This window comes from Bacillus sp. V2I10 (assembly GCF_030817055.1).
Classification (GTDB): Bacteria; Bacillota; Bacilli; order Bacillales; family Bacillaceae; genus Bacillus_P.
Genome location: NZ_JAUSYV010000001.1, coordinates 2,012,330 through 2,067,724, shown reverse-complemented (window position 1 = coordinate 2,067,724; position 55,395 = coordinate 2,012,330). Strand labels below are relative to the sequence as shown.

The window sequence follows — 55,395 nt, the reverse complement described above, 5'->3', positions numbered from 1 at the left end:
AACCAGTTTTTTTAAATAATCGGCATGCTGTTTTTTCGTTGTTAACTGAAAAACTCCCGCTACTTCAATCAGTTCGATGCCGCGCTGTTTTTTCTTATAATCATTTTGAAGTTCCTGTATGACTTCAGTAATCGTTCCCACTTCTGTCTCAAGAACGGATGTCAGCTGTTTCATTGACAGCCCTTCATCGCCTGCAGCAAATAGAAGTGCTTCAATGATGGATTTCCATTTTTCCAAGGTTTTATGACCTCCCCAGAATATAAATATCTGAAAAATTTTCTTCTTGTTCAATCATGATGCTGTTTTTTTTCATCAATTCCAAGATGGCAAGAAAAGTGACAACGAGGTGATCTTTTTGATTGGACGGGAAAAGCTCAGTAAATTTTCGTCGCCCTGGATTACGCTTAAATTCGAGAAGAATTTCATCCATTCTCTTTTCAATCGGTATTTCCTGTCTTGCAATTCTTGTCTGCAATGGTTTCTGCAGTTTTTTTCTCCGCATCATCTTTTGAAATGCCCCAAGCATATCGTAGATCGTAACATTCATAGATTCTTTATCAAATACAGGCTCACCGGCAAATTCACTCAAATCGCTCGGCGGTTTTGTATAAACCTGAGAACGTTCTTCCTCCATATGTCTCAAATCATCTGCTGCCTCTTTATACTTCCTGTATTCAATCAGCCTTCTCATCAGTTCATCCCGCGGATCTTCCTCGGGTTCAAATCCGAATTCGTCTTCCACCAGCTCTTCCTCGTGCTTTGGGAGAAGCATTCCGCTTTTAATGGAGAGCAAAGTCGCAGCCATCACTAAATATTCAGAGGCAACATCGAGCTGCAGTTCTTTCATCGTATGTATATAAAGCATATACTGCTCTGTAATTTCAGCTACTGGTATATCGTATATATCAATCTCGAGCGTATTAATTAAATGCAAAAGAAGATCGAGCGGCCCTTCAAATGCGTCAATTTTCACTTTGTACTGCAACATCATCCCACCACTTCATTCTGTACCATTCATTTCGGCTACCCTATAGTATAGAACATTCGGGTTCCAATCTCCAATACTTATTTTCGGGGCGGTGAAAGTCCGCTGATTCAAAAAAAGTCCAGAAATGTGATAAACGCCCAAACAAACACAAGAGCACCCACATATGATACCTATGTAAATGCAAGATACTTAAGGAGGAACATGCAAATGGGAGATAAAGGTTTTGGTTACGGTTCAGGCTTTGCATTAATAGTTGTATTATTTATTTTGCTGATTATTGTCGGAGCTGCTTGGTTATATTAGTTTTCATCCAAAAGGTGCTCTTAGTGAGCACTTTTTGTATTTCATAAAGGGCAAGTCATTTCTTTTATGCTACACTGAATTTACATAAGCTTAGATAGAAGGTGATTTTTTGTATCCGAAGCCATATATAGTGTACCTTGTTCATTTTCATGGAGACCGTGATTACTTTGAATGCCATGAAGTGCTTGAAGAATATTGGAAAGAAGATCCCCTAGGGCATAGAAAGATACACTGGGTTGGTCTTATCCAAATAGCGGTGGGCCTTTATCATCACAGGAGAAGCAACTGGAAGGGCGCTCACAGAATGATATCAAATGCCCTCGCTATATTGGAGGAAGAAAAAGAAGCACTGCTCTCCCTTGGATTAAATCCTGAGAAAACGGCAGAACTTTTAAGAAAAAGAAGCAAAGACATCGAAAATAAACGCCCATACGAAAGTATCAATCTGCCGCTGGAAGACAGCGATCTTCTTACTACATGCATTGAATACTGCGAAAACCATCAGCTGCAATGGGGACATCCAAGCGACTTATCAAATGATTTCCTTATTCATAAGCATTCGCTGCGGGACCGGAGCGATGTAATTGCGGAACGAAAGAGCAGCCTGATCCGCAAACAGCAAAAAACAGATGAAGCATGAGCTTCATCTGTTTTTAATCGCAATCCAGTTCCGTGCATTTTTCAAAAAATGCTTTCGTATGTTCGTCTGGGATAACTGTTTTTGCCTTGTACTGTTCTTTTAATGCCGTCACCATTTTCTTGCCGATTCCCTGATGACGATGAGAAGGGTTTACACTTACATGCTGAATCTTCACGTGATCATCATCCTCGAACACTACTCCGATTGTTCCAATGATATCTTCGTCTTTCCATAGAAACAGCTGCCATTTCTCATCTGTTTCATATTGTTTCATCGTCTGCTGCAAATGTTTTAAATCTTTTTCATTTGGCATAAAAGACAGAAGACCCATTGCAATTTTTTCAAAGCTTTTTTTATAGCGAATTAACATATGAACCCCTCATTAACGAAATAACCTTCCGATTAGAGAAAGCAAAAACAATAAACTTGCGCCTATCATGATGTAAAATAAAATTCTTTCCTGATTTCTTCCCTTATCCTTTTGATCATGATTCATGAAGAATCACTCCTCAGAACATTATAAACAGTTTTTCCCGCATTTTAAACACTTTTACCTAAAATTAATTCATTGTACGCATTAAATTCGCCATTTCAATCGCTGCAACCGCTGCTTCATAGCCTTTATTCCCAGCTTTAGTTCCCGCTCTTTCAATGGCCTGTTCAATTGATTCGGTTGTCAAAACTCCGAAGATAACCGGTACTCCTGTGCTCATTGAAGCTTGAGAAACTCCCTTTGCTGCTTCATTGCAGACATAATCATAGTGGGTTGTAGAACCTCTAATGACAGTTCCAAGGGTTATAACTGCATCATATTTATTTGAAGAAGCCATTTTTTTGGCAACCAGCGGAATCTCAAATGCTCCAGGCACCCATGCAAGCTCTACATTCTCATCTTCTACTCCGTGGCGTTTTAGAGCGTCAACTGCTCCGCTTAATAGCTTGCTTGTAATAAACTCATTGAATCTTCCTACGATGATCGCTACTTTCAATCCTGATCCGACTAAATTTCCTTCATATGTTTTCATGTTTAGTTCCTCCGATTATAAGTTTAGTAAGTGTCCAAGTTTTCCCTGTTTCGTTTTCATATAGCCTTCATTTTCTTTTTTGGGAGGCATTTGAATAGGTACGCGGTCTACTACAGTGAGCCCGTATCCTTCTAGTCCTGCTATTTTTCTCGGATTGTTTGTCAGCAGTTTCATTTTTGAAACGCCAAGATCTCTTAAGATTTGAGCACCAATTCCATACTCCCTTAAATCGTCTGCAAATCCAAGCTTGTAATTGGCTTCTACTGTATCATATCCTTCTTCTTGCAATGCATAGGCCTTCATTTTATTAAGCAGGCCGATTCCCCTGCCTTCTTGTCTCATGTATAAGAGGATGCCGCTGCCAGCTTCCTCGATCTGAGACAGCGCTGCATGCAGCTGCGGACCGCAGTCGCACCGGTTCGATCCAAATACATCTCCAGTCAGACATTCAGAGTGAACACGGACAAGCGTCGGCTGATCCTCTGAAACTTCCCCTTTCACAAGGGCAATATGTTCTTTCCCGTCCAATATATTTGAATATCCGACTGCTCTGAACATGCCGAATTCAGTAGGGAGTTTGATGTCAGCTTCTCTTTTCACAAGAGCATCTGACATATTGCGGTAATGGATCAAGTCCTTGATTGTAATCATTTTCAAATCAAGCTCTTTTGCAATGTCAATTAGATCAGGAACCCGCGCCATCTCGCCATCTTCTTTAATAATTTCACAAATGACTCCGACTGGGCTTGCTCCGCAGAGTTTAGCCAGATCGACCGCTGCCTCTGTATGCCCTGCTCTTCTTAAAACTCCGCCCTCTTTTGCAATAAGGGGGAAAATATGACCAGGTCTTTTAAAATCAAGCGGCTCTGCATCTTCTTTTAAAATGGCTTTAATGGTTTCTGATCTTTCAGAAGCACTGATTCCTGTTTTGGTTGTTTTGTAATCAATGCTGATCGTAAAAGCAGTGCCATGCGGATCTGTATTGTCATTTACCATAGGGTGAAAATTAAATTTCTCAGCATATTCCTCTGTCAGCGGAACACAAACCAGTCCTCTGCCATGCTTAATCATGAAGTTAATAACCTCTGGCGTAGCATAATCAGCCAGCGCAATAAAATCACCTTCATTTTCTCGGTCTTCATCATCTACTACAATGACTGTTTTTCCAAGTTTTAAATCGTCTAACGCTTCTTTAATGGAATGAAATGTCATGGTGATCCCCCATTCTAATAAAAACCATTTTCTTTTAGAAAGTCCGTTGTTAAAGATGAAGATGCCGGATTTGACTGCATCACAAACTTTTGGACATATTTCCCGAGCATATCGCATTCGATATTTACGGTATCCCCTGTCTTTTTGCCTCCGAGAACTGTTTCAGACAATGTGTGGGGAATAATCGAGACTGTTACTTTTTCATCCTCTAAACCAAATATGGTTAAGCTGATGCCGTCAATCGCTATAGAGCCCTTCATTACCAGGGATGAAGTCATTTCTTTACTGACCTTGATCTCACAGTAGACCGCATTGGCTGAAGGCTTTTTGCGGATGATGGTTCCAGTGCCGTCGACATGACCTGTTACAAAATGGCCTCCGAAGCGTCCATTGGCGGACATCGCCCTCTCCAGGTTGACGGATGAACCAGGCTTAAGAGAATTCAGGGAAGTGGCTTTTACAGTTTCAGGCATTACATCCACAGTAAACGATTTAGAAGTGAAAGCTGTAACTGTTAAGCAAACGCCATTTACGGAAATACTGTCTCCAAGATTCACATCTTCCGTAATTTTCTCAGCATGAATTGTCATCTCAATTGCTGCATCTGTTCCTTGCATATTCGCGATTGTGCCGATTTCCTCAATGATTCCGGTAAACATTCCATATCACCCCTCTTTTTTAACACAGACTATTTTGAGATCATCACCGAGGATCTCAGTTTGTTTTATTTTTAAACGAATCGCCTCATTTATACCGCTGAATCCTGCGCCGCCAACTGCAGGAGGGGCCTCTTTTCCGCCGATGAGCATGGGGGCAGCATAGCTCACCACTTCATTGAATAACCCGCTTTTTATAAAACTTCCATGAACGGCAGCACCGCCTTCAACGAACAGCGATGTAATGTTTTTTTCTCCCAGCAGGAGAAGCAGATTGCCTATTTCAATAGCCGGCGTATTCATTTGAATGATAACGGCTTTTTTCTTCTGAAAAGATGCTATTTTTCCAGGAGAAACCCCGCTGCCTGTGATGATCCAGGTTTCCGATAGACCATCATTGACCACAGCTGCAGTTTCAGGTGTTCTCAGATGCGTATCCAAAACAATTCTGACAGGCTGCTTTTTCGGGTTTTCAAGTCGGCAAGTCAGAAATGGATCATCTTTTATTACCGTTTCTACGCCGGCTAAAATTGCATCATGAAGTTCCCGGTATTTGTGAACATCAAGTCTTGCCTCTTCACCTGTGATCCATTTGCTTTCACCTGTGACAGTCGCCGTTTTCCCATCTAGACTGCTCGCCCATTTTAATGTTACAAAAGGACGTCTTGTTTGAATAAAATGAAAAAACACCTTATTCAGCGCTTCTGCTTCGCTCTTTAAAACACCTGAAACCACTTCGATTCCAGCAGCTTGAAGTTTCTTAATCCCTCTTCCTGCAACAAGCGGATTCGGGTCTACCGCTGCAATAACCACTCTTCTCACCTTTGAAGAAATAAGAAGATCAGCGCATGGAGGTGTTTTTCCATGGTGACTGCAAGGCTCGAGCGTAACATAGACTGTTGAATCCTCAGCTTCAGCTCCTGCCATCCTAATGGCATGAACTTCTGCATGAGGTTCTCCCGCTTTTAAATGTGCGCCCATTCCAAGAATTTGACCATTCTTCACAACCACCGCACCTACAAGCGGATTCGGACTTGTTTGTCCTGAACCCTGTTCTGCGAGCTGAAGTGCCACTTTCATATAATCCTGATCTTCCAATGCGCCGCCTCCCTTTAAAGTAAAAATAAAAAGCCCGAGGTAATAAATACCTGGGGCTTTGTAAGGGATTTCAGTCACATATGCATGCCAAACAAGAGTACTATTCTTCTGTTTTTCCAGAAAAATAATACCCATACGTTCACATTGTGTTCCTTCTCCCATCCAGACTATACTGTCGGCTCTAGATTTTCACTAGATCCACCGCTTGCAGTTCATGCAAGTCGGGTCACGGACTTAAAAGCTTCTGCTTTATCACCGCCGGTTGGGAATTTCACCCTGCCCCGAAGGATTTCAATGAATTATGAAGTTTTCCTTTCTATATATCTTATCGGGATTAGACGAAGAATGCAATCATTTAATCTCTGAGTTATCAGGTAGGAAAAGACGTGCTGGTGCCGTGATTTGATTTGATCGGGAGAAAGGTATCTTGGAGTTATCAGATATCCCAAGTAGCAAATTGAGGCACTTGATTTGGCAATTGCGCTATTCCAGGTACATAAAACTGAAAATTGGGGTACTCGATTAGGCAAATACGCTATTCCAGGTACCCAAAACTGAAAATTGGAGGACTCGATTTGGCAAAGACGCTATTCCAGGCACCCAAAACTGAAAATTGCGGCACTCGATTCAGGAAAATCGCTATTCCAGGTACCCAAAACTGAAAATTGCGGCACTCGATTCAGGAAAAACGCTATCCCAGGTACCCAAAACTGAAAATTGCGGCACTCGATTCAGGAAAATCGCTATCCCAGGTACCCAAAACTGAAAATTAGGGCACTCGATTCAGGAAAAACGCTATTCCAAGTACCCAACACAGCTCATAATGCATTATCTAATATCTTTAAAATAAGAAAATTTCCCATGCCCTACTTTTTCAAAATGATCATACAGTATCTTCCGTATCGTTCTTTTCGTTTTAATGAGTTTGCACCATTCTTGGATTTGATCAGCCGTTTTCCTCTCTGGAAAAAGGAGTTTAAATTCTTGAATGCTGCGTAAGATTGCAGGCAGATATTCTTCGGTATATTTACAGTTTGCACAAATAAAAACAGATTTATTAAACGAATGATACAGTGATTGACACCTCCTGCAAACAACTCCCTTCCCAACCTCATCATACCGATATTTTGGCAAGCGCGAGTAAGGAGACTCTACCGCATGAAGTGCCAAAAGCTTCTCCGCAGCTTCGAGTGAACCCCTTTTAATGAACCTGTTTTTCGATTTAATTTCTCTGCAAAACGATTTAATTGGGAGGGAAAAACGATTGGATGTCCAGACGGAGCTTGATAGAGGTGAAATTCAGGGTTAACAAATACAAGATAGGCTTCGATGGAAAAAGAGAAGTTGTTTTCCTGCAGCAATCTCCTGAACAGAGATTCGTTTCTTTTCAGCTGCAGCAGAGGATTTTTGATTTCGAGCTTTGAAGATGAATACCATTTATCATTTTCAAGATAAAAGTCACCTTCATAGTTTTTCACTTCAAACAGGTAGATTGTGTGAGTTGTAAGAAACAAGGAATCAATTTGATAAAATGTATTGTTTTTTTCAAACAAAAGATCGTTCAAAATGATTCCTTCCCCGGCATTCGCCAAAAGCCAGTCATCAAACCACTTCTCACCTTCACAGTCTTTCACAAGGTACATATAGTGATTTTTTTCTTTTGCAGCCAGATCCATTCGGGAATTTAAACATCTGTAAATCATTAGTTCCAGCGGTTGGGAACGACTCTTCCTCTTCAATTAATCACCTCCTTTATCTAATCTTATATCAGACAAAAATATTCAACGAATACCTAAAATCTGATTTTCAAAACAATCAAAAAGCTGCCCCCTAAAGGACAGCTTTAAAACCATGCTTATTCTTCCCAGACTTTAACTTCTTTCATGACATCGCCTTGCTTGATTTTATAAATATTGTCCATGCCTTCAATCACTTGACCGAAAACAGTGTGAACGCCATTTAAATGCGGTTGAGGCTCGTGAACGATGAAGAACTGGCTGCCGCCTGTGTCTTTTCCTGCATGAGCCATTGATAATGCTCCTGCTACGTGTTTATGAGGGTTTCCTGCTGTTTCACATTTAATAGAGTAGCCAGGTCCGCCTGCGCCTGTGCCCGTTGGATCTCCGCCTTGTGCAACAAAACCTGGAATAACACGGTGGAAGTTTACTCCGTTGTAAAAACCTTCGTTTGCAAGCTTCTCAAAGTTTTCAACAGTTTTTGGCGCTGCCTCAGGATAAAATTCGATCACTAATTGATCGCCATTTTCCATTGTAATTTGACCTTTTTTCATATGTATGAAACCTCCTGCTTCTTTTTTTCGTCTAATAGACTGAACGTTATTCATTCTACTATAATACGTTCAAGAAAGCCAAGCAGATCGTCTGCCGCCGCAGCAAGAAGATACCGCAGCCATAAAACTCTGTCGCCAATCAGAAAAAAATACTATAATGAAGGTTGCTGTCATGAACTAAGGAGGTCTTTTTTTGAAAAAGTTATTGGTTTCTATAATGGCGTTTGCATTATTTGCTTTCCCGACTATCGGGCTTGCTGATGCAGCTGCCGGTGATAAAATTATCACACTCGGAAAGAACTTAACAGAAGAGCAGAAGCAGTCCATGCTTGGTGAGATGGGTGCTGATGACAATTCACAGGTTATTGAAGTGACGAATGAAGAGGAACATAAATATTTAGGCAATTACATTCCTAAAGCCCAGATTGGAACGAAGGCTATTTCATCATCAGCTATTACGATCGAAAAAAGCGGATCTGGCCTTGAAGTAAATACAAAAAACATTAATTGGGTAACAGACGAAATGTACTTGAATGCCCTTATGACAGCTGGAGTAAAGGATGCAACGATTCAGGTTACCGCTCCTTTTGAAGTATCAGGAACTGCGGCTCTGACCGGATTATTAAAAGCGTACGAAGTTACTTCTGATGAAGCCATTCCAGAAGAAGTAAAACAGGTGGCAAACGAAGAGCTTGTCAAAACAGCAGAGCTTGGCGATAAAGTCGGCGAAGAAAATGCAAGTGCATTAATGGCGAAAATAAAAGAAGAAATTGCAAATAACGGCGTGCCAGAAACAGATGCGGAATTCCGCGAATTAATTGAAAAAGCGGCAAGCGACCTTGGCATCACTCTATCAGAAGAAGAAATTAACAGTCTCGTTGCATTGTTTAACAAAATGAAAGATGTGAACGTTGACTGGAATCAAGTGGGACAGCAGCTTGATAAAGCAAAAGACAAGATTTCAAACTTTATAGATTCAGAGGAAGGACAAAACTTCCTTGATCAGCTGAAGGAATTCTTCATCGCCCTCTGGGATGCGATCATTTCCATTTTCAGCAATAAAGATAATGCATAATATGTAAAAAAGACGAGCTGCTTAGAAATCGTCTCAGGCTGTCGACAAAGTCGGCAGCTATTTTTTTGCACCTGGACGTGAAAAAAATTCCACACGCTAAAAAAATCTACAAAAAGGCGAAAATAATTCAAAAAAATGCTATAAAAAGAAGAATTTTCGCTAATAAAAGCGGGAACTACGCTAGAAAAGGAAAAAAAAACGGCCGCAGTAAAAATATGCATTACCATAAAAGTTTCCTCGACGAAAAAAGGCTGCGTCTGATTCAGAAGCAGCCTTTCTAAGTAATTTATCTGTATTGCATATGAAGACAAAAATGTTTACGGCGAAAAGCTTTGCCAGATCCGCCTTAAATGGTCTTTTTTAGCTCTGTGTTACTTTCGATTTTAACGGCAGATCCAGCGCAACTAAATCCTGATACGTTTCTCTTTTAATCACAAGCTGTTCCTCTCCATTTTCCGCAAAAACAACCGGAGGACGCGGAATTCGATTGTAATTATTCGACATGGAGTAGCCGTATGCTCCTGTACAGAATACAGCAAGCAGATCGTCAGGATTTGCCTTTGGAAGCGGCAGATCCCAAATCAGCATATCTCCGCTTTCACAGCATTTTCCTGCAATTGAAACAGACTCATCATTTTTATCATTCATGCGGTTTGCAAGGGCCGCTTCATATTTTGCCTGATAAAGAGCAGGGCGGATATTGTCGCTCATTCCGCCATCGACTGAAACATACTTGCGGATATTTGGAACTTCTTTCTCAGAGCCTATGGAATAAATGGTTGTTCCTGCATCGCCTACAAGTGAACGCCCCGGTTCAATCCAGATTTCCGGCATCTGAATGCCGCTTTCAGCCACGTGGCCTTTTATACTTTTAACGATTTTTTCAACATAATAAGTAGCAGGCAGCGGTTCATCCTCTTCTGTGTAGCGGATGCCGAATCCTCCGCCTAAATTCACTACTTTCGGTTCATATTGGAAGGTCTCCCTCCAAAAACCGACTTTAGTGAAGATTTTTTCTGCAGCAAGGACAAAACCGGTTGCATCGAAAATCTGCGATCCAATATGGCAATGGTAGCCGAGCATGTTAAATGCAGATGATGAAAGGACATTTTCCATCGCACGTTCTACTTGTCCGTTTTGCAGATCAAAACCGAATTTCGAATCCTCTTGACCTGTTGTTATATAGTCATGAGTGTGCGCTTCAACTCCAGGAGTAACCCTGAGAAGAATCGGCACAACTGTGTTTTCTTGTGCAGCAAGTTCTTTCAGCAGCTCAATTTCGTGAAAATTATCAACAACAATACAGCCGATTTTAAGCTTGATCGCCATTTCTAATTCTTCTTTGCTCTTATTATTGCCGTGAAAGTGAATTCTTTCAGTTGGGAAACCTGCTGTGACAGCTGTATAAAGCTCTCCTCCTGAAACAACATCCAGTGATAAGCCCTCTTCTTCAACCAGCTGAAACATAGCAACGGATGAGAAGGCTTTGCTTGCATATGCAACCTGCGCCTTCACTCCGAGCTTTTCAAATGTATTCTTAAAGCTTCTCGCACGGTCGCGAATAAGCGCAACATCATAGATGTACAGGGGTGTTCCATATTTCGATGCCAGTTCGGCCGCATCGACTCCGCCAATTTCAAGGTGATTCCTCTCGTTAACTTTACTGGTTCCATGTAAGAACAATTTAACATTCCCTCTTTCTTCTCCGGTAAAAAGGACAAAAAGACAGTCGCTGAACTATAGCTTTTAACAACTGTCCATTTATTCGTTTCCTTGAGGTAAATTAAACTTACAATATCATAAAAGCCATACACTTTCAATCTTACTTAGGCTGTTTTCTTACATTTTGAGGATGGACAATACTGGGTCTGATTTTCGCTCCCGGAACAGACGTGCGAATGAGTATCTGCCAAAATGCTTTTGGATTAAATGGAAAGGAATGGCCATAGGTATGGCGTATTCAGCGACCGTATGTTTGTCAGGAACAAAAAGATGACGGTGGCACCAATGACAAATCCCTCTGCCTTGAAAAAGGCTACTAAAATCAGGAGGAAAAGCCGCAGCATCTTATTGGCGATGCTGAGCTCATAGCTTGGAGTAGCAAACGTGCCAATTGCAGCAATGGCCACATAAAGAATAACTTCCGGTACAAAGAGCCCTACATCAATCGCAATTTGTCCAATCAATGCTGCTGCAATTAATCCCATTGCAATAGACAGGGCGCTTGGTGTATGAATGGCTGCCATCCTTAAAAATTCGATCCCAATGTCAGCCATGAATATCTGAACGACAATCGGAATATTCTTTTGCTCATTCGGACCGATATACGCAATGTTTTCAGGCAGCAGCGATGGCTGAAGCACATACATAAACCACATTGGAACGATAAAGATAGAACTAAGGATCCCAAGGAAACGAACCCATCTTAAAAAAGTTCCTATTGCCGGCGCCTGACGGTACTCTTCTGCATGCTGAACGTGATGAAAGTAGGTTGTGGGTGTAATAATGACACTTGGTGATGTATCCACCATTATTAATACATGCCCTTCTAATAAATGATTGGCTGCTACATCTGCCCGCTCTGTGTACCTGACAAGAGGAAATGGATTATATCCCTGTTTTACCAAAAATTCTTCCACCGTCTTGTCGGCCATGGTCAGACCGTCAATTTTAATCGTTTCGAGCTCTTTTTTAATAACCTCGATCAGATTCGGATCTGCAACATCTTCTATGTAGCAAAGACAGATATCTGTTTTTGAACGCTCACCGACCTTCATCATCGAATGCCTTAAGCGTTCATCTCTGATTCTTCTTCGAATCAGGGCTGTATTTACAATGATATTTTCTACAAATCCGTCTCTGGATCCGCGGACAACTTTTTCGGTATCTGGTTCCTCAGGATTTCTGCCGGGATAGCTCCTTACATCAACAACCAGCCCGTAATCGTACCCTTCTATCATAAAGACGATAAGGCCAGACAGCACTTGATCAACGGCTTCATCAATCGTTTTGATTCTCTCTACCTGCGAATTTATCAAGCGGTTTTCGATAATTTCATTTACTTTAAACTGTTCATGCTCATCGTCTTTAGTTTCAACAAGTTCTTTTAAAAGCTGAGTAATATTGGCACCATCACACAGCCCATTTACATAATAAAGATGCACTGCTATGTTCATGACTATAATTTTACGTACCCCAATATCAAAACTCTGGTTCAGTCCTACATGGTCCTTAAAGTAATTCTCATTTACTACGAGCTTAGGAGAGATTGGTGTCTTTTGTTTCACGTTTTCGCTCATCTGCCATGCCGCTCCTTTCAAGAATCAGTTCTACCGCCTTCATTGTTATCGGTGATCCATGATCCACACTGTCTTTACGGGCCATCTTGCCAATGTCGCCAATCCCTACAATAATAGGAACATCAAGTGTATCAAGACAATAAACCGTATCTCCGGTCATTTTTCCAACTTCGTATTCACGGATGCCGCTCTTATCTACTCCATATTCGGATATAAGGCCTTCTCTATCGATAGAAACATCAATATTCGTCCACTCTGAGCCATGTGTCTTTGCGGCAACCGCAATGACCCCAAGCACCTCGATTTGCGGATGCTTTGCCACATATAAAAGCGCTCTTTCACCAGGCCCCTCTTCTAATAAGCCGCAATCATCGAACATGACAAAAACGGGATCATAAGGTGTTTTTATAATTAACTTCACAATCTCAGGTCCTGTCAAAAAAGTCGGATTTCCTTTAGATTGGGAAATGCACCTTCCGCCAACCTGCTTTGCAGCATAGGCAATCGCTTTGGCTGCATAAACATCCCCATCTGTTACCAATATGACCCTTCTCGTTTCTGTCATAGGATGATCTTATCCTTTCGGCTTAAAAATAACTGCTACAAAAAAAGCAAAGACGATCGCTGAAGAAATACCTGCTGAAGTTAATTCAAAAATCCCGATTCCAATACCAATAATCCCGTGTTCATCAGCCTGATGCATTGCACCATGCAGCAATGAATGACCAAAGCTTGTAATGGGCACCGTTGCCCCAGCTCCTGCAAATTTAATAAAATTATCATAAATGCCGAATCCGTCAAGAATCGCACCTGCAACAACAAATGAACTCATTACATGTGCCGGTGTTAATTTAGCCACATCGAGAAGCAATTGGCCAATAATGCATATGGCCCCGCCTACTACAAACGCAATTAGATATTCCATTATCCGTTCACACCCCTGTTCACACGTTCAAACACGACGCCATGAGCAATTGTTGGAATCGATTCCTTTTGCTGAATCATGGTCGGACTAAGCAAAGCACCTGTTGCAACAACCATGACACGATTAAGATTTCCGCTTTTCAATTCTTTGAAAATATGGCTGTAGGTGACTACAGCAGAACACCCGCAGCCGCTTCCTCCGGCAAAAACGTTTTGATCCGGCCGATAAATCATCAGTCCACAGTCATTATGATTTGCAGAAACATCATATCCTTCTTCTTTCAGGAGCTCCTTTAGAATCGGGCTTCCTACAGAAGCTAAGTCCCCTGTCACAATCAAATCGTAGTCTTCAGGCTTTGTGTTTAAATCTTTAAAATGCTGAGCGATCGTATCGGCTGCTGCAGGTGCCATCGCGGAACCCATATCAAATGGATCCGTAATGCCAAGATCCGCCACTCTTCCTATCGTTGCTGAAGTAATCATTATGTCACTTGGATCACGGCTTACGATGACTGCCCCTGAGCCTGAAATCGTTGACTGTGCTGTATCCGGTTTTTGACCGCCATATTCTGTTGGATAACGAAATTGTCTTTCAGCGGTTGCATTATGACTGCTCGTTGCTGCCATAACACGATTGGCAAACCCTCCATCTATAAGCGCTGAGCTTACAGCCAGTGTTTCCATTGATGTTGAACAGGCACCGAACATACAAAGGAAAGGGATCTTATTTTGTCTGGCTGTATAATTTGCCGTCACGTTTTGATTTAATAGGTCTCCAGCAAGGAAAAAATCAATATCTTCTTTCGTATAATTTCCTTTTTTTAAAGCATGCTCAATGGCATCTTCCATTAAACGCCGCTCTGCAAGTTCCCAGTTATCTTCATCGCAATGGAGATTATCATAGGTTTTGTCATATAATTTACCAAAAGGTCCGTCTGCTTCTTTTGGGCCGACAGCAGTACCGCTGGACTGAACGTATATTTGATTCTCAAATTGCCATGTCTGTTTTCCAGTCAATCTCATTGTCCAGAAACCTCCTTTTTTAAAATGCTAATCCGTATACATACCTGATTATCCCGACAACATATGCAGCAACGACCCCGAATACAATAACTGAGCCTGCGAGCTTAAACATGTTCGTTGACACTCCGAGTACCAGACCCTCACTCCGGTGCTCAAGCGCAGCACTTGTCATGGAGTTTGCAAATCCCGTTACAGGAACTGCAGATCCCGCACCAGCAAATTGGCCGATTCGATCATAAATACCAAAGCCCGTCAGCAGAGCTGATATAAGAATTAAAGTAGCTACAGTCGGATTCCCCGCAGTTTTTTCAGTAAAGTTAAAAAAGTTCATATACATATTCTGGATGCCTTGACCTAATGTGCAGATAAGACCTCCAACGACGAAAGCCTTTATACAATTCAAAAGATAAGGCGGTTTAGGCTGATAGGGTTTAATTTTATTCTTGTAATCATCTTTAAGCTTTGATGTACTCATTTCTTTCACCTCTCGGGTCTTATTGGTCAATAAAATAAAGCCAGTGAAATAACGATCCGGCTACTTTGCCAAAAACAATGGCCATCAATAGAATAACGATCTTATCAGCAATCCCAATCCGTTTGGCCAGGATAGGAAAGACATTTAAAACTTCTGTCAGCGCAGCAGCAAGCATTCCGATAAATATTCCATTGATTAATCCAATCGGAACGAGAAACAGCTCTGATAAGTAAAGTTTGGAATCCCTGAGGCTTACCCATCCGCCTGTAATAGCGCCGGCTACGATAGCCCATTCATAAGCCTGAATTAAATCGACTGTTTTCGTAAGCTGCGTTAACCTTGGTATAATGCCAAGGACAGTTAAAAACGCTACAAATCCAGAGCCGACAGCAAGTCCTCCTGAGAGTCCGATGAAAATGGTGACCAAGCCATTAATTGTCATCAATTTTCTTCATGCTCTCTTTATTTTCTTTCATAGATACGTACATATCCATATCAAGCTGGTAGTTGAACATTTCCACTTCAAGAGGACTGGGCTCTTCATTAATTCTCTTCTTGAAAAGGTGATTGAAGAAAAGAATCATCCCTAAACCGAGGCCTATGGAATAAGGAATTTGCAGTAGGAGGGGATGTTCGGATGTCTCACCTGTAATAATGGTATAAAGACGCAGGTGCACAAGCTGCATGCTGACGTCTTCATGAAAGTTCATAATCGCAAGAGCTGCTCCCACAAAGAGGAGGAGCCATACGAGTGCGAATAGAACAGGCGAAAACGTTTTCTTCTGATACACAATCTCAACAATCGTCTGTGCTGGCCCAACCGTCTGAACATCTATATCAGGATCTGTTTTATGTACTGCAGACAGCACGCGCATGACATCAATCACGACAATGTTTTTATCGCTCGGCTGAACTTGGTGGACCTCAAGCTCTCCAATCATGTCGCGAAGCTGTTTCCCCGCAACAATTTGGGCAATCTTAGAGACGGTTATACAATCGTCCGGATAGACTTGTACGCGATGACGCAGTCTGATGTACACCGTTTTTTCCATTACATTTCACTTCCTGAAAATAGGATTGTATATGTAGTATGCATTGGAAGAATTTATATCATGCAGAAAGCACGAATGGTCCATTAATTACCAAAGCTGTATTCCAGACGCTGATGATTGTTTACACTGGAATTGCCTTCTAACTATTTTCTAAAAAGCAAAAAAGACACATCCCTGTCGGATATGTCTTTTCCATCTATTGATCCATGCGGTCTTTCATTTGCTGCAGTATTTTCTTCTCGAGCCTCGATACTTGCACTTGCGATATGCCAAGCCTCTCAGCAACTTCTGATTGCGTCTGATCCTTGTAATACCTTAAGTAAACGATCAGCTTTTCACGTTCATCAAGCTCTTTGATTGCATCCTTAAGGACGATTTTATCAAACCACTTGGTCTCTCCTGAATCAGCTATTTGATCAAGGAGTGTGATGGGATCACCGTCATTTTCATAAACGGTTTCATGGATGGAAGAAGGTGCGCGTACCGCTTCTTGTGCAAGAACGACTTCTTCAGATGTGATTTCAAGGTAGGCTGCGATTTCAGAAACAGTCGGCACCTTGCCTAATGATTTTGACAGATCATCTTTAGCTCTTCTGATTTTATTGCCCAGTTCTTTTAGGGAACGGCTCACTTTAACTGTGCCGTCATCTCTGATAAAGCGTTGAATTTCACCAATGATCATCGGTACAGCGTAGGTTGAAAATTTAACATCGTACGATAAATCAAATTTATCAACCGATTTCAAAAGACCGATGCAGCCGATTTGAAACAGGTCATCAGCTTCATAGCCCCGATTTAAAAATCTCTGAACAACAGACCACACAAGACGCATATTTTTCTCAACAATGGTATCTCTGGCTGATTGATCGCCTTGCTGGCTGCGCTTAATCAATTCTTTCACTTCATGGTCCTTTAACTGTGTTTTTGAGATATCGTTCTTGACCTCCACATCCATAGCAAGTCTCCTTAATTTACTAAAGCTTTGCTTTTCAATAAGTGTTTAGTAAGCTTTACCGCAGTACCCCGTGATTTTGACGATTCAATCTGTACTTCATCCATGAAATTTTCCATAATGGTAAAACCCATACCTGATCGTTCAAGTTCCGGTTTTGTCGTATATAGAGGCTGTCTTGCTTCTTCTACATCAGGAATTCCCATGCCCTCATCTCTGATAGACAACCTGACGACACTGTCCTCGAGTGTTACCGAGATGTAAACAATACCGCTTGGATCATTGTCATAGCCATGAATAATGGCATTGGTCACGGCTTCTGAGACAACTGTCTTGATTTCAGTTAATTCATCCAGTGTAGGATCAAGCTGAGCAATAAATGCTGCAACGGTAACTCGGGCAAAGGATTCATTTTGGCTGAGCGCTGAGAATTGAAGGTTCATTTCATTTTTCATGAAGCCACCCCCAATGTTATCAGCGCTTTTTCCTCCGATGGCTCCAGTCGAATGATTTTAAACAGTCCAGACATATCAAACAGTCTTTTTACTGAAGGTGAAATCGCACAAACGACCATTTCTCCGCCAAATTGCTTCACTTGCTTATATCTTCCAAGAATCACGCCTAAACCAGAGCTGTCCATAAAGGATAATTGCTCTAAGTTCAGAACGATATGCTGGATGTCCTCTGATGCAAGAATTTCTGTCACTTTCTGCCGTAATTCCTCCGCCGTGTGATGATCCAATTCTCCGATCAGTCGAATGCACAGGACAGATTGCTTTACATCAAGCTCTACTGCTAGACTCATCCATACTCCTCCTTCAATTTCTGGATAATGTCTGTTTCGAGGTTTTGATGTGCTTTTCCTGCCCTATGACAAAACTAGTGCGGATTCGCCAACATCAGCTAGATATCCTGATGTTTCTTATGGGTGTTTTTTTAGGTAATCAGCCTGATTTCGAGAAATCACCAAGCACTCGTTTAAAGAGAGTCCACCAGCCAGCCTGTTCAATGTCGCCCTCAGCAACAAGCGGGCTTTCCACAACAACCTTATTGTCTTTTTTCAATATTAGTTTTCCAAGTTCATCCCCTTTTTTCAGAGGAGCCTGTAAATTCTGCTTCATCACGACTTCCTGAGTAACATCTTTAACACTTCCGCCTTTTTTCGTCAAAACAGAAATTGGCTCTGAAGTCACAAGGTTCAGATTTTTACTGTTCCCTTTGCTGATTTTCATCTTAGCTACAACTTCATTGCGTTTAAATAAAGGATGCGTTTGATATTGGCTGAATGCGTAATCAAGCATTTTGGTAACCTGAGCATTGCGGTCTTTTGGTGTCGGGGCACCCATGATGACAGCAATCACACGCATGTTGCCTTTTTTGGCTGTAGCGGTTAAACAATATTTTGCTTCATTCGTAAACCCTGTTTTTACGCCATCTACGCCTTTATAAAATTTCACAAGGCGATTCGTATTGACCAGCCAGAATTTCTTGTCTGTGTCCTGACGCAAATAATCTTCATATTGACCTGTGTATTTTGTAATGCCTTCAAATTTTAATAGCTCTTTTGCCATGACGGCCATATCATGTGCTGTACTGTAATGATCTTTTTCAGGAAGGCCTGTTGGATTTTGAAAGACTGTATTTTTTAGTCCTAGCTCTTTTGCCCGTTTGTTCATTTTTTCAACAAATGCATCTTCAGACCCTGAAATTCTCTCAGCCATGGCTACTGATGCATCGTTGCCTGAGGCAATCGCAATCCCTTTCAGCATTTCATGAACGGTCATTTCCTCTCCAGGCTCAAGGAAGATTTGAGACCCGCCCATAGAAGCAGCATGTTCGCTCGTACGGACTTCTTCATCCATTTTCAGCTGGCCTTTATCAATCTCTTCCATGATCAGCAGCATCGTCATAATTTTAGTCATACTTGCTGGAGGAAGTTTCTCATCACTATTTTTATCATATAGAATATTTCCGGTATCACGTTCAATCAGTACAGCTGATTTTGCTTGATCTGCAAGCTTTACTGAACCTTCTTCTGCAAATGCCGGTGATGCAATTGTTAATATTATGGTGCTTAGCGCTACGGTTGATAGTAGACGTTTCATCTCCAAACCCTCCATTCTTATACACCCCATTTTTTCCAATTGAAGAAAAAATATACTTGCGGACAAGAAAAAATTGCATGCAAAAAGCCGGGATTTTCTCCCGGCTTTTCATGTGTGATTACTCTTTAATTGTATCGTGAACAAGCGGCGGCGCTGTTACTGAGTCAGCTGTTACTTTAATGCTTTCATAAAGCTTGGCTTTTACTTGTTCTACATCTTTTTGATTGCTGTAAATCGTCACAAGCGAGTCGCCCTTTTTAACAGCATCGCCGATTTTTTTATTCAGCATCAGCCCGACAGCAAGATCAATTTCTGATTCTTTCGTAGCTCGTCCTGCACCAAGCCACATTGCTGCAACTCCAACGGAATCTGCCACAATTTCAGAAACGTATCCGTCTTCTTTTGCTTCAAGCTCTACTTTGTAGCTTGCCTGCGGCATCTTGCTGGGATCATCGACAACTGAACCGTCTCCGCCTTGAGCTTCTAAGAAGATCTTCAGCGTTTCAAGTGCTTTTCCGTTTTGAATCACTTCCTCAAGCATTGCTCTTGCTTCCTCAAGTGATGATGCTTTTTCAGCCAAGAAAACCATGTAGCTTCCAAGCGTTAAGCATAGCTCATGAAGGTCTTCAGGTCCTTCGCCTTTTAATGTATCTATCGCTTCTTTAATTTCTAATGCATTGCCGATTGCATAACCGAGCGGCTGACTCATGTCTGAGATAACAGCCATTGTTTTGCGGCCGACTGCATTTCCGATTTCAACCATCGCCCGGGCAAGCTCTCTCGCATCATCAAGATCTTTCATAAATGCGCCTGCTCCTGTTTTCACATCAAGAACGATGGCATCTGCCCCTGCAGCGATTTTTTTGCTCATGATCGAGCTTGCAATCAGAGGAATGCTGTCAACAGTGGCTGTTACATCACGCAAAGCGTAAAGCTTTTTATCTGCTGGAGTCAGGTTTCCGCTTTGACCAATGACAGCAATTTTATTCTGGTTAACCAATTTGATGAATTCATCATTTTCAATTTCAACATGGAAGCCTGGAACAGCTTCAAGCTTATCGATTGTGCCCCCAGTATGGCCAAGACCGCGGCCGGACATCTTGGCAACCGGAACACCGACTGCAGCAACAAGAGGTCCAAGCACAAGAGTGGTTGTATCGCCTACGCCGCCTGTGCTGTGCTTATCTACTTTAATGCCTTCGATCTTGCTTAGATCAATCGTATCACCTGAATGAACCATTTCCATAGTTAATTGAGCGCGCTCCTGCTTCGTCATTCCTTTAAAATAGATCGCCATTGTTAATGCACTCATTTGATAATCCGGAATATCGCCATTTGTATAGCCTTTGATAATAAAGCTGATTTCTTCTTTCGTCAGTTCCTTGCCGTCACGCTTTTTTTCAATTAAGTCAACGATTCTCATTAGTTACCCACCCTTTGTCAGTTTGATTCGTGTATGTCTGCAACAATCTTCTTAACCAGATTCAAGAAATTAGCTTTTACTTTTTCAGTCGTTTCCATCACTTCATCATGTGATAATGGCTGATCTAAAATACCGGCTGCCATATTTGAGATGCATGAAATTCCAAGCACTTTCATCCCTGCATGATTGGCTACGATTACTTCAGGCACTGTAGACATACCGACGGCATCTCCTCCAAGCACGCGTGCAAGACGCACCTCTGCAGGTGTTTCATATGCAGGTCCTGTGTTCCCTACATATACACCTTCCTGAACTTTAATGCCAAGCTCTGAAGCTGCATTTTCAGCAAGGGTTCTGAGCTCTCTGCTGTAAGCCTGCGACATGTCAGGGAAACGGACGCCTAGATCAGAATCATTCGGTCCGATTAATGGGCTGGTCCCCATATTATTTATATGATCGGAAATAATCATTAAATCACCCGGTTCAAACGATTCATTCACACCGCCCGCAGCATTTGTAACGATGATTGTTTTGACACCCATTTCCTTCAGCACACGGACCGGGAACGTCACTTTTTTCATGTCATATCCTTCGTAAAAATGGAAACGTCCCTGCATGGCTACAACGTTAGCTCCTTTTAATGTGCCGAATACGAGCTGCCCTGCATGGCCTTCTACAGTTGAAACAGGGAAGTTTGGTATTTGCTCATAAGGAATTTTAACCGGGTTTTCTATTTCATCAGCAAGGACTCCAAGGCCGGATCCTAAAATCAGCCCGATCTCAGGCAGGTCTTTTACTTTTTCTTTCATATATTGTGCAGATTGCTTAATTTCTTGAATATTCATTTACCACTCCCCCTTAATTCTTTAATTCCTGCAAGAAACTTTTACCGTGTTTTGGCATACTCACTTTAAAGTTGTCAGCAATGGTAGCCCCAATATCTGCAAAAGTATCACGGACCGGAAGCTTAGAACCGCTTTCAAATCTCGGACTGTATGCGAGCATTGGCACATATTCACGTGTATGGTCTGTCCCGTAATGAACAGGATCATTGCCGTGGTCAGCTGTAATAATTAATAAATCATCCTCTTTTAATTTAGAGAGCAATTCAGGAAGACGCGCATCATACTCTTGAAGAGCAAGGCCGTAGCCTTCCGGATCGCGTCTGTGTCCGAACAGGGCGTCGAAGTCTACAAGATTTACAAAGCTCAGACCAGTAAAGTCGCGATCTGCTGTTTCAGCAATCTTGTCCATGCCATCCATGTTCGATTTCGTGCGAAGCGCATCAGTAATTCCTTCTCCGTCATAAATATCAGAGATTTTACCAATCGCAATGACATCCAGACCTCCGTCCTTCAGCTCATTCATGACCGTTCTCTCAAACGGCTTTAAGGCATAATCATGACGGTTTGGCGTTCTTTGGAAGTTCCCTGGATTTCCTGTAAAAGGACGTGCAATCACACGGCCAACCATATACTTTTCATCAAGTGTCATTTCTCGTGCCATTTCACAAATTTTAAGCTGCTCTTCAATTGGAACAATATCTTCATGAGCTGCAATTTGCAAAACAGAATCTGCAGACGTATAAACGATAAGAGCTCCTGTTTTCATATGCTCTTCGCCCAGTTCATCTAAAATTTCAGTTCCTGAAGCAGGTTTATTGCCGATGATTTTTCTGCCTGTTTTTTCTTCTAGTGCCTGGATTAATTCATCAGGGAAGCCATCCGGGAATACTTTAAATGGTGTTTCAATATGAAGGCCCATGATTTCCCAATGGCCTGTCATCGTATCTTTGCCATTAGACGCTTCCTTCATTTTCGTATAGAAAGCTTTTGGACTTTCCTGCACAGGGATACCCTGAATTTCTTCTATATTGCTCAAGCCAAGCTTCGCCATATGCGGCATTTGCAGGCCGTTCATATGTTCTGCAATGTGGCCAAGCGTGTTTGAACCAGTGTCGCCAAAATCCGCTGCATCAGGCGCTTCGCCGATTCCCACTGAATCCATGACAATCAGAAATATTCTTTTATATGTATAATCAGACATGTAAATCCTCCTTTAATCGTTCAGAGATCACTCTTTGTATAACATTCCCAATTGTTTAGGAATGATTAGCCGCTTTTCATTGGTCAGAAGTCTGACATCTAAAGTATAAACCGTTTTCATGCCTTCTGACAATAGATAACTTGATATTCTTCTATAGTTCTGTTTTCCTTTTACAGGTTTTTTAAAACATTTAACTGGATTGCCCAATATTCGTTCTATTATGGTGCTTCATAACTTGTTTTTCTGCTCCTGCAGGTACTTTTTGCAAACCTAAAAAAAAAGCCACCGCATTTCCTGCGTATGACTTTAAGCTCTCGGATGATATTGTTTATATACATCTTTTAATCTAGTTTTTGATACGTGAGTATAGATTTGCGTTGTAGAGATATCGGCATGTCCAAGCATTTCCTGAACTGCCCTTAGGTCTGCCCCATTTTCAAGCAGATGGGTTGCAAAAGAATGACGAAGTGTATGAGGGGTAAGCTCTTTACTGATGCCTGCCTCAAGAGCAATCTTTTTGAGATTCTTCCAATAACCCTGTCTGGTCATGCGGTTTCCGTGATGATTTAAAAACAAAGCTTCCGTTTGTTTTTTCTTTGAAGCTAATTTCGGTCTGCCCTTTTCGATATAGGATTCTAATGCTTCTGCTGCTGTTCTGCCTATTGGAACGATGCGCTCCTTGTTCCCTTTTCCGAAACAGCGGATAAATCCCATTGTTAAATGAACATCGCTCAAATCAAGATTAATCATTTCACTTACCCGGATGCCTGTTGCATAAAGAAGCTCAAGCATGGCTTTATCCCTGTAGCCGAATGGCGAGATCAATTTAGGAGTATCCAGCAGTTTTTCAACTTCAGTGAGTGATAATACTTTCGGCAGTGTCCGTTCAACTTGAGGAGATTCTATATGTACAGTCGGATCATGATCGACTGCTTTTTCTCTTAGAAGAAATTGGTGAAAATTGCGGATGGATGCGGTATGGCGTGCAATCGTCTTGCTTGATTTTCCAGCTTCCTTCAATGATTTTAAAAAATGAATGATTGATAGTCTGGTCACATCTTGAAATGAAGTGATTTGCTGCTGTGCAGTAAGAAATTGATGATAGCTCTTTAAATCGCGTTCATACGAAATGATTGTGTTATGGGAAAGTCCTCTTTCCACAACCAGGTAATGCATGAAATCCTGAATTTGATCTTTCAATTTCCTCTACTCCCCGTTTAAATAGAAGAAAAACAGACGATTCAGCCAGTGCTCTTCTTCGTCAGTCACCATTTTCGTGACTTTCAGTGCCGCACCCTCAGGCTGATCATATCGGTGAATTTCTTCATACTCTAAGTTAATCCAAATGATAGCATAATAGAAAAGAATCGTAAATCCAGTAAACAGAATAAATACTTTTATCATGTCAAATAGTGTTCTCGCTGCTCTCATTGCGGCAGTCCTCCTTTGGCCGGTCTTTCATCTTACCTAAAACATATGCCAAAAAGGACAAACTTTATACTAGTAAAAACAAAAAAACCTCTCCAGTTTGACCGGAAAGGTTTATTGTTCATCTTCTTTCTGTTCTTTTTCCTGACAGCGGTAGCAAATACCATGAAACGTCAGACGATGATCTTTAATTTTAAAATTGAAGTCGCGTTCTACAATCTGTTCAACATCTTCTAAAAGGTCATCTTCAATTTCAGCGACTGAGCCGCATTCGATGCACACAAGATGATGGTGAAAATGTGCTGCGCCTTCTTTTCTTAAGTCATAGCGTGATACGCCATCTCCAAAATTTATTTTATCGACAATTTTAAGTTCTGTAAGTAGCTCCAACGTCCGATAAACAGTTGCTAAACCAATCTCTGGCGCCTTTTCCTTAACGAGGAGGTAAACATCTTCAGCACTCAAGTGATCTTCTTCGCGTTCAAGCAAAACCCTGACGGTAGCTTCGCGCTGAGGAGTCAGCTTATAGCTGGATGAATGCAACTGCTTCTTTATACGCTCAATTCTGCTTTCCATAACACACATTCCTCCCTCGCCACGTTCCTCATTCATTATATCAAAAGAAAGGGATGTGTCCAACGAAAATAATTACAATCTAATAAATGAAATCATTATTAAGTAAAAACTATTCTATTTTGAAACAAGTTCAATTACGTTTTTCATGAGAATCGGCGACGCATAAGCCTCAAGAGTTGAGGCGATAATCGTCAGAGCCGAAATGAACATAAAAACAGCCGCGTATTTCGTGAAAAGGGAGAAAGGCGATTGAGTTAAATTTGTTTTCTTCATCAGCAGCTGCTTGACAATTTTCAATGAGAAAGAGATGGCAACCGTACCCATGATAATAAATGCCGGTATTAAGACTATATTTTGAGGCAAAACCGATACAAATGAAAGCATAAAGCCTTGCCATCCCATTTGATTCACTAAAAAACCTACCGTAAAACCTACGACCATTCCTTTTAAGAATAACATAATCAGAATGACCGGCAAACCGATAATTGAGATGCCAAGCACCCACATCAGACCAAGATATTTCAGGTTATGAAAGAAACTCTGCTGAAGCATTTCAACCGAGCTTGCCACTTTCCCTTCCGATACTTGTCCGAAAAACCTGCTTAAATAAAAATACAAATCTTCTTTTTGTGTAAAATTCATGCTGTTGACAATGACCGCACCGAAAATAACCCCCATCAAAAACAATACGAATACAAATACATAAAGCGATGAGCGTTCTTTTATATGCTGAAAAATCATTGCTTTTAATGGATGTTTGCGCATATACCTTCCTCCTAGCGTTCTCTTACTAGATTGTATGAAAAAAGGAAGAAACTATGCCATTCTATCATTGCATTTTTTTCCAAGTGGTATATAATACTAAAAAATCAGAAAGGCGGTTTTGTCATGAAAAATCCATTATTAATTGATTTTCCGACTGAAATTTCGACAGAAAGACTCTACATCCGGGCTCCCCGTCCGGGCGATGGAAAAGAAGTCAATGCCGCCGTCAATGAATCTATGAACGAGCTTAAACCGTGGATGCCTTTTGCTCAAAAACCTCCTGCACTCGAAGAGACGGAAGCAAATATCAGACAATCGTGTGCGAAGTTCATTTTGCGCGAGGATCTGAGGCTGCTCATTTTTGACCGTGAGAAAGGACACTTTATTGGAAGCACAGGTTTTCACCGGATGGACTGGGATGTGCCTAAGGTGGAGATTGGGTATTGGATTTCAACGAAATATGCCGGAAAAGGCTATATGACGGAAGCAGTTGAAGCTCTAACGATGTTTGCTGTTAGAGAATTCGGCGCTAAACGGGTGGAAATAAGATGTGATCCTGAGAATACAAGAAGCCGCCGTATACCAGAGAAATTGGGATTTATATTAGAAGGAGTTCTAAGGCAGGATGATGTTTCGGCAGACGGCATGACATTACGTGATACGTGCGTCTTTTCAAAGATTTTTTAATATTCTTTCACATAAACGGCTTTGCTGAAAATTGGATAGAAAGCATAGCCTGTAAATATACCAAGAACATTTAAAATGAGATCATCCATATCAAGGCTGCCCCTGTTTGCTGTAAATTGCGAGATTTCCACTGCTGCAATCACAAACACAGAATAGGCAAATGTTTTTCTCATTGAAGCTGCTCTGCTCTTAAGGAAAATGCCATAAGGGACAAACAAACCGATGTTAGCAGCAAGATTATAGACAGCAATAATCGGTGAAACCTGTCCTGAAAGATAATAGCTGATCGTGTCAAACGGGACGAGATTATAGCTGTTCCCTCCCGAATCCGGTCTAATAAACAGCAAGATCAGCAGACCAACTGTATATAGGATAAGACAAGCATGAAACAGTCTTTGCGGGACAACCATCACCTGCTTCTTCCATAAAAAAAGAAGAAATGCCGTGAGTGCCGTGACACAGAACCATACAATCGCTGTGACAACCGGGTGTAAATAAGCTGTTAAGCTCAGCCATAGCGGCAGCATCAGAAAAAAGACACTTTGCGAGACCGCAAGTGAAATGAAATACGTTTTTCTCATGTTCTTATACCTTTCGAACTTAAAATTTGCTGAAGGCACTTCACATCGAAGTGCCTTCATTTGTTGGGGCGATTTTACCGTAAACCCCGCCTCCGCCAGGGACAGCACTCAGCTTTCCCTCCCTCGCAGCAATAATATAATCTGCTGTTTTGGGCGGCAAAACCTTCAATAGGTCCGTTCTTGAGATCTCATTTAAGATAACCATCTCGGTACCAAAGGCCATTTTTAATTTCCCAAGAGTCTTTGGTCCAATTCCGGGAATAAACTGCAAAGGCACTTGGTGTACATATGGAGGACGGTCTGGTTTCTCAGTGTTGTTGTCTGCCAGCTCCTTCAAGCGGGTACTGACCCCTTTAGTCGTTTTCTTGCTGCCGCAGCTTTGACATACCGTGTTCACTGCTTCTTTTTTGGTGCCGCATTTCTCGCAGGTTGTGCCATAATACTTGCCTAATAGCGGATTTAAGCCATGATTTGAGAGAATTTCCCGGTTCCCTATTTGTTTCAGAGCCTTTTTCAGCTCTTCGAAAGAAGGTTCCTTTAATTGAAGTTTCTGATACTCCCTCCCAATTTTGGCAAGTGAGTGTGCGTCAGAGTTTGTCAAAAAAGGATACGGATTCAGTTCAGAAACCATGGAGGCCATCCCGGTGTCAGAGCTTAAACCAAGCTCAACCGCATCAATCAGCTTCGGATCTAATACTTCATCAAGCCTTGAGGATACCCCGCTGCCGAAAAGGCTTTTGTGAGGTGTGAAGATATGAGCGGGAATAAATAGACCTCCAAGCTCGTTTACTTTTTTCTGAAGAACTTTCGCATCTTCATACATTCTTTGAGTACTTAATGTAATATTTTTAACCCTAAACGACAGCCAATCGGAAAACTGTTTCATCTGCTGAATAGCCGGCATAAAGACAAGCACATGCAATGGACCTTTGCACGAGGTATCATATACTTCAATTTCGGAGCCGAGAATCATTGTGGTCTGTTTAAATTGAATACCGCCCTGGGCATGTTCTGACCATATTCCTTCTTTCAAACCCTGATCCAGTGTATCCAAAATCTCCGGTACGTGGCAGTCAATGATTCCGATTATATCCATTCCTTTATGCTCGCTTGCTTCAATCAGAATATTTTCAAGCGTAAGCTTATTTGAAGCTGTTATTTTAACAGGTTTGCCTGAACGTGTCCGCCCGATATGAATATGTAAATCTGCAAAATAGGTATTCATCTTATTTTTGAAGAGCCAGTTTCAACTGCAAATACTGAACGGCGTAAGCTGTTTTCGCATCAAAAATACGCTGATCGTCAATCATTTGCTGCGCTTCCTCAAGTGTCACCTCCAGAACATCTACAAATTCATCCTCATCAAGTTCTGCCTTTTCGGTTAAAATCTGCAATTCTTCCGTAAAATATAAATGCACAAGCTCATCTGCAAACCCCGGTGATGTATAAAACGAGAGTAAGTGCTGAAGCGACTCCGTTGTATACCCTGTTTCTTCTTCCAGTTCCCGTTTAGCCGTGACCTCAGGCTGTTCCCCTTTTTCAAGCTTGCCGGCAGGGATCTCAACGAGGACTCGCTCCATCGCTTTTCGGTATTGCTGAACCATGACAATTTTGTTTTCTTTAGTAATGGCGATCACAGCAACCGCGCCTGGATGCTTGATAATTTCTCTTGTGCCTGTTTTTCCGTTCGGAAGTTCTACTTCTTCTAAGTACAAATCAATAATGCGTCCGGAAAATAATTTTTCAGATGATTTTGTTGTTTCTTTTAAATGATTCATACTCATTCCTCCGCGTTCTACAAATTCTGCTTTTCACATACATTCTATCATATTAAGAAAAGCGGAATCGCCCGTTTAGCTCAGGGCATGGCAGATAAGAATCCGGCAGAAAAGTCCGGGTTTGACTTTTTTCACGGATTCGTTCGGGCGATGGAGCTAAACATAGATGAGAAAAATTTTATACCTCCTTACCAATTAACGAAAGAAACGAGGCGAGCGCATATGAAGATCTACCTTCTTGACAAAGGCGTCGTGCTGGTCGGAAAAGCTTGGGAAGTCCGTGAAAAACTGAAGGAATACAGCCGGAAATATGAAACGATCGAGCAGTGGACAAAAGATAAGTAAGCGTCACAATTGCATTTTCATCTCTCTTGTACTAATGTCAAAGCAAGACGTACAGTCAGGAGTGATACGATGAAAAAAAGACAGTTAGGCACATCAGACTTATTTGTCAGCGAACTTGGACTTGGCTGCATGTCTCTTGGGACAGATAAAGAACAGGCAGAGTCCATTATCGATGCAGCCCTTTACGAAGGAATTAACTACTTTGATACAGCAGATTTGTATGACTTTGGACTGAATGAAGAGTTTGTCGGAGATGCACTCAAAAAACGAAGACAGGATTTGATCCTTGCAACGAAGGCCGGCAACCGCTGGAACGAGAACAAAGACGGCTGGACTTGGGATCCATCTAAAGCCTATATAAAAGAAGCCGTGAAACACAGCCTTAAACGATTGCAGACAGATTACATCGATTTGTATCAGCTGCATGGAGGTACAATTGAAGATAACATTGACGAGACGATTGAAGCATTTGAAGACCTGAAAAAAGAAGGCGTTATCCGCTATTACGGAATATCATCGATTCGCCCAAATGTCATTAAACAGTACTTGGAAAAATCATCGATTGTTTCCGTCATGATGCAGTACAGTCTGCTCGACAGAAGGCCTGAGGAATGGTTTTCACTTCTTAACGATCAGAACGTCAGCGTGATTGGGAGAGGTCCTTTAGCAAAAGGACTGCTGACAGATAAATGGGAATCCAAGCTATCTGAAAAAGGATACCTTTCCTACAGTGAGGACGAACTCCTTCATCTGCTTCCATCCATCGATGCAGAAACGGATCTAACCCTGACAGAAACTGCCGTGCAATACTCTCTGAAGCAGGCAGTTGTCGGATCTATTATTCCGGGTGCCAGCAAAATTGAACAGGTTCAGGCTAATTGCCGTGCTTTAAATGCACGTCCTTTATCTGGAGAGGAATATATAGCGCTGCAGGCTTTGACGAAGTTTGAAAAATATGAGCAGCATCGTTCGTAGTATTTGAAGCTTTTTTTATTTTTAGGGATTCTTTCGGATACGGAGAGAATCCTTTTTATTTCCAGTCATTTTTTGATCCCAAAATTGCCACCAGGACTTTCAGCCAGCTGGAGAAAGTTAGAGTGAACTACCCGCCAAAAAAGCCGCTCCCTGACGCAGCAGTTTTTCTGTGGCCATTTACATTGTTTATCTTTTTAAGCAGAAGATAAGGAAAAGGGATAAAAGAAAGGATTGAATTCATGATTTATATATAATTGCTATGGCGGCACACATTCCTTTCTGATATAGAAATTCTAATGCCGTTTTATAAGGTTTTGCTCAACTTATCTATCGTAATCTTATCCTTCATACGCCTGCTTTAAGGATTTAATATCCATTTTCTTCATTTGGAGCATTGCTTTTAGAACTCTTTCCGATTTTTCAGAATCGGAACTGCTTATCATTTCGGTAAGACAGGTTGGAACGATCTGCCACGATACACCGTACTTATCTTTCAGCCAACCACAAACCTGGGCTTTTTCATCTCCGCCTTTTGAGAGCTTTTCCCAATAATAATCGACTTCTTCTTGTGTTTCGCAATTGACAATGAATGATATTGCTTCTGTGAATTTGTATTGTGGACCGCCGTTTAATGCTACGAATTCTTGTCCGTCCAGCTGAAATTTCACAGTCATCACTGTTCCCTCTGAGATCCCGCTGATATGATGTCTTTCTTTTCCATATCGAGTGATTTTTTCTATCTTCGAATTTTTAAAGACCGAAGTGTAAAAGACTGCTGCCTCTTCAGCTTTTAAATCAAACCACAAGTTAGTTGTGATTTTTTGGATTTTGTTTTTCACTTTTTTCTCCTTCCTGCTTTTCATTATTAATTAAAAAACCTGACCTTACTTATAATAATGGCCAGGTTTATCTCCTAAGTGATCAGGAATCTTCTTATCTGTCTGTTGCACGGTATAGATAAAAATCATCCAATGTTCCCCAGGCACCTGCATCTGCTTTTAACCTGGCCCCAATCGTGATCGTTCCATCTGTTACAAGAATATCAGCAATTTCGGGGTTGCTCCAATTGATCCAACCATTTACTGATGTATTTATTTTATGTTCTGCATCGCCACTTCTAGCATACATAAACATTTCCGAGTTATGCGCATCTCCGCCTTGCAAGAACATTGAAAGATTATAATAACCTGGTTCTAGTCCTGTAATCGTCTGCTCTACGTTAAAGTTAACTGCAGTCCCAGAGTAGAAATGAAGTGAATAGTTTCCAGATTTAGCATCTGAAACTTTTTCTTGATAGTTAGTGTGGGGAGTGGATCCATTCCCATAAGTAATATTCCACATACTCCTGTCACTATCTTCAAAGCCTGGATTCAGGATCTCATTTTGGGGTAATATTTGAAGATGGGCCTTCACCGTATATCCACCTTCAATAACACCTTCTATTACATAAGTTCCCACGCCATTAGTGACGGCCTTCTTAAGTGCTTCTTTATCCCATGTTACATTAATAGACCTTATATTTCCATCATTGTAGGTAACATTTACCGTTTCAGGTAACATAATAGTCTCTCCTGCATTTGCTTTGACCGTTACATCTTTAATTTCGTCGATTCGGAGCGGCGCAACAGCACCTGTATGGACATATTTGAATACGTTCAATGATGGGAGAGGGCTTCCATAAAAATCGAACAATGCCTGATTGTCAACAGCACTTCCCCCATACCAATGTCCAGCGTCTTCAGGGTCATATTCTGCCGCATAGCTAGTAGCCCATCCTGATCCATATTTCTCCCATATTGCTTTGTTTTTCTTAAGGCTTTTATCTGGAGCAACTGGAATCCATGCTGGTTCCCAGTAGAAAACACCGATACCCGGATCACCTATATTAGCTACTGCTTCAATTACATCTCTTACTGCATTCACTTGCCCCTGGACTGTAATTGGGTAATTTAGCGTTTGACCAGTAGCCTTAGGTGCTGTATTACCATGTCCATCCCCATCTTCTGCCGTATACGTATACGATGTTTCCGCCACCATCACTTTTTTGTTATATGTATCCGCCACATTTTTAAGAACATAGGTAAGATTAGAAAGTGTACCATGCCAGAATGGATAATAAGAACTTGCAAATACATCATAGTCTACGCCATTTTTATGAAGAGTTTCAGCAATCGTTGTGTATCTTCCTGCTGTTTCGGGGTTCGTAAAATGTAAGGCCACCAGAATAGCTGAATCTGCCTCTCTAACTGCTTTGCTTCCCTCATTAAATAATTGGCTCATCTTACTCCAGTCTTTTTCCCCGGCAATTGCTCCATTTGTTTCATTTCCTATCTGGACCATGCCAATATCGATTCCCTCATCCTGCATGGCTAGTAAGCTTTCTTTTGTATATTGAAATAGCTCAGCCTTTTTGTCTTCCAAGCTTAAATTCTTCCAAGCTTTCGGAGCCTGTTGTTTGGCAGGATCTGCCCAGAAGTCTGAATAATGGAAGTCTACTAGCAGTTTCATTCCATTCGCAGTCGCTCTTTTACCAATTTCAATGGCATTTGCTAAATCGCTATTTCCTCCGCCATACCCATTTCCTTTCGAATCGTAAGGGTCATTCCATATGCGCACCCGAACATAATTGACTCCTTTCTCTTTCAAGGTTTTAAAAATGTCCTGTTTCCATCCGGCCTCGTTATAAAATTTTACACCGCTGTCTTCTAAGGAAATGATGCTTGAAACGTCAACACCTTTAATAAAATCCTCGTCAATTCCTGCTACTCTTTTCACAAAAATATCAGCAGCTACTGGTTCAGGAAGATCCACACTGCCATCTTCCCAAAAGTTCGATTCAAAACCGCCATTGAGCATGCTATGATTAGTGGCAGCTACAGCTAAGTCTCCTCTAAAGCTAAGTGAACTACCTATCATCATAATCGCAGAAAACAACACTATAATCGTTTTTAACCTTCCTCTTTTTCTCATACTCTCCCCCAACCTTCATTTTAATATTTTCATAGAAGTCTTTAACTCGAAGCACCATACAGGTAACCGCTTACAACTCTATATATATTGATCTCTCCTATATAGAGAAATCCACTCTAACATTGCTTTCTTGTATGTAGAGTGGATGCTTTTGTCATTTAATTCATTTTTGATTTAGCTACGATTCTTGCTTCATATTTTTCAAGTATGAGATCACCTTTTATTTTCTCGCCAGTAATCATATCTCTTACGCTTTTTTCAAACGTAACAGGCTGTCTTTCTTCAGTAAAATTCATCAGGAAAAGATAGTCGTTTTTTTCATCATGACGTGCTTGTACTGAAACACCTTTCCCGTGTTTTACTGGATGAACAGGCTCTATAGATAGGTCTTTAATCAGTTCCTGATAAAAGTCATGATGAAATTGATCATCTAAACGCGCCCCAATATAATAAGCATTTCCTTGTTCATACGTATGGCTTGTCACTGCAGGTGTATCTGCATAAAAGTCTTCCTTGTAGTGACCTTCTATAATTGCTGAGTGATTTTCCAGCACAGTTGCATAGTCTTTTAGCTCATAGGATTGATTTCGGTAAGTAACATAATTATTATCGCTTGGATATAGCGTATCTGTTTCTAGAGGTCTGATTCCAAAAATCTCCTGCAGATCTTTATGCCAGCCGCCTAAATATGTCAAATCATGTTCATTCACAATTCCGCTTATATAGGTCATCACTAAAGTGCCGCCATTTGCTACAAATGTTTTTAAGCGTGAAATCGTCTCTTCACTTACTAAATAAAGCATCGGAACAAGCAATAATTTATACTCTGAGAAATCCTGTTCCTTTGTAATTACATCAACAGGAATATTTTTTTCCCAGAAAGTGCGGTAATGCTGCTGCAATGTTTGAGGATAACGCTTTGTCTTCACTCCAAAGCCTTGCGCGTCATTTATCGCCCAATTGCTGTCCCAATCATATAGGATGGCTACATCAGAGGAACGATTACTTCCGACTATATTAGATAGCTTTTCTAATGTTTGGCCCACTTTTGCTACTTCTTTAAAAACTCGGTTTTCTGTACTATTGTCATGGTCGACAACTGCACCATGAAATTTTTCCGATGAACCGCGGGATTTCCTCCACTGAAAATACAGAATACTATCAGAACCATGGGCAATCATTTGCATAGATGACAGTAAATGCATGCCTGGGCGTTTAGCTTTATTGACTTCATGCCAATTAACTGAGCTTGGCGTAGATTCCATTAATAAAAATGGCTTCTGCTTTAGGCTCCTGTACAAGTCATTAATAAATCCAACCTTCATGGCCAAATCAGCGGTACTTTCCCAATCATTGTGCCAAGCAGGGTACGCATCCCAGCTAATTACATCCAAATGTTTGGCAAACTTGCTATAGTCCAGTCCTTGGAAAGGAATTAAATCAAATGTATCTGCCATGAAATTTGTTGTGATAGGAATATTCGGCGTCATTTCTTTTAAAGGAACAACTTCATTTTCAAAAAAGGAAATGGTTTGGTCGGTGACAAATCGCCGCCAATCCAAATTCAATCCATGTACTGCACTTTCCCCGATTGGTGAAGGAGATTCAATCTGTGACCAATCATTGAAGGTGTGGCTCCAGAAAGGTCCCCACCAGGCATCATTCAAGGATTTAAGATCATTATTATATTTGCTTTTCAGCCAGTCTCGGAAGGCATGCTGGCATTGTTCACAGTGACAGTCTCCTCCATATTCGTTAGAAATGTGCCACATTAACAGAGCAGGGTGATTGCCATACCTTTCTGCCAGCAAAGTGTTAATTGATTGTGTTTTTTCACGGTATACTTTTGAAGTGAAACAGTGATTATGCCTTGCACCATGCAGCTGCTTCACTCTAGAAGCATTCACACGCAAAACTTCAGGATATTTATGAGACAACCACGCAGGACGGGCACCGCTTGGAGTAGCTAAAATCACCCTGCCGCCATTTTTATAGATATTTTCAAAAATATCATCAAGCCATTCAAAGGCATAGACCCCTTCTTCCGGCTCTAGCGCGCTCCACGCAAAGATCCCCACGGAAAATGTATTTGTATGAGAAAGCTTCATCAGTTCCATATCATCAGCTAAAATATCTGGCCGATCCAGCCATTGATCAGGATTGTAGTCTCCTCCATGAAGCATGAAGTTAGCTTTCGTCGTGTAATATTTTTCATGTTTTGACATAATACTCTCCTTCTATCATTATTTGTCCCTGCGTTTCTTTGTCTTAACCTTTCGTTCCACCTGCTGTTAACCCCGAAACAAAGTGCTTTTGCAGCATGATAAAGATAATTGTAATCGGAATACTTATGAGTATGGCACCGGCAGCAAATGTCGTATAGCTCGCCCCCATTACATCATTCACTAGATTATATAAGCCGATCGGCAATGTATAGAATTCAGGGCTTCTCAATATAGTCGAAGACAGGACGAAATCTCCCAGAGGACCTGTAAATCCATTCATAGCAACAACTGCTATCATCGGCTTCGATAAAGGCATAATAATTTGCAAAAAGATTCTTGTATTACTTGCACCATCGATCTTAGCACTTTCGTCCAAATCCATCGGAATCGAATCCATGTACCCTTTCATGAGATAGGTATTCATCGGGATTTGACCGCCGATATATAGCAATATTAACAGCCAATGGCTATTCATCATCCCAAGGATTTGCGCTAAAACAAACAAGGCAATTAGAGCAGAAAACTGCGGGATCATCTGCAGCAATAAGAATAGTGTTAACGTATTTTTTCTTCCTTTAAAACGGAATCTCGAGAAAGCATACGCCGTAAAAGAAACACTGATGACCGATCCAATCATCGTTAGAACGCTTATTTTTAACGAATTTGAATACCACTTAACATACTGGAGGCTTTCTTTACCAGCAAATAATTCTTTATAATGATCCAATGTTGGATTTTCAGGTATGACCGAGGTGCTGACTAAGCTATTACCAGGATTAAAGCTGGCACCCACTGTCCAAAGCAAGGGATAAATGATAATGACTATTGTAAATGTTAATAACGTGTAAGAGAGAAGGAGTCGAAAGAATCTATTTTTTTTCATAACTGTTGCTGCCATCTCTTATTCTCCCTCCTTGAAAGAATTTGTTCGCCTGAATTGCCATAAAGCTATTGCAATGACAAAGACAGATAACAAAATCGTTAATGCAGCAGCCAGCGAATATTGACTGGATTGCATGGTCAGCTTATAAATCCAGGATACTAAGATATCTGTTCCTCCAGCTGTGGAACCAGGAACTGCTGGACCTCCGCCATTGAAAAGGTAGATAATATTAAAGTTATTAAAATTAAAAGTAAACTGAGTAATGATAATCGGTGCCATTGCGATTAAGATCATCGGCATCGTGATATGTCTGAATTTCTCAAAGACAGAGGCACCATCAATTGTCGCAGCTTCGTAGAGGTCATCAGGAATTGATTGGAGCACACCTGTAGTCACAATAAAGATATAGGGAAATCCTAACCATCCCTGCATCAGAATCAGTGCTAATCTTGACCAATTTGCATCGGTCATCCAAGGAACAGCATTGATTCCAAATAAAGCTAAAATATCGTTGTTAATCGCACCAAAGCTATCATTAAAAAGACCCGCAAAAATTAAAATCGTAACAAAACCCGGAACAGCCCATGGCAAAACAAGAACTGTTCGATAAAACTTTTTAAAGCGAATTTCCTTTTGATTTACGACCACAGCTAATAATATCCCTAAGCTAACTTGAAGCGCAGAAGCAACAAGCGTCCATATGACTGTCCATGCTAATACATCAAAAAAGGTTGAACGCCAAATATCAACTGTGAAAATAGCAGAGAATGTTTCAAATCCAACCCAATCTACTAAATTAGCAGGCGGGGAATGGTACAAATCATAGTTTGTGAAGGCTAATGCGAAACTAAATAGAATTGGGAAGATCACCGCAAAGATTAGAATAAATAACGATGGACCACTAACGACATAGGGGTAACCCTGTGCAATTAAATTTTGATATTGATCCTTCAGAGAACTGATTTCCCTATTTTCATCACGCATTTTCCCATTTTGAAAGGCGTCCCGCAAATTAAAGGAATAAATCGCAAGCCCAAAACACAAAACAATAATAGCTATAATGCCTTCTGCCAGCAAAAAGATGGAGTTGTCACGCGGCACCTCAGTACCAAGCGTCAAAATACCCCATAGACCCATATTCAACAGATCAGAAAACCCTGCAAGAAACGCTATACTAACAAGAAGAAACAAGAGACCTTTTATCCATTGCCTATTATAAAATTGGCCAAGGCCAGGAATAACCGATAATAATAAAGCTGTTCTGCGATGCTGCACCCTTTTCACCTCTTTAATATAGAAGATAAATGAAACTTCAATCTCCGTGATATTCCTCAAACCCCACTCAGGTAAAGTTGGTCACTTCCTGTGACAACACCTGAGTGTCCAGATATCTTGCACTTCCAAACCAGTTGGAACGGGATAACGTGTATTTGTTCGTTTATATAATAAATGGTGTCAAACATACTTAGGCGTTTGACACCATTATTGTTTACGGATTATTTACCGCCATGTTTTGCTTCAATTTGCCCTTTAATCGTTTTAACAGCTTGGTTCAATGCAGCTTTTGGCTCTGCTTTACCTGTTGCAATTGTTTGCAGTGCTGCATCAGTTGGTGTCCAAACTTCATTCATTTCAGGAATATTTGGTGTAAGTACTGAGAACTGAGATTGTTCAGCCACGGCCTGTGCTGCTTCACTCTCTGTAACGACTGGATCATTTGCCAAAGCCTTTAGAGCTGGTACTTCTTTTCCAATTTCATATCTTTTCTTGGAATTTTCTTCGTTAGCCAGGAATTTAACCAACTCCTCTGCCAATTCAGCATTTTTTGAATAGGCGCTTACATTGTAGCTTTTTACTCCTACAAAGGCACTCATATTCTTGCCATTTGCAAGCTCTGGTAATTTTGCTACTCCATAATCAATTCCTGCTTTTGCAAAAGGTTCTAGATTCCACGGACCAGAAATAATCGCAGCAGCTTTACCTTCTGTAAAAAGGGATTCTAATACATTAATCCCCTTCTCTCCAACGATCCCAGCCGGGAATAAGCCTTCTTTGTAGAACTTCTGAATATACTTTGCACCTTCAATTGCACCTTCATTATTCAAACCGATATCAGATGCATCATAGTTACCGTTTGAATCAGCAAAAATGTATCCGCCATAGCCGCCCATTACACTTTGTGCATAATAGATTTGATCAAACAACGCTAAGAATCCAAATTTTTTGCCATCTGTTACTTCTTTTGAATACTCATACCATTCGTCAAGAGTTTTAGGCAGTTCTTCTTCCTTAATAAGCGCTTTATTATAGTAAAGCATTGTTGTTTCTACTGCTTTTGGCAAACCGTAAACTTTTCCGTCTACCATTTGAGATTGCATAGCAGCATCTGTATAGGCTGATTGAACATTCTCTTCAACTTTTAATTCTTTGATCAACCCTTCAGTAACAGCTGTTCCAATCTGGTCTCCTGGCATTGTAAGAACATCCGGTCCTGTACCGCCTGGTCCATCCAAACGTAAATCTTCTATTTGTTGTGCATATGCTTTTTCAACCACTTTTACTTTTACGTTATGTTCTTTTTCAAACTTGGCGATTGCATCCTTGATCCCATCGCCTTTCTCAATATCTTCCCAAACCACTAATTGTTCATTTTTAGATGCTTCCTTTGTATTTGAAGCTTCTTTATTGCTTGCCTGTGGTCCGCATGCTGCTAAAGATAAACTTAAAGCAACCGTACTCATCAGACCAAAATATTTTTTGAAATTCTTCATTGATCTTCATCCCCTCTTATAAAATGAAAGCGTTTAATAAAAATAATATAGCATTGATTTAAGAAAATTGTAAACAATTTATTTACTAAAAATAGTAAAATTATTTACCAAAATAAAAACGACCTTTTACTAGGTCGTTTTGGAGCCGTTTAATTTGTACTCTTTCTAAGCACTAAGTCAGCTCCCAGATATAAGGTTTTGACAACTTTACGTTTTTCAAGTACTTGTTCAAGCAGCAATTCGACTGCATTTTTACAGAGTTCCTTTAGATCAATATTAAAGGTAGTGAGTGGTGGTGATACGTATTTTGCAATACTAATATTATTTAAGCTGACTACACTAACTCGATTAGGAATAGCAATTCCAGATTCATTTAATGCCTGAAGACAGCCAACTGCAATTGGATCAGCAGCCGTAAAAAAAGCTGTAGGTAAATTATCTCCCAATTTATTTATGGCATCTTTCATCAATTGATAACCATTGTCTACGGAAAAACCTCTGTGACAAAAAATAAATTGCTCGTTTAATAAACCTTTTTCAGTCATATAGGAACGGAATGTTTTTTCGCGAATATCCATCTCATCTCTATCCGTGTTCGGGTTATGGTAGGTACCGCTAATCAAACCAATCTCGCTATGGCCCTTCTCAATGAAAAAGTCTACTGTTTTTTTTGTGATTTGAGCTAAGTCCGGCCTCACAGAATCATAAAAATTGGGATCAGGAGTTGAATCTATAAAAACTCCATAAGAAGTAACACTTCTTAGATGCTCTAGTTCTTTATCTGAAAATGAACCCACAGCAATAAATCCTTCTATTGTATCTGGAATTTTCGAAATTCCATCCGAAATTTTATAAGTAGTGAGTTCCACATTAAACTTTTTGGACCATTTTTCTATTTCCAGTCTCAACGTTTTATAATACACATCTTCTAATTCTTCCTTATCTGTCAACCAATACAAAAAAGCAATATTTTTTACTAGCTGCCTTACCGTCTTCTTCCGATAATTCAGTTTCTCTGCAACTTCGTATATTTTTTCCCGAGTCTCATCCGGAACCGAAAGGCTCACATCATTATTTAACACACGAGAAACGGTAGAAACAGAATACCCCGCCTCTTCTGCAATATCTTTAATTGTAGCCATTCTCATACCTCCAACATTCTATACATCTATTATACATATCTAAATCGGTTTGTATAAGTAAAATTTTTAACTGATTTTACTTTGTTTTTTTACTTAAAATAAGTAAATTCTATCATCAAAGTGTTGTATCTTCTAATGACACATAGTAAACTCTAGATAAATAATGAAGTATCGGGCGATAGTGCCTGAACTAACCATTAGGAGACATTATGAAAAAATTTTAGACGATTTGATTACTGAATCTCAAAGGACGCTTTTCAATACAATGAGAACTCCCAGATCCTTTTTTGCCCCTGGTAGAATCTATACAACTATGACATTAATGCTATGGTAAGTATACCTATCATTTTATTTAAGGATTACATCTCTTGATTGGTAAAAGTAAGAGATGAAAGGCAAATCACCTTTGGGGTAATGGCGTTTTCAGGTTGTTTCATCTTCTTTTCAAAAAATTTTGCTGCTATTTCCGGTTCTTGTTTCTTAATGTACAAAAAAATGCCTCCGCGGATTGTGGAGGCATTTTTCATCAGTTATTTATAATCAGACCACTTCATATTGCTGTCATTGAGCAGCTCTTCAAAGCTTTTGTTCTTCTCTTTTTCTTTTTTCTCTTTGATTTTTTGAAGTCGTTCTTGCTCTGCCTTCTGCTCCTGTTCTTCCATCAAGCCTTTTTTCATGTTTGATAGCTTTTGGAACAAGTCAGACTCAATATGATCCTTTAAGTTTAAGTTATCTTCTGTTTTTTTAGGCTGAGGTCTATGCTGCTTTTTTTGTTTTTTTGCCATGATGATCACTCCCGTATCCTCAAGGTATTTAATAGAAAGCGATTTGACCCTTTTAATAAGCATCAAGCTTTACATCGTCTCCGATAATCAGCGCAGGATCTGTAGATTTTATGATATCTTCGATCGTGTAGCCTTTTGCCACTTCAACAAGCTTCAGTCCAAGCTCAGTCACATCTATGACAGCCTGATCTGTAATAATGCGGTGGACAACCTGTTTCCCAGTAAGAGGCAAAGTGCACTCATTCAGAATTTTTGGTTCGCCCGTTTTGTTTACATGCTCCATGATGACAATGATTCTTTTTGCGCCATGAACTAAATCCATGGCACCTCCCATTCCTTTAATCATCTTGCCTGGAATCATCCAGTTTGCGAGGTCTCCGGTTTCGGATACTTCCATTCCCCCGAGAATAGCCACATTGACGTGTCCTCCGCGGATCATGGCGAATGACTCAGCACTGTCAAAATAAGCAGAACCCGGAATAGCCGTTACGGTTTCTTTTCCTGCATTAATTAAGTCAGGGTCCACATCTGCTTCTTTAGGATAGGGTCCAATTCCAAGAAGTCCATTTTCAGATTGAAGAACAACCTGTTTGTTTTCGCTGATATAATTGGCAACAAGTGTCGGCATGCCGATTCCCAAGTTGACATAGAAACCGTTTTCAATTTCCTGTTCTGCTCTTCTTGCGATTTTTTCACGTACTCCTGCTTTATTCTGTATCATCGCTTTGCCTCCTGTCATCCTGTCTTTTGAACCGTTAACCGTTCAATGCGTTTTTGCTGTTCACCGAGTATCAAGGATTGTACATAAATGCCTGGAGTGTGAATCTCACTTGGACCAATCTCTCCAACTTCAACAAGTTCTTCCATTTCAGCAATCGTCACTTTTCCGGCTGCCGCAATCATCGGATTGAAGTTTTGAGCTGTTTTATTGTAAAGCAAATTGCCCATCTTATCTGCCTTCCATGCACGGACAAGACTGAAATCTGCCGTTAGCGCTTCTTCCAGCAAATACTCTTTTCCCCCGAAGCTGCGCGTCTCTTTACCTTCTGCGATTGGTGTGCCTACACCTGCAGGCGTGTAGAAAGCCGGGATACCTGCACCGCCTGCCCGGATTTTTTCAGCGAGCGTTCCCTGCGGGACAAGTTCAACTTCCATTTCGCCTGAAAGCACCTGACGTTCAAATTCTTTATTTTCGCCAACATATGAGCTGATCATTTTTTTTATTTGCTTATTTTTAAGAAGCAGGCCAAGCCCCCAGTCATCTACTCCGCAGTTGTTAGAGATGATCGTTAAATCCTTTACGCCTGTTTCTACTAAAGCAAGAATCAAATTCTCAGGAATTCCGCATAAGCCGAACCCGCCAACCATTAATGTTGATCCGTCTTTAATGTCTTTCACTGCGTCTGTAAAAGATGTATGCACCGTTTTCATTTATTTCACCCCAGGAATTATAGATTTTCAATGATTGTTGCTACGCCTTGTCCCCCGCCGATGCAAAGTGTCGCCAAGCCTCGTTTTGCATCTCTGCGTTTCATTTCGTGTATGAGTGTAACAAGAATTCTTGTGCCGCTTGCTCCGATTGGATGTCCAAGAGCAATTGCCCCCCCGTTTACATTCAGCTTTTCTTTATCAAAATGAAGTTCGCGGTCAACCGCGATGGATTGTGCTGCGAATGCTTCGTTTGCTTCAACAAGATCAATATCCTTCATGCTGAGTCCGCTCTTCTTAAAGGCTTTTTGCACTGCTGCAACCGGTCCAATTCCCATGATGCTTGGATCTACACCCGCGTTTCCATTAGCTGTAATTTTAACCAGCGGCAAAATGCCAAGCTCGTCTGCTTTTTTCCGGCTCATCACAACTACAGCAGCTGCGCCATCATTTATTCCAGATGCATTGCCGGCTGTTACTGATCCGTCTTTTTTGAAAGCCGCCCGCAATCCGCCAAGCTTTTCAGCTGTTGAACCCGCTCGCGGAAACTCGTCCGTATCAAATGTGACGGCATCTCCTTTGCGCTGCGGGATAACTACTGGCGTAATTTCATCTTTGAACGTTCCAGCCTGAATAGCATCTGTTGCCTTTTTCTGGCTCCAGGCAGCAAATTCATCCTGCTCTTCTCTTGAAATTTCATATTTATCGCATAAATTTTCAGCAGTTACTCCCATATGATAATTGTTGAAAGCACACGTTAACCCGTCGGAAACCATTGTGTCAATCAGCTTTTGATCACCCATTTTGAATCCGTCGCGTGCATTTTTTAATATGTACGGTGCCTGGCTCATATTTTCCATTCCGCCGGCTACGATTATGTCAGCATCTCCTGACAGTATTGCCTGTGCAGCAAGGTGAACCGTCTTCAGCCCTGAACCGCAAACTTTATTGATTGTCATAGAAGGAATGTTTTCCGGCAATCCTGCTTTAATAGCTGCTTGTCGTGCAGGATTTTGGCCAAGGCCTGCCTGAAGGACATTCCCCATAATGACCTCGTCCACCTGCTCCCCTTTTAATCCCGCTTTTTCGAGAGCGTCTTTAATGACGATGGCTCCAAGCTCAGGAGCAGATACACCCTTCAGCGATCCCCCAAAACTTCCAATTGCCGTACGGACTGCACTTACGATGACCACTTCATTGTTGCTCATTTTCTCATTCATCCCCTTTTTTCATTGGTTCATAGATTGGTTTCGCTAAATAAAGATAAATTCCTTCAAAATTTTCAAGATTCAAATTTCATTTGCATCTAATGCCAGTAAACTACTAATATAGAAATATGTAAACCCTTTTACTAGGATAGCGGAACCGACTGTCAGCGCAGGCAGACAGAAAAGGATCCGACAGAAAAGGCGCTTTTTGCCTTTGCTGGCGGAGCCGTTCTGGCCGAGGAGCCAGGAGGCGGAGCTGGACACCACAGAAAAGCGGAACCGCCATTTGCTTCGCAACATAAATTCCACTCAGGCTGCGCCAAGACCCGCTGCAGGCATCTATCTGCTTACACTCATTTTAGAAAGGCTGGTGTTTCAAGTTGAATCTTCCTGAACAGGTGACATTAATTGAAGTTGGCCCGCGAGATGGGCTTCAAAATGAAAAAAATGAAATTCCGACCGATATTAAGGTTCAGTTTATCAAGGAGTTAAAAAAAGCAGGATTTAAGGAAATGGAGCTGACATCATTTGTTTCTCCCAAGTGGGTTCCCCAATTGAAGGATGCGGGAGATATTATTAAATACTGCACAGATGAGAGTCGAAATCTTGTGCTGATTCCGAACGAAAAAGGCGTGGTGCGGGCAAAAGAGGCAAAGTGCCGGGATTTAGCCTTCTTCGTGGGTGTAAGCGAGTCCTTTAATTTAAAGAATATTAATTCAACAACGAAAGAAAGCATGGAAAAGCTTTTGCCCCTGATCCGTGAGTTAAAAGGAGAAGGATACTTTGTTCGGGCCTGTATTTCCACTGCTTTCTACTGTCCGTATGAAGGAAAAATTCATCCTGATGCTGTTCTGAACATATGCCAGCAGTTTGCGGATGCCGGAGTGGATGATTTAAGTGTGGCTGATACAATTGGAATGGCAAATCCCCTTGAGGTTTATGAGCTTTTTTCCAGCTTGAAAGCTCAATTTCCTGACATGCTGCTGACAGCCCATTTTCACGATACGCGCGGCATGGCACTGGCGAATATTTATGCTGCTTTGCAGGCTGGAGTCGACAGATTTGACACTTCGGCCGGCGGACTTGGAGGCTGTCCGTTTGCACCGGGCGCCACTGGAAATGCAGCGACTGAAGATGTTCTTCATATGCTTAAGTCCATGAACATTGAGACTGGGATTGAGATGAATCAGCTTTTAAAAGCAGTTGAAGTGATTGAGCCCCATCTTGCAGGAGCGATACAAAGCAAACAGTTTCAGCTGAGCAAACGGGAGAATGCGGTTAAGTAAGAAATACGGAAAAGGCTTAAATAAAGAGAATAAATGCGGAAACAATGGCGGCAGCAGAGCTTGGCAAACCTAATAAAAACAGCTGGATGGCCCAGTTTGTTCTCGCTTCCCTGTGCTCCTTTGTTTCTGAATGATAATTAGCTCTTATACGGTCTCCGCCGAGAAATACATTTGTCAGCAGGCCGGAGATCCCGAAGCAAATGAGGACAACTCCGGACATCATGATGAAAAACAATTGAAGATCCTTTGCAGCAAAACTGATGATACCCGCTATACATGCAGTTACAATTCCGTTTCCCAATGCTTTCATGTTTTCACGCTCCTTTCTCGTTATACGTATTGGATAAGCAGGATGTTTCATTTAGCCGTATAATTTCTTTTCTTTTTCCAAACGTTAGGATTATAGAAAGGAGCGAGGTCTCATGTCACAAGAAAAAAGTTCTAAAAGTCAAAAAGGTAAACCAAATGCTGATACAGTAAAGAAAACGATAGCGTTTGAAGAAATGGAAAAGGCTGTACATCCGACAAAGCGGCAAAATTCTGAACAGTGATCATGCAGCAAGCCGTCCTGGCTTGCTTTTTTTTGCCGGAATGCGGCTATCCTTATTTCCCGTCCGCCTTTCCTCATGCTAAAATAATTTCATAACCTTTGAGAGGAAGAATGCAGATGAAAAAATGGCTGATCGGAGCAGGCATTGTTCTCTCCTATATTTTTATCGTGGGATTCTTTTTTACCAATCAGATGATGTATATGAAAAAGAAGACGGATAAAGAAATTATTGACCGTGAAAAAAAGGACGGACATTACGATGAGAAGGAATATGATTCTTATAACAAAATTGAAGTTTCCATCCCTTCGAAATTCGGCTATGACATTAAAGGCATGCTCATCGCCCCTCATAAAACCTATTCATATGTGATTATTTGCCACGGAGTCACGATGAACCGGTATAATTCCATCAAGTACATGAAGCTCTTTTTAAACAGGGGGATGAACGTGCTGATTTATGATCACCGCCGACACGGGGAAACGGGCGGCAAAACGACGAGCTTTGGACATTATGAAAAATTTGACTTGCAGTCTGTTGTGCACTGGCTGAAAGATCGGGTTGGCGATGAACTGCATCTCGGTATTCACGGAGAATCAATGGGAGCTGTTACCACGCTGCTTTATGCAGGTCTGGTTGAAGACGGGGCTGATTATTATATTGCCGATTGCCCATTTTCTGATTTACAAGAGCAGCTGCTGTACCGCTTAAAATCTGATTTTCGTCTTCCCGGCTATTTAGTCATGCCGATAGCAAGACGGTTTCTTAAGCTGCGCGACGGCTATTCTCTGCAGGATGTCTCCCCCATTGCTGTAATTGACCGGATCCATCATCCTGTTTTATTTATTCACAGCAAGGACGACGATTACATACCAGCTGCGATGACACAGCAATTGTTTGATAAAAAGCCTGGCTTCAAAAAGATTTACTTTGCTGAAAAAGGCGCGCATGCTATGTCCTATACCGAAAACCGGGAAGAATATGAACGCATCATTGATGAGTTTTTTGAGGAATTGAAGAAAAAACGGCATACTGCCAAGCTATAAGAGAAATGCCCGGATTCAGGGCCCTGAATCCGGGCATTTCGTTTTAACCAAGAACATCTGTTATTTCTTTCATGTTTTCACCCATATAGGCGATGGCTTCGTCAATCGTGGCAAACTCTTTTGCCTCAAAGGTCATTTCATCCTGCAGAAGCCAGACATCTTTCTTATCCTCGTATACTCCGCCGATGGACCAATGAAGCAGAGTATAAGGATGATTGCTGTTTAAAAAGGAAACCCATGTTTTATTCAATGCAATATTTTTTAGTGACGTTAAGCGATCCTTCATCTTTTTCTCCACCTCACTTTACTGTCAAGCTCATGCGGGGATTCAAGAATTGCGAAGGACATGTCAGCATGTATGTGTTTGCTGTTTCATTAAAATCGATGGTCATTTTTTCATCTAAGAAAACCATTTTAGATTTCTCAACAAGAACTGGAAATGCGTTTGTTTCGATTTCCAGATCATCACTGTCTTTTTCATCTATGAGCCAAAGTGCCGTAACACCGCTGACAACGCAGCCGCAGCCGTCTGTATCATATTTTAGTTTGATGTGCTTACTTGAATTCTCCTGCACGTTCCCTGAAATTTTTTTGATTGCACGATCTGTCCATTTTATTTCCATCATCTATGTCTCCTCATTTCAGCTTGCTTACGGTCATTTTATCATAAGTTTCCAAAACACGCATGAGAGCTTGCTTTGTCACATTAGAATACCCGAATGAATACTTGTGTGTATAGATAAAAGGAGGTTATAAAAGATGGATAAAGCTCAAATTAAAGTGAATAATAATGGATCTCTTCGTGTCACCGGTGATGTGGAATTAGTTGACGCAGAGGGCAACGTGTTTCAAACGAAACAAAGCTTTTCCCTATGCCGCTGCGGGTTATCAAAGAGGATGCCGTTTTGTGATGGATCTCATAAGGGTATGTTTCAGTCGGTTGTACGCGCTGAATAACAAGCCGGCTGACAAATTCACTATACTGAAAAAGCTTTATAGCTAAAAACCTGATTTTATTAGCAGTTTCGAGATTTTTATTAGCCAAACTTCTGATTTTTATAGCTGAATTGCCATTTTTATTAGTCAAAAGGCTTTTTGGACAAAATCCGTTTATTCTTTTTCCAGCCGTTTTTCTCTTTTATTAGCTGAAGTTATTCTTTTCTAGTTAACTTTTTCACTTTCATGCGGAGCCCCGATAATTCTGCAAAAACAAAATAGGACTGTCTCAAAAGACAGTCTATTTCTCGCGGATATCTGTTATTTTGTTCAATGGCAGATCCAAGCGGGCTTCTTCTCCATTCACGATCCGAATGCATCCGCTGATTGGATCTACATAATGCACATATCCTTCCTGCACATGAAAACCATGATTTTCATAGTACGTAAAAGCAAGCTCACGGTTTTCTTCCATGGCAAGACTGATCAATTCATTGAAATGCTCCAGCTGCTGCTCATCCACCGCAGGCTTTGCTGCATATCCCTGTTCGATCTCGAGCTCCCGCAAAATTTTCACATGCTCAGGCAGCATCATGGATGTCCATTTGATATTGCCCCGATCCCGAATCATGACGATCCCTCCTTTTGTTAAGCTTTGTGTCCGCCGACAAGCTTGGCGCGGTGCCTCGCGGTGCCGGCGTTTGTATAGGAAACGGCGCGCAGCAGGGCATTTGAGCCGTATTTCCCCCGAATGGAGTCCATCACATAACCGAGGATCTGTTCTTTTTCACGGTTAGGCTGAAACAAATCCAGCTGCATTTCGGCATCATCTTCAATATTGGACAGAGCAATTGAAATTTTACGGACGGTTTTATTTGCATAAAATTGATCAAATAATGCGATGCATGTTTCGTAAAGCTCCATTGTGATATTGGTCGGCTGGCGCATCGTCCGGGAGCGGTGAAATCCGCCTCCAAGTTCATCGTGACTATAGCCGATCCCAAGGCTGACCGTTCTCCCAGCTTTCCGGTGGCTGCGTGCTCTTCTTGCGACCTCCTCGCACATCTCAAGGATGACATGCTTCACTTCTTTTGGGTCGGGATAGTCCCGCATTAAGATCTGACTTTTGCCGAAGCTGATCTGCCCCTGCAGAATCGGTGCCCCAATTTCAGACAGGTCAACGCCCCAAGCATGATAATAGAGCTGATTTCCCATAATGCCAAATTTCTTCTCCAGCACCTCAAGCGGATGACGCGCAAGCTGCCCCACATTAAAGATTCCCATCCGGTTCAGCGTTTTTTCAACCTGGCTGCCGATGCCCCACATCTCCCGAAGCGGCGCGACCTTCCAGAGCTTTTCCTTCACATCATCGTACGTCCATTCCGCAATTCCTTTTTTCTTCGCCTCCAAATCAAGGCAGATTTTAGAGAGCAGCATATTAGGACCGATGCCAATCGCACACGGGAGGGAAAATTCGCGTTCCATATCATCTCTGATTTTGTCTGCAATGGTCCAGGCATCTCCCCATATCCCCTCGACTCCATCGACTTGAATAAAGCTCTCGTCCACACTGTACGTATGGATGGCATCCTTTGGAACGTACCGGTGGAACAGACGCGTAAGTTCGGTTGAGATCCGGACAAAGGATGCCATCTTTGCATTTACAATGTGAATGCGGGGATCTTTTGGAATTTCGAACAAACGAGATCCGGTTTTAATGCCAAATTCCTTTTTCAGACAGGGTGAAGCTGCAAGCACAATGCTCCCCTGCCGCTTTGTATCGCCGACAACAGCTAAATGGCATGTCAGCGGATCGAGTCCATACAGGACCGCTGCGCAGCTTGCATAAAAGCTTTTCATGTCAATGCACAGAATTTTTCGTTTTGGAAATTGACTGTAATCCTCAATCATAGTTCTTACTCCCTATAACAGAATATATGTTCGTGTTTATTATATGATTTATAGTAAGCGAATATACGTTCGATTTCAATGGTAGTTTTCGCCAAGAAAAGCGGACCCGGCTGCTTAGCGCAGGCAGACAGAAAAGAAAAGGCGCTTTTTGCCTTTACTGGCGGATCCGTTCTGGCCGAGGAGTCAGGAGGTGGAGCTGGACATCAAGAAAAGCAAAAGTGACTGCTTGGCATCCGCTGAAAACCCGCTTATAATCATGTGTAAGAAGAGGTGGAACATGGACGAAAAGTGGATTTATAAAATGATTCAGCAATCCTTTCAGCAGTATGAGCTAGAGGGATCGCTTAGTGAAAAAGAAGCACATGAACTTGTTGCAAAAGTAATAGAAAAAAAGCAAGAAGAAACGGAATGGTTTGAAATAGTTGAGGATGTTGTGTATGGGTATGTGACGAATCAGGAGTTATAGACAGAAAAGCGGAACCGACTGTTTAACTCCGACAGACAGAAAAGGATCCGACAGAAAAGGCGCTTTTTGCCTTTGCTGGCGGATCCGTTCTGGCCGAGGAGTTAGGAGGTGGAACTGGACACCGAGAAAAGCGGAACCGGCCATTCAGATATGGCAGGGAGATAAGAACTCAAGAGAAAAGGCCAGGTTTGACCCAGCCGCTTGTATCATACAGCCAAAATGAGGATTTTTACAGCCATTTTTTAAAAATCTTTCAGCCGTTTTCGGATTTAATTCAGCCAAAGCGTTTTTTTTTTGCTTCAGCCGTTTTCAGCTGAATGCCGCAAGCAGAGAAATTCCGCCGGAAAGCGAACAGCACAATGTTATTATCCGGAATTCCTCTTTATTTAGCCGCTTTGTTGATTTTTTAGCGCTTTTTAGGAATTTTTTTCCGGGCATTTGTTGATTAGCCAAATTTCAGAGTATCTCTCAGTTCATTTTAAATAGCAGCTGAAAGTTGCTTTATGGGGTCATCCGCTCAGTGGTATATTACGCCAGCCCCTGTAAAAGCACAAAACCGGCCGATGGGCCGGTTTTGTTTTATTTCCTTGATAACGCCTTCCCCGCCACTTTTTCAAACAAACGGGGCATAAGCTGATAAAAACTGCTGCCCGCATTCATCCAGCCGGGCAAGTTAATTTCACGCCTGTCAGTGAGCATGGAGCCCACAATCTTCTCTGACACCCTATCAGGATTCAGCATAAAACGCTCCACATTTTTTACATAGTTGCCGCTTTGGTCCGCGATTTCGAAAAAGTCTGTTTTAATAGGCCCCGGATTAACCGAAGTGACATGAATATTCGTTTCTAAAAGCTCCATCCGCAGGCTGTTTGTAAACCCGAGTACGGCATGCTTGGAAGCAGCATACAAGCTTGATTTAGGCGTGGCAAGCTTTCCTGCCTGTGAAGCGATATTGATGATATGGCCATCGTTTCGCTTCTTCATGGAAGGAAGCACCATTTTTGTGCATGCGATTAAGCCGAAGACGTTCACTTCAAACATTGATTTCATTTCCTCAAGAGTAGCATCCAGAACGGTGTTGAAAATACCGAATCCGGCATTATTAACGAGAATATCAATTTGCGGAATGTCACTCATCATCCGGTCAAATGTCTGCTGAACAGCATTCAGATCACTGACATCCAGCTGATAGTAAAGACACGAAACATGGTAGTTTTTTGTAATATGTTCCGCAGCAGCAGCCAGACGGTCCGATCTTCTGGCAAGTAAAATGGGATGTCCGCCGCTCTTGGCCACGAGCACCGCCATTTTTTCGCCAATTCCACCCGACGCTCCTGTTACGACTACGTAGCGGTTTTTCAGTTTTTCATTCATTTTGTACACCCCAGCAAGAATAAATTTTCTTTGCTCCCTCCATATGCCCTTTAATTTCTCCCAATGCCTCTAAATAATCCAGCTGCCCGACCGTTTCCGACATTGTAAGCATCAATTGTCTTTTATAAAGATGCGGAAAGAGCCTCTGACAAGCTTCAAATGCTGTCATCGGTTTTTCTTTTATAGAGCTGCGCACTTCAAATGCACGTTCCGCCTGTTTTTTCAAGCGATAGCGAATGAGTTCATGCGGCTGCAGCACCGTTTCCCCATGCCCTGAAAATACGTTTGAAATTGGAATTTTCAGCAGGGATTTAAATGATTCATTAAATTGAATCTGAGGTCTTGGCCGCTCTCCCCCATCCATTGGAGGCTCAAGCAGCGGATTTGCCGAAATATGCTGAAGAAGATGATCGCCGCCAAACATCAGGCCATCCTCCGCGCGATAAAGGGCGATATGCGTTTGGGCATGCCCCGGGGTTTCAATCACATGCCAGCCGTCCATGCCTGGAACAGAGTCTCCTTCCCTTAGAGATGATGTTAAGTTCCGCTTGCATGCATATTTCAACGACGAATCAAACTGAGCCAAATAAGGAAGCAGCTGCTCATCAATGCCAAATTCCGTGAACAGTTTCATAAAGAATTCTTTTTGAGCAGTCATAAATGACTCATCCTGTATGATCCAAGGCGCATTATATGGGTGTCCGGTCACATCCACCGATTGAGGCAGGTAATCAAGCAGCCCGACATGATCTGGATGATGATGCGTCAGAATGACCTGTTCAATGTCTTCAATCCTGTATCCGGCCTGCTCCATTTGAGTATTCAGGGCAGAGAGGGCTTCGGGTGTTTTAGGTCCGGCATCAATCAGTGTCAGCCTATCTCCTTTAACAAGGTATATATTCACATCTCCTACTGGAAAAGGAGTCGGCAAGGTTATTTTGATGATCCTATCTGATTTCGTTTTCATACCATCTTCCTCATTTGTTATTTTTATATAAGTCTAATATATTCAACGCATGAATTATGAATGTTTATTCATTAATTATATAGCTTATTTTACACGTTCACTGCAAATGTGTCATTATTTTCAAATAATTCATTGCAGAAATAGGAAAAAAATCCGCTTGACAAACCCTTGTCTAACCTCGCATAATGATGAACAAATAACTTAAATGCACGAATGCAGGAAAAATATAGATTGAGCAATGAACAGGAATAGTAAATCAAGCAATGATAAACAGAGAGTGAAATCCGCCGGCTGAAAGGTTTCACCATCCTCTTGCTGATTGAACCTGCCCTGTGAGCTCTCAGGCAAACTTGACGTGATCCCTCGTTACGGGATATTAAGTTGGGGTCATGCATCGCGCATTTCCCAATGAAGGTGGTACCGCGGAAACCTTTTCGTCCTTTATTTTTAATTGGATGAAAAGGTTTTTTTATTTTTCAAAATAAGGAGGAATTCACATGAAACACATCGCATTTGTAGGTGCAGGATCAATGGCAGAGGCCATCATTAACGGATTAATCAGCGGCGGTGTCTGCCTCCCTGAACATATAAAAGTCACAAATCGCTCAAGCAGAGAAAGGCTGAACTTTCTCAATCAAGCTTACGGAGTTTCGGTTACAAAAAACAAACAGGAAACAGTTGAAGGTGCTTCCATTATTATCCTTGCAATGAAACCAAAAGATGTTAAAGCAGGTATCGAAAGCATCCGGGATTATGTGGACAGCAGTCAGGTCATTATTTCCGTTCTCGCCGGCATCTCGAGTGAAACCATCAGGGAGCTTTTCGGAAAAGAGCTGTCCATTATCCGGGCGATGCCAAATACATCGGCTGCGATTCAGAGATCGGCAACAGCACTTGCATGCAATTCAGCGGTAACAGCGGATCAGCTGAAGCAGGCAACCGGACTTTTTGAAGCAATCGGGACTGTTACCCGTGTTTTAGAACACCAGCTGGATGCAGTAACAGGCCTTTCCGGAAGCGGCCCTGCTTACGTTTATTACATCGCAGAAGCGCTTGAAAAAGCAGCTGCAGAAACCGGCCTTGAAAAAGAGACAGCGAAAGCATTGATTGCGCAGACTCTGCTCGGGGCAGCAGAAATGCTCCTTACTTCACAAAAAGAGCCTGCGCTTCTCCGAAAAGAAGTAACAAGTCCTGGGGGCACGACTGAAGCCGGCATAGAAAAACTGGAGGAATATCAAGTCAGCGAAGCAATTGCTGCCTGTATTAACAGAGCGACTGAGCGATCGCAAGAGCTCAGAGAGATATTTGCAAAAAATGCATTAAAAGAGCATATTTTAAGTGATTTGGTGCAGGAATAACAGCGGGGCGTTGAAGTAAAAAAGACAAGGTCAGACAAAGCAAAATATGTGCCGAATGGAAAAGGCTGATGAAGCCATTGCAATATATAAAAATTGTTCCCGCATGGCAGACACGGCTGAAGGATTTGCAGATTTTCTCCTTCTACAAAACGATAAGTGTAAAGAAGTGCTCCCCTGAGCTGAAATCGAGGACAAAGAGACAGTGTCAGCCTATTTTTTAGATGCTGGCACCCACTCGCTTTTAATAGAAAATGAGAAATAATGAGAAACGGGGTGTTCTGTTTTGAAGAATTCTCAAGCTCTGGAGTTTGCTCAATTGTTATTGAATGGCGATGAGCATGCAGTACAATTAATCAAAGCCCACAGTACCTGGCACCTATGGAACTGTTTGAAGAAATCTTTACGCCTGCAATGCAATATGCAGGCGAGTTATGGGAAAACAATGAGATTACCGTAGCGGATGAGTATTTGGCAAGCGCAGTTTGTGATTTTATTTTATCGACACTTTATCCGCGAATGCAAATTTCAGCATCAGCCGGCAGAAAAAAAGCGATGCTTCTGTGTGTTGAAGGTAAGCAGCATGATTTAGGCCTGAAAATGGTCAATAGCCTATTTGATGAAAAAGGGTACGAAACACATTATTTAGGCCCTAACCTGCCGCTTGAATATGCCATTCAGAAAGCAGAACTCTGGAGACCTGAAATAATATGCCTCTCCACTTTCCATTGTGTATCATTTGCCGAATAGAAAGAAATATGTTGATGCACTGGCTGGATTGCCGAACCATCCAGCCATTCTTATTGGCGGAAGAATCGTTAATCAATATGATCTGCACCCTTATTTTTCAAGTCAGGCAGAAATCATGTACGATCTAAAAGCAGTAGAGAACTGGCTGAGCAATCACAGCATGATTGAATACAAGAATCACTCACTTGCTGAAGAAAACCAAACACTGCCCATTAACTAAAAAAAGAGGCTCACCCTGATCTATGGAAGGATCTGGCCAGTCTCTTTTTTCAGTTTCAAAGAGTTAGAGAGCTGAATGCTGTTTTTAAGCCAAGGCGGAGAATCTTCATCCGCCATGATCTCTTCAAATGTCATCCAGGCAGCAGATGGTACCTCTTCTTCGCATTTTGCATAAGGTGTGCCTCTCTTATATTCACACAAAAAAACAACATCAACCACTTGGGTTCCATCATCAGATATGAAAGAGGTGCTGTGCACATAACACATGTCATCACTTATTTCAATTCCGGTTTCTTCCTCAATTTCGCGTTTCAGCGTCCGTTCTAAAATATTTGAGGAAGGCCCTTCCTGTTCCACTTTTCCGCCTGCGAGGGAAAGCTGGCCTGCTGCATGTTCTTCCGTCATGCTTCTTTTAATAATCAGCCAGCTGTCATCTTTAAAAACAGCTCCTTCAACATTCACAACAAACATAAATATTTTTCTATTTTGAGTCAATATTTGAATCTCCCCTATTAATAGCTCCAATTCAGGGACAACATCCCTATTTCTTCTCAAAAATCCTCTTCAGTGTAAAAGAAAGCAGCTTTGGACACGTTTCAAAAGAATAAGGGAGATGCAGACGCTCCGTCCATTTGTGAGGATCCTTGCCGAATGGCCCGACATTTAAAACAGGGATGTTCAGGGCTTTGATTTCCTCAAGAGGAAGCTGATAATGGTCCCCGTAAATCGGCATGTTGGCAGTCAGCTCACGGATGGATTCTTCGCTTTCTCTAATCTGCAGGAAGCTTAAATCTGAAAGTCCGGCAAAATATTGCTGATTCTTGAGTGAAATATGAAACTGATCCTTCGCATAGCTTTGAACCTCTGAAAGAATTCCTTGTATAAAATCATCCTCTTTTGAAGAAACCGATGGATAAAACGGCGGACTGTAAAAAACAACAATCAAAGGCGCAAGCTCCTTGCACAAGCCAGATAAACCAGAGACAATTTTATTTGTGAAATGGCGGTCATCCAGAGCTCCGCGATTGGCTTTTAAATAATGAATATGCCGGTTCACTTCAGCCTCTCCGACTTTCTTCACGGCGTATTCTAGCAAGTCATCATAGGACATGACGGTGACTTGATAGGACGCTGGTGTATATGTGACAGACTGGCTGTAGCGGCTTGCTTTCTCGTCATAGAAGCGCTCAATATTGTTTGCCGCTTCCTCTGCTGTTTTCAAAAGCATATCATGCAGCTCAAGCATGCTGCGTTTCATTGTTAAAATATTAAAAAGCGCAACGGCTTCATGCGGAATTTGCACCGAATACTCTTCCTTTAAATCCTTTTGCATCAGATTCATCGGCGGAGGCGTGACTTCGTCATCCACTATTTCGCTGTAACGTTCGTTCAGTTCAAGCAGCC

The 55,395-nt window shown here is 41.5% G+C and carries 65 protein-coding genes, 2 pseudogenes and 1 riboswitch (2 of these 68 only partly in view); of the genes and pseudogenes, 14 read left to right on the top strand and 53 right to left on the bottom strand.

Translation table 11 applies throughout. The annotated features are described in order from the left end of the window. Together scpB and QFZ72_RS10485 are read right to left on the bottom strand one after the other, a co-directional pair. Positions 1-237, bottom strand: the 5' end (the start) of a protein-coding gene (scpB, locus tag QFZ72_RS10490) for an SMC-Scp complex subunit ScpB (protein WP_307432782.1). It extends 348 nt beyond the left edge of the window; 237 of the gene's 585 nt are visible here — the first part of the coding sequence; it begins with the start codon at positions 235-237; the stop codon falls past the left edge of the window. 4 nt (positions 238-241) lie between these two features. Further along, on the bottom strand, positions 242-988 hold the full coding sequence (locus QFZ72_RS10485) for a segregation/condensation protein A (protein WP_307432779.1): 747 nt from the start codon (positions 986-988) through the stop codon (positions 242-244). Positions 989-1,189: 201 nt separating this feature from the next. On the opposite strand from QFZ72_RS10485, the gene QFZ72_RS10480 reads away from it, so the two are divergent. Further along, complete coding sequence (locus QFZ72_RS10480) at positions 1,190-1,291, top strand: YjcZ family sporulation protein (RefSeq protein ID WP_307432776.1); 102 nt, start codon at positions 1,190-1,192, stop codon at positions 1,289-1,291. Positions 1,292-1,400: 109 nt separating this feature from the next. Further along, positions 1,401-1,931, top strand: a complete 531-nt coding sequence (locus QFZ72_RS10475; RefSeq protein ID WP_307432774.1) for a DUF309 domain-containing protein — start codon at positions 1,401-1,403, stop codon at positions 1,929-1,931. 13 nt (positions 1,932-1,944) lie between these two features. On the opposite strand, the gene QFZ72_RS10470 is transcribed toward QFZ72_RS10475, so the two are convergent. From QFZ72_RS10470 to QFZ72_RS10440, 7 genes are all read right to left on the bottom strand, one after another. Continuing rightward, complete coding sequence (locus QFZ72_RS10470) at positions 1,945-2,301, bottom strand: GNAT family N-acetyltransferase (protein ID WP_252201388.1); 357 nt, start codon at positions 2,299-2,301, stop codon at positions 1,945-1,947. A gap of 190 nt (positions 2,302-2,491) precedes the next feature. Then, positions 2,492-2,956: a 6,7-dimethyl-8-ribityllumazine synthase gene (gene ribH, locus QFZ72_RS10465; RefSeq protein ID WP_307432771.1), complete on the bottom strand. Its 465-nt coding sequence runs from the start codon at positions 2,954-2,956 to the stop codon at positions 2,492-2,494. Positions 2,957-2,971: 15 nt separating this feature from the next. After that, a complete protein-coding gene (locus tag QFZ72_RS10460) occupies positions 2,972-4,168 on the bottom strand; it encodes a bifunctional 3,4-dihydroxy-2-butanone-4-phosphate synthase/GTP cyclohydrolase II (protein ID WP_307432768.1) in 1,197 nt (398 codons plus the stop codon). A 14-nt stretch (positions 4,169-4,182) separates the two neighbouring features. Further along, positions 4,183-4,827 carry a riboflavin synthase gene (gene ribE / locus QFZ72_RS10455; RefSeq protein ID WP_307432765.1) on the bottom strand — a complete coding sequence of 215 codons (645 nt, stop codon included), beginning with the start codon at positions 4,825-4,827 and terminating at the stop codon, positions 4,183-4,185. A 6-nt stretch (positions 4,828-4,833) separates the two neighbouring features. Further along, positions 4,834-5,922 (bottom strand): bifunctional diaminohydroxyphosphoribosylaminopyrimidine deaminase/5-amino-6-(5-phosphoribosylamino)uracil reductase RibD, encoded by a 1,089-nt coding sequence (ribD, locus tag QFZ72_RS10450; RefSeq protein WP_307432763.1) that lies wholly within the window; start codon positions 5,920-5,922, stop codon positions 4,834-4,836. Positions 5,923-6,068: 146 nt separating this feature from the next. Continuing rightward, a riboswitch (FMN riboswitch) is annotated at positions 6,069-6,215 on the bottom strand. Between the two features lie 858 nt (positions 6,216-7,073). Continuing rightward, positions 7,074-7,661, bottom strand: coding sequence for a nuclease-related domain-containing protein (locus tag QFZ72_RS10445; RefSeq protein WP_307432760.1), 588 nt, complete (start codon positions 7,659-7,661; stop codon positions 7,074-7,076). Between the two features lie 116 nt (positions 7,662-7,777). Then, positions 7,778-8,212 carry a peptidylprolyl isomerase gene (locus tag QFZ72_RS10440; protein ID WP_223436423.1) on the bottom strand — a complete coding sequence of 145 codons (435 nt, stop codon included), beginning with the start codon at positions 8,210-8,212 and terminating at the stop codon, positions 7,778-7,780. 193 nt (positions 8,213-8,405) lie between these two features. Between QFZ72_RS10440 and QFZ72_RS10435 the strand changes: the two genes are divergently transcribed. Further along, positions 8,406-9,287, top strand: a complete 882-nt coding sequence (locus QFZ72_RS10435; protein WP_307432757.1) for a DUF1002 domain-containing protein — start codon at positions 8,406-8,408, stop codon at positions 9,285-9,287. Between the two features lie 360 nt (positions 9,288-9,647). On the opposite strand, the gene lysA is transcribed toward QFZ72_RS10435, so the two are convergent. From lysA to spoIIM, 19 genes and pseudogenes are all read right to left on the bottom strand, one after another. Further along, entirely contained in the window at positions 9,648-10,970 is a 1,323-nt protein-coding gene (lysA, locus tag QFZ72_RS10430) for a diaminopimelate decarboxylase (protein ID WP_307432755.1), read from the bottom strand. Positions 10,971-11,109: 139 nt separating this feature from the next. Further along, positions 11,110-12,586: pseudogene (locus QFZ72_RS10425) on the bottom strand (spore germination protein). Beyond that, complete coding sequence (gene spoVAEA, locus QFZ72_RS10420; RefSeq protein WP_307432752.1) at positions 12,546-13,151, bottom strand: stage V sporulation protein SpoVABEA; 606 nt, start codon at positions 13,149-13,151, stop codon at positions 12,546-12,548. The pseudogene QFZ72_RS10425 and the gene spoVAEA overlap by 41 nt, the downstream one beginning before the upstream one ends. A 9-nt stretch (positions 13,152-13,160) precedes the next feature. Continuing rightward, a complete protein-coding gene (gene spoVAE / locus QFZ72_RS10415; RefSeq protein WP_307432749.1) occupies positions 13,161-13,511 on the bottom strand; it encodes a stage V sporulation protein AE in 351 nt (116 codons plus the stop codon). Next, positions 13,511-14,533 carry a stage V sporulation protein AD gene (spoVAD, locus tag QFZ72_RS10410; protein WP_307432746.1) on the bottom strand — a complete coding sequence of 341 codons (1,023 nt, stop codon included), beginning with the start codon at positions 14,531-14,533 and terminating at the stop codon, positions 13,511-13,513. The genes spoVAE and spoVAD overlap by 1 nt, the downstream gene beginning before the upstream one ends. 19 nt (positions 14,534-14,552) lie before the next feature. Beyond that, positions 14,553-15,008, bottom strand: coding sequence for a stage V sporulation protein AC (spoVAC, locus tag QFZ72_RS10405; RefSeq protein ID WP_307432743.1), 456 nt, complete (start codon positions 15,006-15,008; stop codon positions 14,553-14,555). A gap of 19 nt (positions 15,009-15,027) precedes the next feature. Then, a complete protein-coding gene (locus QFZ72_RS10400; RefSeq protein WP_252201400.1) occupies positions 15,028-15,450 on the bottom strand; it encodes a stage V sporulation protein AB in 423 nt (140 codons plus the stop codon). Next, entirely contained in the window at positions 15,440-16,060 is a 621-nt protein-coding gene (locus tag QFZ72_RS10395; protein WP_307432740.1) for a stage V sporulation protein AA, read from the bottom strand. Before QFZ72_RS10395 ends, QFZ72_RS10400 begins: the two co-directional genes overlap by 11 nt. Positions 16,061-16,256: 196 nt before the next feature. Further along, positions 16,257-17,015, bottom strand: a complete 759-nt coding sequence (sigF, locus tag QFZ72_RS10390) for an RNA polymerase sporulation sigma factor SigF (protein ID WP_223436440.1) — start codon at positions 17,013-17,015, stop codon at positions 16,257-16,259. Between the two features lie 11 nt (positions 17,016-17,026). Then, positions 17,027-17,467, bottom strand: coding sequence for an anti-sigma F factor (spoIIAB, locus tag QFZ72_RS10385; RefSeq protein WP_307432737.1), 441 nt, complete (start codon positions 17,465-17,467; stop codon positions 17,027-17,029). After that, positions 17,464-17,817 carry an anti-sigma F factor antagonist gene (gene spoIIAA / locus QFZ72_RS10380; protein WP_223436444.1) on the bottom strand — a complete coding sequence of 118 codons (354 nt, stop codon included), beginning with the start codon at positions 17,815-17,817 and terminating at the stop codon, positions 17,464-17,466. Before spoIIAA ends, spoIIAB begins: the two co-directional genes overlap by 4 nt. Before the next feature lie 139 nt (positions 17,818-17,956). Further along, positions 17,957-19,117 (bottom strand): D-alanyl-D-alanine carboxypeptidase family protein, encoded by a 1,161-nt coding sequence (locus tag QFZ72_RS10375; RefSeq protein ID WP_307432734.1) that lies wholly within the window; start codon positions 19,115-19,117, stop codon positions 17,957-17,959. Between the two features lie 118 nt (positions 19,118-19,235). After that, positions 19,236-20,540, bottom strand: a complete 1,305-nt coding sequence (locus tag QFZ72_RS10370; RefSeq protein WP_307432730.1) for a pyrimidine-nucleoside phosphorylase — start codon at positions 20,538-20,540, stop codon at positions 19,236-19,238. 17 nt (positions 20,541-20,557) lie between these two features. After that, entirely contained in the window at positions 20,558-21,385 is an 828-nt protein-coding gene (locus QFZ72_RS10365; RefSeq protein ID WP_307432727.1) for a purine-nucleoside phosphorylase, read from the bottom strand. A 13-nt stretch (positions 21,386-21,398) separates the two neighbouring features. Continuing rightward, the gene (deoB, locus tag QFZ72_RS10360; RefSeq protein ID WP_307432725.1) at positions 21,399-22,586 is read right to left on the bottom strand and encodes a phosphopentomutase; all 1,188 of its coding nucleotides are present in this window, start codon (positions 22,584-22,586) and stop codon (positions 21,399-21,401) included. 306 nt (positions 22,587-22,892) lie between these two features. Beyond that, positions 22,893-23,786, bottom strand: a complete 894-nt coding sequence (xerD, locus tag QFZ72_RS10355; RefSeq protein ID WP_307432722.1) for a site-specific tyrosine recombinase XerD — start codon at positions 23,784-23,786, stop codon at positions 22,893-22,895. Between the two features lie 6 nt (positions 23,787-23,792). Continuing rightward, a complete protein-coding gene (locus QFZ72_RS10350) occupies positions 23,793-24,017 on the bottom strand; it encodes a YqzK family protein (protein WP_307432720.1) in 225 nt (74 codons plus the stop codon). A gap of 111 nt (positions 24,018-24,128) precedes the next feature. Beyond that, a complete protein-coding gene (gene fur, locus QFZ72_RS10345; RefSeq protein WP_223436459.1) occupies positions 24,129-24,590 on the bottom strand; it encodes a ferric iron uptake transcriptional regulator in 462 nt (153 codons plus the stop codon). Positions 24,591-24,704: 114 nt separating this feature from the next. Further along, positions 24,705-25,355 carry a stage II sporulation protein M gene (spoIIM, locus tag QFZ72_RS10340; RefSeq protein WP_307432714.1) on the bottom strand — a complete coding sequence of 217 codons (651 nt, stop codon included), beginning with the start codon at positions 25,353-25,355 and terminating at the stop codon, positions 24,705-24,707. A gap of 123 nt (positions 25,356-25,478) precedes the next feature. Here spoIIM and QFZ72_RS10335 point away from each other — a divergent pair, with 123 nt between their 5' ends. Then, a complete protein-coding gene (locus tag QFZ72_RS10335; RefSeq protein WP_307432711.1) occupies positions 25,479-26,042 on the top strand; it encodes a GNAT family N-acetyltransferase in 564 nt (187 codons plus the stop codon). Here QFZ72_RS10335 and QFZ72_RS10330 read toward each other — a convergent pair. Genes QFZ72_RS10330 through QFZ72_RS10320 form a run of 3 tightly spaced genes read right to left on the bottom strand, consistent with a single transcriptional unit; the run spans position 26,039 to position 28,401 of the window. Beyond that, a complete protein-coding gene (locus QFZ72_RS10330) occupies positions 26,039-26,623 on the bottom strand; it encodes a VanZ family protein (RefSeq protein WP_307432708.1) in 585 nt (194 codons plus the stop codon). The two genes, QFZ72_RS10335 and QFZ72_RS10330, sit on opposite strands and share 4 nt — an antisense overlap. Positions 26,624-26,663: 40 nt before the next feature. Next, on the bottom strand, positions 26,664-27,848 hold the full coding sequence (locus QFZ72_RS10325) for an endonuclease Q family protein (RefSeq protein ID WP_307432705.1): 1,185 nt from the start codon (positions 27,846-27,848) through the stop codon (positions 26,664-26,666). A 1-nt stretch (position 27,849) separates the two neighbouring features. Next, the gene (locus QFZ72_RS10320) at positions 27,850-28,401 is read right to left on the bottom strand and encodes an NUDIX hydrolase (protein WP_307432703.1); all 552 of its coding nucleotides are present in this window, start codon (positions 28,399-28,401) and stop codon (positions 27,850-27,852) included. A gap of 222 nt (positions 28,402-28,623) precedes the next feature. Here QFZ72_RS10320 and mciZ point away from each other — a divergent pair, with 222 nt between their 5' ends. Both mciZ and QFZ72_RS10310 read left to right on the top strand, forming a co-directional pair. After that, positions 28,624-28,746 (top strand): Z-ring formation inhibitor MciZ, encoded by a 123-nt coding sequence (gene mciZ / locus QFZ72_RS10315; protein WP_307432701.1) that lies wholly within the window; start codon positions 28,624-28,626, stop codon positions 28,744-28,746. A gap of 69 nt (positions 28,747-28,815) precedes the next feature. After that, a complete protein-coding gene (locus QFZ72_RS10310) occupies positions 28,816-29,721 on the top strand; it encodes an aldo/keto reductase (protein WP_307432698.1) in 906 nt (301 codons plus the stop codon). Between the two features lie 338 nt (positions 29,722-30,059). Here QFZ72_RS10310 and QFZ72_RS10305 read toward each other — a convergent pair whose 3' ends face one another. The 13 genes and pseudogenes from QFZ72_RS10305 to QFZ72_RS10245 all read right to left on the bottom strand — a co-directional run bounded on the left by QFZ72_RS10305 (position 30,060) and on the right by QFZ72_RS10245 (position 43,133). Beyond that, on the bottom strand, positions 30,060-30,560 hold the full coding sequence (locus QFZ72_RS10305; RefSeq protein WP_307432695.1) for a VOC family protein: 501 nt from the start codon (positions 30,558-30,560) through the stop codon (positions 30,060-30,062). A gap of 94 nt (positions 30,561-30,654) precedes the next feature. Continuing rightward, positions 30,655-31,323: an Ig-like domain-containing protein gene (locus QFZ72_RS10300; RefSeq protein WP_373464679.1), complete on the bottom strand. Its 669-nt coding sequence runs from the start codon at positions 31,321-31,323 to the stop codon at positions 30,655-30,657. 9 nt (positions 31,324-31,332) lie between these two features. Beyond that, positions 31,333-32,511, bottom strand: a pseudogene (ganB, locus tag QFZ72_RS10295) (arabinogalactan endo-beta-1,4-galactanase); the annotation flags it as partial. 338 nt (positions 32,512-32,849) lie between these two features. Continuing rightward, on the bottom strand, positions 32,850-34,919 hold the full coding sequence (locus QFZ72_RS10290) for a beta-galactosidase GanA (protein WP_307439699.1): 2,070 nt from the start codon (positions 34,917-34,919) through the stop codon (positions 32,850-32,852). A gap of 40 nt (positions 34,920-34,959) precedes the next feature. Continuing rightward, complete coding sequence (gene ganQ / locus QFZ72_RS10285) at positions 34,960-35,799, bottom strand: galactooligosaccharide ABC transporter permease GanQ (protein ID WP_307439697.1); 840 nt, start codon at positions 35,797-35,799, stop codon at positions 34,960-34,962. An 18-nt stretch (positions 35,800-35,817) separates the two neighbouring features. Continuing rightward, positions 35,818-37,074 carry a galactooligosaccharide ABC transporter permease GanP gene (gene ganP, locus QFZ72_RS10280; protein WP_307432693.1) on the bottom strand — a complete coding sequence of 419 codons (1,257 nt, stop codon included), beginning with the start codon at positions 37,072-37,074 and terminating at the stop codon, positions 35,818-35,820. A gap of 221 nt (positions 37,075-37,295) precedes the next feature. Continuing rightward, positions 37,296-38,570, bottom strand: coding sequence for an arabinogalactan oligomer ABC transporter substrate-binding protein GanS (gene ganS, locus QFZ72_RS10275; RefSeq protein WP_307432690.1), 1,275 nt, complete (start codon positions 38,568-38,570; stop codon positions 37,296-37,298). 149 nt (positions 38,571-38,719) lie between these two features. Next, a complete protein-coding gene (locus QFZ72_RS10270) occupies positions 38,720-39,712 on the bottom strand; it encodes a galactan degradation operon transcriptional regulator GanR (RefSeq protein WP_307432687.1) in 993 nt (330 codons plus the stop codon). Between the two features lie 359 nt (positions 39,713-40,071). Beyond that, a complete protein-coding gene (locus QFZ72_RS10265) occupies positions 40,072-40,203 on the bottom strand; it encodes a hypothetical protein (protein WP_307432684.1) in 132 nt (43 codons plus the stop codon). 39 nt (positions 40,204-40,242) lie between these two features. Further along, entirely contained in the window at positions 40,243-40,497 is a 255-nt protein-coding gene (locus tag QFZ72_RS10260; protein WP_307432681.1) for a DUF3886 domain-containing protein, read from the bottom strand. Between the two features lie 52 nt (positions 40,498-40,549). Then, a complete protein-coding gene (locus tag QFZ72_RS10255; protein WP_307432678.1) occupies positions 40,550-41,218 on the bottom strand; it encodes a CoA transferase subunit B in 669 nt (222 codons plus the stop codon). Positions 41,219-41,232: 14 nt separating this feature from the next. Then, on the bottom strand, positions 41,233-41,928 hold the full coding sequence (locus tag QFZ72_RS10250; RefSeq protein WP_307432675.1) for a CoA transferase subunit A: 696 nt from the start codon (positions 41,926-41,928) through the stop codon (positions 41,233-41,235). A 17-nt stretch (positions 41,929-41,945) separates the two neighbouring features. Further along, entirely contained in the window at positions 41,946-43,133 is a 1,188-nt protein-coding gene (locus QFZ72_RS10245) for an acetyl-CoA C-acetyltransferase (RefSeq protein WP_307432673.1), read from the bottom strand. A 380-nt stretch (positions 43,134-43,513) separates the two neighbouring features. Here QFZ72_RS10245 and QFZ72_RS10240 point away from each other — a divergent pair, with 380 nt between their 5' ends. After that, on the top strand, positions 43,514-44,419 hold the full coding sequence (locus tag QFZ72_RS10240; RefSeq protein ID WP_307432670.1) for a hydroxymethylglutaryl-CoA lyase: 906 nt from the start codon (positions 43,514-43,516) through the stop codon (positions 44,417-44,419). A 16-nt stretch (positions 44,420-44,435) separates the two neighbouring features. Here the strand turns inward: QFZ72_RS10240 and QFZ72_RS10235 are convergent, their stop codons facing one another. Beyond that, the gene (locus QFZ72_RS10235; RefSeq protein WP_307432667.1) at positions 44,436-44,729 is read right to left on the bottom strand and encodes a DUF5316 domain-containing protein; all 294 of its coding nucleotides are present in this window, start codon (positions 44,727-44,729) and stop codon (positions 44,436-44,438) included. A 112-nt stretch (positions 44,730-44,841) separates the two neighbouring features. On the opposite strand from QFZ72_RS10235, the gene QFZ72_RS10230 reads away from it, so the two are divergent. Both QFZ72_RS10230 and QFZ72_RS10225 read left to right on the top strand, forming a co-directional pair. Beyond that, complete coding sequence (locus QFZ72_RS10230; protein ID WP_307432665.1) at positions 44,842-44,970, top strand: hypothetical protein; 129 nt, start codon at positions 44,842-44,844, stop codon at positions 44,968-44,970. A gap of 116 nt (positions 44,971-45,086) precedes the next feature. Further along, positions 45,087-46,013 (top strand): alpha/beta hydrolase, encoded by a 927-nt coding sequence (locus tag QFZ72_RS10225; protein ID WP_307432663.1) that lies wholly within the window; start codon positions 45,087-45,089, stop codon positions 46,011-46,013. Positions 46,014-46,056: 43 nt separating this feature from the next. On the opposite strand, the gene QFZ72_RS10220 is transcribed toward QFZ72_RS10225, so the two are convergent. Then, positions 46,057-46,299, bottom strand: a complete 243-nt coding sequence (locus tag QFZ72_RS10220) for a DUF2552 family protein (RefSeq protein ID WP_070876733.1) — start codon at positions 46,297-46,299, stop codon at positions 46,057-46,059. Between the two features lie 13 nt (positions 46,300-46,312). After that, positions 46,313-46,636 (bottom strand): iron-sulfur cluster biosynthesis family protein, encoded by a 324-nt coding sequence (locus QFZ72_RS10215; protein ID WP_307432660.1) that lies wholly within the window; start codon positions 46,634-46,636, stop codon positions 46,313-46,315. Between the two features lie 136 nt (positions 46,637-46,772). Here QFZ72_RS10215 and QFZ72_RS10210 point away from each other — a divergent pair, with 136 nt between their 5' ends. Next, entirely contained in the window at positions 46,773-46,970 is a 198-nt protein-coding gene (locus QFZ72_RS10210; RefSeq protein ID WP_307432658.1) for a CDGSH iron-sulfur domain-containing protein, read from the top strand. A 280-nt stretch (positions 46,971-47,250) separates the two neighbouring features. Here QFZ72_RS10210 and QFZ72_RS10205 read toward each other — a convergent pair whose 3' ends face one another. Next, positions 47,251-47,580 carry a YolD-like family protein gene (locus tag QFZ72_RS10205; protein WP_307432655.1) on the bottom strand — a complete coding sequence of 110 codons (330 nt, stop codon included), beginning with the start codon at positions 47,578-47,580 and terminating at the stop codon, positions 47,251-47,253. A gap of 17 nt (positions 47,581-47,597) precedes the next feature. Continuing rightward, a complete protein-coding gene (locus QFZ72_RS10200) occupies positions 47,598-48,860 on the bottom strand; it encodes a Y-family DNA polymerase (protein WP_307432653.1) in 1,263 nt (420 codons plus the stop codon). A gap of 277 nt (positions 48,861-49,137) precedes the next feature. Here QFZ72_RS10200 and QFZ72_RS10195 point away from each other — a divergent pair, with 277 nt between their 5' ends. After that, the gene (locus QFZ72_RS10195) at positions 49,138-49,326 is read left to right on the top strand and encodes a YqzH family protein (RefSeq protein ID WP_307432650.1); all 189 of its coding nucleotides are present in this window, start codon (positions 49,138-49,140) and stop codon (positions 49,324-49,326) included. Positions 49,327-49,905: 579 nt separating this feature from the next. Here the strand turns inward: QFZ72_RS10195 and QFZ72_RS10190 are convergent. Together QFZ72_RS10190 and QFZ72_RS10185 are read right to left on the bottom strand one after the other, a co-directional pair. After that, entirely contained in the window at positions 49,906-50,700 is a 795-nt protein-coding gene (locus QFZ72_RS10190; RefSeq protein WP_307432646.1) for an SDR family NAD(P)-dependent oxidoreductase, read from the bottom strand. After that, positions 50,693-51,667, bottom strand: coding sequence for an MBL fold metallo-hydrolase (locus QFZ72_RS10185; RefSeq protein ID WP_307432643.1), 975 nt, complete (start codon positions 51,665-51,667; stop codon positions 50,693-50,695). The genes QFZ72_RS10190 and QFZ72_RS10185 overlap by 8 nt, the downstream gene beginning before the upstream one ends. Before the next feature lie 497 nt (positions 51,668-52,164). Here QFZ72_RS10185 and proC point away from each other — a divergent pair, with 497 nt between their 5' ends. The 3 genes from proC (at position 52,165) to QFZ72_RS10170 (ending at position 53,992) form a co-directional block, all read left to right on the top strand. Continuing rightward, entirely contained in the window at positions 52,165-53,025 is an 861-nt protein-coding gene (gene proC, locus QFZ72_RS10180) for a pyrroline-5-carboxylate reductase (RefSeq protein ID WP_307432640.1), read from the top strand. Between the two features lie 378 nt (positions 53,026-53,403). Further along, positions 53,404-53,772, top strand: coding sequence for a cobalamin B12-binding domain-containing protein (locus tag QFZ72_RS10175; RefSeq protein ID WP_307432637.1), 369 nt, complete (start codon positions 53,404-53,406; stop codon positions 53,770-53,772). Next, the gene (locus QFZ72_RS10170; RefSeq protein WP_307432634.1) at positions 53,762-53,992 is read left to right on the top strand and encodes a hypothetical protein; all 231 of its coding nucleotides are present in this window, start codon (positions 53,762-53,764) and stop codon (positions 53,990-53,992) included. Before QFZ72_RS10175 ends, QFZ72_RS10170 begins: the two co-directional genes overlap by 11 nt. 20 nt (positions 53,993-54,012) lie before the next feature. Here the strand turns inward: QFZ72_RS10170 and QFZ72_RS10165 are convergent, their stop codons facing one another. Together QFZ72_RS10165 and QFZ72_RS10160 are read right to left on the bottom strand one after the other, a co-directional pair. Beyond that, complete coding sequence (locus QFZ72_RS10165) at positions 54,013-54,462, bottom strand: NUDIX domain-containing protein (protein ID WP_307439695.1); 450 nt, start codon at positions 54,460-54,462, stop codon at positions 54,013-54,015. A gap of 70 nt (positions 54,463-54,532) precedes the next feature. After that, on the bottom strand, positions 54,533-55,395 hold the 3' portion of the coding sequence (locus QFZ72_RS10160; protein WP_307432631.1) for a M20/M25/M40 family metallo-hydrolase. The gene runs 766 nt beyond the window's last position; the window shows 863 of its 1,629 coding nt (coding positions 767-1,629); its start codon lies beyond the right edge, outside the window; the stop codon is at positions 54,533-54,535.

Excerpts from the sequence above, each read along its gene's own strand:
- QFZ72_RS10485 (WP_307432779.1), bottom strand. The coding sequence starts at position 988 with ATGTTGCAGTACAAAGTGAAAATTGACGCATTTGAAGGGCCGCTCGAT.
- QFZ72_RS10480 (WP_307432776.1), top strand. The coding sequence starts at position 1,190 with ATGCAAATGGGAGATAAAGGTTTTGGTTACGGTTCAGGCTTTGCATTA.
- QFZ72_RS10470 (WP_252201388.1), bottom strand. The coding sequence starts at position 2,301 with ATGTTAATTCGCTATAAAAAAAGCTTTGAAAAAATTGCAATGGGTCTT.
- ribH (WP_307432771.1), bottom strand. The coding sequence starts at position 2,956 with ATGAAAACATATGAAGGAAATTTAGTCGGATCAGGATTGAAAGTAGCG.
- QFZ72_RS10460 (WP_307432768.1), bottom strand. The coding sequence starts at position 4,168 with ATGACATTTCATTCCATTAAAGAAGCGTTAGACGATTTAAAACTTGGA.
- ribE (WP_307432765.1), bottom strand. The coding sequence starts at position 4,827 with ATGTTTACCGGAATCATTGAGGAAATCGGCACAATCGCGAATATGCAA.
- QFZ72_RS10440 (WP_223436423.1), bottom strand. The coding sequence starts at position 8,212 with ATGAAAAAAGGTCAAATTACAATGGAAAATGGCGATCAATTAGTGATC.
- spoVAEA (WP_307432752.1), bottom strand. The coding sequence starts at position 13,151 with ATGACAGAAACGAGAAGGGTCATATTGGTAACAGATGGGGATGTTTAT.
- spoVAE (WP_307432749.1), bottom strand. The coding sequence starts at position 13,511 with ATGGAATATCTAATTGCGTTTGTAGTAGGCGGGGCCATATGCATTATT.
- spoVAD (WP_307432746.1), bottom strand. The coding sequence starts at position 14,533 with ATGAGATTGACTGGAAAACAGACATGGCAATTTGAGAATCAAATATAC.
- spoVAC (WP_307432743.1), bottom strand. The coding sequence starts at position 15,008 with ATGAGTACATCAAAGCTTAAAGATGATTACAAGAATAAAATTAAACCC.
- QFZ72_RS10400 (WP_252201400.1), bottom strand. The coding sequence starts at position 15,450 with ATGACAATTAATGGCTTGGTCACCATTTTCATCGGACTCTCAGGAGGA.
- QFZ72_RS10395 (WP_307432740.1), bottom strand. The coding sequence starts at position 16,060 with ATGGAAAAAACGGTGTACATCAGACTGCGTCATCGCGTACAAGTCTAT.
- sigF (WP_223436440.1), bottom strand. The coding sequence starts at position 17,015 with ATGGATGTGGAGGTCAAGAACGATATCTCAAAAACACAGTTAAAGGAC.
- spoIIAB (WP_307432737.1), bottom strand. The coding sequence starts at position 17,467 with ATGAAAAATGAAATGAACCTTCAATTCTCAGCGCTCAGCCAAAATGAA.
- spoIIAA (WP_223436444.1), bottom strand. The coding sequence starts at position 17,817 with ATGAGTCTAGCAGTAGAGCTTGATGTAAAGCAATCTGTCCTGTGCATT.
- QFZ72_RS10375 (WP_307432734.1), bottom strand. The coding sequence starts at position 19,117 with ATGAAACGTCTACTATCAACCGTAGCGCTAAGCACCATAATATTAACA.
- QFZ72_RS10370 (WP_307432730.1), bottom strand. The coding sequence starts at position 20,540 with ATGAGAATCGTTGACTTAATTGAAAAAAAGCGTGACGGCAAGGAACTG.
- QFZ72_RS10365 (WP_307432727.1), bottom strand. The coding sequence starts at position 21,385 with ATGAATATTCAAGAAATTAAGCAATCTGCACAATATATGAAAGAAAAA.
- deoB (WP_307432725.1), bottom strand. The coding sequence starts at position 22,586 with ATGTCTGATTATACATATAAAAGAATATTTCTGATTGTCATGGATTCA.
- QFZ72_RS10350 (WP_307432720.1), bottom strand. The coding sequence starts at position 24,017 with ATGAGAGCAGCGAGAACACTATTTGACATGATAAAAGTATTTATTCTG.
- fur (WP_223436459.1), bottom strand. The coding sequence starts at position 24,590 with ATGGAAAGCAGAATTGAGCGTATAAAGAAGCAGTTGCATTCATCCAGC.
- spoIIM (WP_307432714.1), bottom strand. The coding sequence starts at position 25,355 with ATGCGCAAACATCCATTAAAAGCAATGATTTTTCAGCATATAAAAGAA.
- QFZ72_RS10335 (WP_307432711.1), top strand. The coding sequence starts at position 25,479 with ATGAAAAATCCATTATTAATTGATTTTCCGACTGAAATTTCGACAGAA.
- QFZ72_RS10330 (WP_307432708.1), bottom strand. The coding sequence starts at position 26,623 with ATGAGAAAAACGTATTTCATTTCACTTGCGGTCTCGCAAAGTGTCTTT.
- QFZ72_RS10325 (WP_307432705.1), bottom strand. The coding sequence starts at position 27,848 with ATGAATACCTATTTTGCAGATTTACATATTCATATCGGGCGGACACGT.
- QFZ72_RS10320 (WP_307432703.1), bottom strand. The coding sequence starts at position 28,401 with ATGAATCATTTAAAAGAAACAACAAAATCATCTGAAAAATTATTTTCC.
- mciZ (WP_307432701.1), top strand. The coding sequence starts at position 28,624 with ATGAAGATCTACCTTCTTGACAAAGGCGTCGTGCTGGTCGGAAAAGCT.
- QFZ72_RS10310 (WP_307432698.1), top strand. The coding sequence starts at position 28,816 with ATGAAAAAAAGACAGTTAGGCACATCAGACTTATTTGTCAGCGAACTT.
- ganQ (WP_307439697.1), bottom strand. The coding sequence starts at position 35,799 with ATGAAAAAAAATAGATTCTTTCGACTCCTTCTCTCTTACACGTTATTA.
- ganS (WP_307432690.1), bottom strand. The coding sequence starts at position 38,570 with ATGAAGAATTTCAAAAAATATTTTGGTCTGATGAGTACGGTTGCTTTA.
- QFZ72_RS10270 (WP_307432687.1), bottom strand. The coding sequence starts at position 39,712 with ATGGCTACAATTAAAGATATTGCAGAAGAGGCGGGGTATTCTGTTTCT.
- QFZ72_RS10260 (WP_307432681.1), bottom strand. The coding sequence starts at position 40,497 with ATGGCAAAAAAACAAAAAAAGCAGCATAGACCTCAGCCTAAAAAAACA.
- QFZ72_RS10255 (WP_307432678.1), bottom strand. The coding sequence starts at position 41,218 with ATGATACAGAATAAAGCAGGAGTACGTGAAAAAATCGCAAGAAGAGCA.
- QFZ72_RS10250 (WP_307432675.1), bottom strand. The coding sequence starts at position 41,928 with ATGAAAACGGTGCATACATCTTTTACAGACGCAGTGAAAGACATTAAA.
- QFZ72_RS10245 (WP_307432673.1), bottom strand. The coding sequence starts at position 43,133 with ATGAGCAACAATGAAGTGGTCATCGTAAGTGCAGTCCGTACGGCAATT.
- QFZ72_RS10235 (WP_307432667.1), bottom strand. The coding sequence starts at position 44,729 with ATGAAAGCATTGGGAAACGGAATTGTAACTGCATGTATAGCGGGTATC.
- QFZ72_RS10230 (WP_307432665.1), top strand. The coding sequence starts at position 44,842 with ATGTCACAAGAAAAAAGTTCTAAAAGTCAAAAAGGTAAACCAAATGCT.
- QFZ72_RS10225 (WP_307432663.1), top strand. The coding sequence starts at position 45,087 with ATGAAAAAATGGCTGATCGGAGCAGGCATTGTTCTCTCCTATATTTTT.
- QFZ72_RS10220 (WP_070876733.1), bottom strand. The coding sequence starts at position 46,299 with ATGAAGGATCGCTTAACGTCACTAAAAAATATTGCATTGAATAAAACA.
- QFZ72_RS10215 (WP_307432660.1), bottom strand. The coding sequence starts at position 46,636 with ATGGAAATAAAATGGACAGATCGTGCAATCAAAAAAATTTCAGGGAAC.
- QFZ72_RS10210 (WP_307432658.1), top strand. The coding sequence starts at position 46,773 with ATGGATAAAGCTCAAATTAAAGTGAATAATAATGGATCTCTTCGTGTC.
- QFZ72_RS10205 (WP_307432655.1), bottom strand. The coding sequence starts at position 47,580 with ATGATTCGGGATCGGGGCAATATCAAATGGACATCCATGATGCTGCCT.
- QFZ72_RS10200 (WP_307432653.1), bottom strand. The coding sequence starts at position 48,860 with ATGATTGAGGATTACAGTCAATTTCCAAAACGAAAAATTCTGTGCATT.
- QFZ72_RS10195 (WP_307432650.1), top strand. The coding sequence starts at position 49,138 with ATGGACGAAAAGTGGATTTATAAAATGATTCAGCAATCCTTTCAGCAG.
- QFZ72_RS10190 (WP_307432646.1), bottom strand. The coding sequence starts at position 50,700 with ATGAATGAAAAACTGAAAAACCGCTACGTAGTCGTAACAGGAGCGTCG.
- QFZ72_RS10185 (WP_307432643.1), bottom strand. The coding sequence starts at position 51,667 with ATGAAAACGAAATCAGATAGGATCATCAAAATAACCTTGCCGACTCCT.
- proC (WP_307432640.1), top strand. The coding sequence starts at position 52,165 with ATGAAACACATCGCATTTGTAGGTGCAGGATCAATGGCAGAGGCCATC.
- QFZ72_RS10175 (WP_307432637.1), top strand. The coding sequence starts at position 53,404 with ATGGAACTGTTTGAAGAAATCTTTACGCCTGCAATGCAATATGCAGGC.
- QFZ72_RS10165 (WP_307439695.1), bottom strand. The coding sequence starts at position 54,462 with ATGTTTGTTGTGAATGTTGAAGGAGCTGTTTTTAAAGATGACAGCTGG.